52 protein-coding genes and 1 pseudogene (2 of these 53 only partly in view) are annotated in these 56,247 nt (G+C 68.3%); 16 read left to right on the forward strand and 37 right to left on the reverse strand.

Annotated features, from left to right (window positions below):
• The 3 genes in view from WJ12_RS08475 to WJ12_RS08485 are tightly spaced (at most 28 nt apart) and all read right to left on the reverse strand, a layout consistent with a single transcriptional unit that may run on beyond the window.
• Positions 1 to 245 carry the beginning of a shikimate kinase gene (locus WJ12_RS08475; protein ID WP_059557664.1) on the reverse strand. Its footprint begins 319 nt before the window's first position, so the window shows 245 of its 564 coding nt (coding positions 1-245); its start codon is at positions 243 to 245; the stop codon falls past the left edge of the window.
• On the reverse strand, positions 242 to 889 hold the full coding sequence (locus WJ12_RS08480; RefSeq protein WP_069245627.1) for a hypothetical protein: 648 nt from the start codon (positions 887 to 889) through the stop codon (positions 242 to 244). Before WJ12_RS08480 ends, WJ12_RS08475 begins: the two co-directional genes overlap by 4 nt.
• A gap of 28 nt (positions 890 to 917) precedes the next feature.
• Positions 918 to 1,328, reverse strand: coding sequence for an acyl-CoA thioesterase (locus WJ12_RS08485; protein ID WP_034186859.1), 411 nt, complete (start codon positions 1,326 to 1,328; stop codon positions 918 to 920).
• Positions 1,329 to 1,711: 383 nt separating this feature from the next.
• On the opposite strand from WJ12_RS08485, the gene WJ12_RS08490 reads away from it, so the two are divergent.
• On the forward strand, positions 1,712 to 2,824 hold the full coding sequence (locus tag WJ12_RS08490) for a 3-deoxy-7-phosphoheptulonate synthase (protein ID WP_063896725.1): 1,113 nt from the start codon (positions 1,712 to 1,714) through the stop codon (positions 2,822 to 2,824).
• A 19-nt stretch (positions 2,825 to 2,843) separates the two neighbouring features.
• On the opposite strand, the gene WJ12_RS08495 is transcribed toward WJ12_RS08490, so the two are convergent.
• Positions 2,844 to 4,211, reverse strand: a complete 1,368-nt coding sequence (locus WJ12_RS08495; RefSeq protein ID WP_059557851.1) for a glutamate--cysteine ligase — start codon at positions 4,209 to 4,211, stop codon at positions 2,844 to 2,846.
• 120 nt (positions 4,212 to 4,331) lie between these two features.
• Complete coding sequence (locus tag WJ12_RS08500; protein WP_059557657.1) at positions 4,332 to 5,168, reverse strand: AraC family transcriptional regulator; 837 nt, start codon at positions 5,166 to 5,168, stop codon at positions 4,332 to 4,334.
• A 103-nt stretch (positions 5,169 to 5,271) separates the two neighbouring features.
• Between WJ12_RS08500 and WJ12_RS08505 the strand changes: the two genes are divergently transcribed.
• The 5 genes from WJ12_RS08505 to WJ12_RS08525 all read left to right on the forward strand — a co-directional run bounded on the left by WJ12_RS08505 (position 5,272) and on the right by WJ12_RS08525 (position 10,991).
• Positions 5,272 to 6,771: an efflux transporter outer membrane subunit gene (locus WJ12_RS08505; protein WP_059557655.1), complete on the forward strand. Its 1,500-nt coding sequence runs from the start codon at positions 5,272 to 5,274 to the stop codon at positions 6,769 to 6,771.
• A 9-nt stretch (positions 6,772 to 6,780) separates the two neighbouring features.
• Positions 6,781 to 8,145, forward strand: a complete 1,365-nt coding sequence (locus WJ12_RS08510; RefSeq protein WP_034186857.1) for an HlyD/EmrA/EmrK family protein — start codon at positions 6,781 to 6,783, stop codon at positions 8,143 to 8,145.
• Positions 8,142 to 9,680 (forward strand): DHA2 family efflux MFS transporter permease subunit, encoded by a 1,539-nt coding sequence (locus tag WJ12_RS08515; RefSeq protein WP_059557653.1) that lies wholly within the window; start codon positions 8,142 to 8,144, stop codon positions 9,678 to 9,680. The genes WJ12_RS08510 and WJ12_RS08515 overlap by 4 nt, the downstream gene beginning before the upstream one ends.
• Positions 9,681 to 9,739: 59 nt before the next feature.
• Positions 9,740 to 10,171: a hypothetical protein gene (locus WJ12_RS08520; RefSeq protein ID WP_049034540.1), complete on the forward strand. Its 432-nt coding sequence runs from the start codon at positions 9,740 to 9,742 to the stop codon at positions 10,169 to 10,171.
• 85 nt (positions 10,172 to 10,256) lie between these two features.
• Positions 10,257 to 10,991, forward strand: coding sequence for an autoinducer binding domain-containing protein (locus WJ12_RS08525; protein ID WP_059557651.1), 735 nt, complete (start codon positions 10,257 to 10,259; stop codon positions 10,989 to 10,991).
• Here the strand turns inward: WJ12_RS08525 and WJ12_RS08530 are convergent.
• The 6 genes from WJ12_RS08530 to WJ12_RS08555 are packed head-to-tail and all read right to left on the reverse strand — an operon-like array spanning position 10,914 to position 16,341.
• Positions 10,914 to 11,696: a glutamine amidotransferase gene (locus tag WJ12_RS08530; protein WP_063896724.1), complete on the reverse strand. Its 783-nt coding sequence runs from the start codon at positions 11,694 to 11,696 to the stop codon at positions 10,914 to 10,916. The genes WJ12_RS08525 and WJ12_RS08530 overlap by 78 nt on opposite strands.
• A 21-nt stretch (positions 11,697 to 11,717) precedes the next feature.
• Positions 11,718 to 12,362, reverse strand: coding sequence for a glutathione S-transferase family protein (locus WJ12_RS08535; RefSeq protein WP_034187012.1), 645 nt, complete (start codon positions 12,360 to 12,362; stop codon positions 11,718 to 11,720).
• Complete coding sequence (gene metC, locus WJ12_RS08540; RefSeq protein WP_059557648.1) at positions 12,356 to 13,594, reverse strand: cystathionine beta-lyase; 1,239 nt, start codon at positions 13,592 to 13,594, stop codon at positions 12,356 to 12,358. Before metC ends, WJ12_RS08535 begins: the two co-directional genes overlap by 7 nt.
• Positions 13,585 to 14,238 (reverse strand): pyridoxine/pyridoxamine 5'-phosphate oxidase, encoded by a 654-nt coding sequence (locus tag WJ12_RS08545; RefSeq protein ID WP_059557646.1) that lies wholly within the window; start codon positions 14,236 to 14,238, stop codon positions 13,585 to 13,587. The genes metC and WJ12_RS08545 overlap by 10 nt, the downstream gene beginning before the upstream one ends.
• 8 nt (positions 14,239 to 14,246) lie before the next feature.
• Positions 14,247 to 15,149 (reverse strand): HpcH/HpaI aldolase/citrate lyase family protein, encoded by a 903-nt coding sequence (locus WJ12_RS08550; RefSeq protein ID WP_034186854.1) that lies wholly within the window; start codon positions 15,147 to 15,149, stop codon positions 14,247 to 14,249.
• 49 nt (positions 15,150 to 15,198) lie between these two features.
• Entirely contained in the window at positions 15,199 to 16,341 is a 1,143-nt protein-coding gene (locus WJ12_RS08555) for an acyl-CoA dehydrogenase family protein (RefSeq protein ID WP_059557645.1), read from the reverse strand.
• A 311-nt stretch (positions 16,342 to 16,652) separates the two neighbouring features.
• Here WJ12_RS08555 and WJ12_RS08560 point away from each other — a divergent pair, with 311 nt between their 5' ends.
• Entirely contained in the window at positions 16,653 to 17,246 is a 594-nt protein-coding gene (locus WJ12_RS08560) for a GNAT family N-acetyltransferase (RefSeq protein ID WP_059557643.1), read from the forward strand.
• Between the two features lie 45 nt (positions 17,247 to 17,291).
• Here the strand turns inward: WJ12_RS08560 and WJ12_RS08565 are convergent.
• The 14 genes and pseudogenes from WJ12_RS08565 to WJ12_RS08630 all read right to left on the reverse strand — a co-directional run.
• Positions 17,292 to 17,686 (reverse strand): annotated as a pseudogene (locus tag WJ12_RS08565) (LuxR C-terminal-related transcriptional regulator); the annotation flags it as partial.
• Positions 17,687 to 17,936: 250 nt separating this feature from the next.
• Positions 17,937 to 21,110 (reverse strand): multidrug efflux RND transporter permease subunit, encoded by a 3,174-nt coding sequence (locus WJ12_RS08570; protein ID WP_059557849.1) that lies wholly within the window; start codon positions 21,108 to 21,110, stop codon positions 17,937 to 17,939.
• A gap of 76 nt (positions 21,111 to 21,186) precedes the next feature.
• Positions 21,187 to 22,821, reverse strand: coding sequence for an ABC transporter ATP-binding protein (locus tag WJ12_RS08575; protein WP_069245628.1), 1,635 nt, complete (start codon positions 22,819 to 22,821; stop codon positions 21,187 to 21,189).
• Entirely contained in the window at positions 22,821 to 23,924 is a 1,104-nt protein-coding gene (locus WJ12_RS08580; RefSeq protein ID WP_059557640.1) for an ABC transporter permease, read from the reverse strand. The genes WJ12_RS08575 and WJ12_RS08580 overlap by 1 nt, the downstream gene beginning before the upstream one ends.
• The gene (locus tag WJ12_RS08585; RefSeq protein WP_034186847.1) at positions 23,878 to 24,930 is read right to left on the reverse strand and encodes a microcin C ABC transporter permease YejB; all 1,053 of its coding nucleotides are present in this window, start codon (positions 24,928 to 24,930) and stop codon (positions 23,878 to 23,880) included. The genes WJ12_RS08580 and WJ12_RS08585 overlap by 47 nt, the downstream gene beginning before the upstream one ends.
• A 12-nt stretch (positions 24,931 to 24,942) precedes the next feature.
• Positions 24,943 to 26,865, reverse strand: coding sequence for an extracellular solute-binding protein (locus WJ12_RS08590; RefSeq protein ID WP_082744686.1), 1,923 nt, complete (start codon positions 26,863 to 26,865; stop codon positions 24,943 to 24,945).
• A gap of 238 nt (positions 26,866 to 27,103) precedes the next feature.
• On the reverse strand, positions 27,104 to 29,890 hold the full coding sequence (locus WJ12_RS08595; protein ID WP_059557639.1) for a TonB-dependent receptor: 2,787 nt from the start codon (positions 29,888 to 29,890) through the stop codon (positions 27,104 to 27,106).
• Positions 29,891 to 30,205: 315 nt separating this feature from the next.
• Positions 30,206 to 30,781: a helix-turn-helix domain-containing protein gene (locus WJ12_RS08600; RefSeq protein WP_034186844.1), complete on the reverse strand. Its 576-nt coding sequence runs from the start codon at positions 30,779 to 30,781 to the stop codon at positions 30,206 to 30,208.
• A 304-nt stretch (positions 30,782 to 31,085) separates the two neighbouring features.
• The gene (locus tag WJ12_RS08605; RefSeq protein WP_059557638.1) at positions 31,086 to 32,276 is read right to left on the reverse strand and encodes a tetratricopeptide repeat protein; all 1,191 of its coding nucleotides are present in this window, start codon (positions 32,274 to 32,276) and stop codon (positions 31,086 to 31,088) included.
• A gap of 16 nt (positions 32,277 to 32,292) precedes the next feature.
• Positions 32,293 to 32,724 (reverse strand): ExbD/TolR family protein, encoded by a 432-nt coding sequence (locus WJ12_RS08610; protein ID WP_034186842.1) that lies wholly within the window; start codon positions 32,722 to 32,724, stop codon positions 32,293 to 32,295.
• Between the two features lie 29 nt (positions 32,725 to 32,753).
• On the reverse strand, positions 32,754 to 33,176 hold the full coding sequence (locus tag WJ12_RS08615; protein WP_048250972.1) for an ExbD/TolR family protein: 423 nt from the start codon (positions 33,174 to 33,176) through the stop codon (positions 32,754 to 32,756).
• A 20-nt stretch (positions 33,177 to 33,196) separates the two neighbouring features.
• Positions 33,197 to 34,105, reverse strand: coding sequence for a MotA/TolQ/ExbB proton channel family protein (locus tag WJ12_RS08620; protein WP_034186840.1), 909 nt, complete (start codon positions 34,103 to 34,105; stop codon positions 33,197 to 33,199).
• Between the two features lie 86 nt (positions 34,106 to 34,191).
• On the reverse strand, positions 34,192 to 34,890 hold the full coding sequence (locus tag WJ12_RS08625; RefSeq protein ID WP_034187008.1) for an energy transducer TonB: 699 nt from the start codon (positions 34,888 to 34,890) through the stop codon (positions 34,192 to 34,194).
• An 845-nt stretch (positions 34,891 to 35,735) separates the two neighbouring features.
• Positions 35,736 to 36,224, reverse strand: coding sequence for an aminoacyl-tRNA deacylase (locus tag WJ12_RS08630; RefSeq protein WP_034186839.1), 489 nt, complete (start codon positions 36,222 to 36,224; stop codon positions 35,736 to 35,738).
• A 457-nt stretch (positions 36,225 to 36,681) separates the two neighbouring features.
• Here WJ12_RS08630 and WJ12_RS08635 point away from each other — a divergent pair, with 457 nt between their 5' ends.
• On the forward strand, positions 36,682 to 36,975 hold the full coding sequence (locus tag WJ12_RS08635; protein WP_034186838.1) for a YciI-like protein: 294 nt from the start codon (positions 36,682 to 36,684) through the stop codon (positions 36,973 to 36,975).
• 5 nt (positions 36,976 to 36,980) lie between these two features.
• Here WJ12_RS08635 and corA read toward each other — a convergent pair whose 3' ends face one another.
• On the reverse strand, positions 36,981 to 37,958 hold the full coding sequence (gene corA, locus WJ12_RS08640) for a magnesium/cobalt transporter CorA (RefSeq protein ID WP_034187007.1): 978 nt from the start codon (positions 37,956 to 37,958) through the stop codon (positions 36,981 to 36,983).
• A 200-nt stretch (positions 37,959 to 38,158) separates the two neighbouring features.
• Here corA and cydX point away from each other — a divergent pair, with 200 nt between their 5' ends.
• Together cydX and WJ12_RS08650 are read left to right on the forward strand one after the other, a co-directional pair.
• A complete protein-coding gene (gene cydX, locus WJ12_RS08645) occupies positions 38,159 to 38,305 on the forward strand; it encodes a cytochrome bd-I oxidase subunit CydX (RefSeq protein WP_034186837.1) in 147 nt (48 codons plus the stop codon).
• Positions 38,302 to 38,919, forward strand: a complete 618-nt coding sequence (locus WJ12_RS08650) for a P-loop nucleotide/nucleoside kinase family protein (RefSeq protein ID WP_034186836.1) — start codon at positions 38,302 to 38,304, stop codon at positions 38,917 to 38,919. Before cydX ends, WJ12_RS08650 begins: the two co-directional genes overlap by 4 nt.
• Positions 38,920 to 39,022: 103 nt before the next feature.
• Here WJ12_RS08650 and WJ12_RS08655 read toward each other — a convergent pair whose 3' ends face one another.
• Positions 39,023 to 40,123 carry a saccharopine dehydrogenase family protein gene (locus WJ12_RS08655; RefSeq protein WP_034186835.1) on the reverse strand — a complete coding sequence of 367 codons (1,101 nt, stop codon included), beginning with the start codon at positions 40,121 to 40,123 and terminating at the stop codon, positions 39,023 to 39,025.
• 499 nt (positions 40,124 to 40,622) lie between these two features.
• Positions 40,623 to 41,087 (reverse strand): Lrp/AsnC family transcriptional regulator, encoded by a 465-nt coding sequence (locus WJ12_RS08660; protein WP_006481526.1) that lies wholly within the window; start codon positions 41,085 to 41,087, stop codon positions 40,623 to 40,625.
• A 249-nt stretch (positions 41,088 to 41,336) separates the two neighbouring features.
• On the opposite strand from WJ12_RS08660, the gene WJ12_RS08665 reads away from it, so the two are divergent.
• Both WJ12_RS08665 and WJ12_RS08670 read left to right on the forward strand, forming a co-directional pair.
• Positions 41,337 to 41,888 (forward strand): Spy/CpxP family protein refolding chaperone, encoded by a 552-nt coding sequence (locus WJ12_RS08665; RefSeq protein ID WP_034186834.1) that lies wholly within the window; start codon positions 41,337 to 41,339, stop codon positions 41,886 to 41,888.
• 135 nt (positions 41,889 to 42,023) lie between these two features.
• Positions 42,024 to 42,455 carry a PGDYG domain-containing protein gene (locus WJ12_RS08670; protein ID WP_069245629.1) on the forward strand — a complete coding sequence of 144 codons (432 nt, stop codon included), beginning with the start codon at positions 42,024 to 42,026 and terminating at the stop codon, positions 42,453 to 42,455.
• A 33-nt stretch (positions 42,456 to 42,488) separates the two neighbouring features.
• Here the strand turns inward: WJ12_RS08670 and WJ12_RS08675 are convergent, their stop codons facing one another.
• The 8 genes from WJ12_RS08675 to WJ12_RS08710 form a co-directional block, all read right to left on the reverse strand.
• Complete coding sequence (locus WJ12_RS08675) at positions 42,489 to 42,851, reverse strand: DUF3022 domain-containing protein (protein WP_034186832.1); 363 nt, start codon at positions 42,849 to 42,851, stop codon at positions 42,489 to 42,491.
• Positions 42,852 to 42,863: 12 nt separating this feature from the next.
• Positions 42,864 to 43,652, reverse strand: a complete 789-nt coding sequence (locus WJ12_RS08680) for a YhfC family intramembrane metalloprotease (protein ID WP_069245630.1) — start codon at positions 43,650 to 43,652, stop codon at positions 42,864 to 42,866.
• 54 nt (positions 43,653 to 43,706) lie between these two features.
• Positions 43,707 to 44,750: a LacI family DNA-binding transcriptional regulator gene (locus WJ12_RS08685; RefSeq protein ID WP_034186830.1), complete on the reverse strand. Its 1,044-nt coding sequence runs from the start codon at positions 44,748 to 44,750 to the stop codon at positions 43,707 to 43,709.
• Between the two features lie 332 nt (positions 44,751 to 45,082).
• A complete protein-coding gene (locus tag WJ12_RS08690; protein WP_059557636.1) occupies positions 45,083 to 46,048 on the reverse strand; it encodes an NAD(P)-dependent oxidoreductase in 966 nt (321 codons plus the stop codon).
• Positions 46,049 to 46,051: 3 nt separating this feature from the next.
• Positions 46,052 to 47,332, reverse strand: coding sequence for an MFS transporter (locus WJ12_RS08695; RefSeq protein WP_034186828.1), 1,281 nt, complete (start codon positions 47,330 to 47,332; stop codon positions 46,052 to 46,054).
• 115 nt (positions 47,333 to 47,447) lie between these two features.
• A complete protein-coding gene (locus WJ12_RS08700; RefSeq protein WP_034186827.1) occupies positions 47,448 to 48,440 on the reverse strand; it encodes a sugar kinase in 993 nt (330 codons plus the stop codon).
• A gap of 28 nt (positions 48,441 to 48,468) precedes the next feature.
• Positions 48,469 to 49,233 (reverse strand): sugar phosphate isomerase/epimerase family protein, encoded by a 765-nt coding sequence (locus tag WJ12_RS08705; protein ID WP_059557635.1) that lies wholly within the window; start codon positions 49,231 to 49,233, stop codon positions 48,469 to 48,471.
• Positions 49,234 to 49,405: 172 nt separating this feature from the next.
• A complete protein-coding gene (locus WJ12_RS08710; protein WP_049030239.1) occupies positions 49,406 to 50,299 on the reverse strand; it encodes a LysR family transcriptional regulator in 894 nt (297 codons plus the stop codon).
• Positions 50,300 to 50,411: 112 nt separating this feature from the next.
• Between WJ12_RS08710 and WJ12_RS08715 the strand changes: the two genes are divergently transcribed.
• Both WJ12_RS08715 and WJ12_RS08720 read left to right on the forward strand, forming a co-directional pair.
• The gene (locus tag WJ12_RS08715; RefSeq protein ID WP_069245631.1) at positions 50,412 to 51,479 is read left to right on the forward strand and encodes a YeiH family protein; all 1,068 of its coding nucleotides are present in this window, start codon (positions 50,412 to 50,414) and stop codon (positions 51,477 to 51,479) included.
• Positions 51,480 to 51,582: 103 nt separating this feature from the next.
• Positions 51,583 to 53,316: a ClcB-like voltage-gated chloride channel protein gene (locus WJ12_RS08720; protein WP_197423870.1), complete on the forward strand. Its 1,734-nt coding sequence runs from the start codon at positions 51,583 to 51,585 to the stop codon at positions 53,314 to 53,316.
• 27 nt (positions 53,317 to 53,343) lie between these two features.
• On the opposite strand, the gene WJ12_RS08725 is transcribed toward WJ12_RS08720, so the two are convergent.
• Positions 53,344 to 53,964 carry a TetR/AcrR family transcriptional regulator gene (locus WJ12_RS08725; protein WP_034186822.1) on the reverse strand — a complete coding sequence of 207 codons (621 nt, stop codon included), beginning with the start codon at positions 53,962 to 53,964 and terminating at the stop codon, positions 53,344 to 53,346.
• A 177-nt stretch (positions 53,965 to 54,141) separates the two neighbouring features.
• Here WJ12_RS08725 and WJ12_RS08730 point away from each other — a divergent pair, with 177 nt between their 5' ends.
• A complete protein-coding gene (locus tag WJ12_RS08730) occupies positions 54,142 to 55,251 on the forward strand; it encodes an efflux RND transporter periplasmic adaptor subunit (protein WP_034186821.1) in 1,110 nt (369 codons plus the stop codon).
• On the forward strand, positions 55,248 to 56,247 hold the 5' end (the start) of the coding sequence (locus WJ12_RS08735) for an efflux RND transporter permease subunit (protein WP_069245632.1). The gene runs 2,150 nt beyond the window's last position; only the first 1,000 of its 3,150 coding nucleotides appear in the window; it begins with the start codon at positions 55,248 to 55,250; the stop codon falls past the right edge of the window. Before WJ12_RS08730 ends, WJ12_RS08735 begins: the two co-directional genes overlap by 4 nt.

Here is a 56,247-nt window from a genome sequence, read left to right on the forward strand (position 1 = left end):
TGCGTCAGTTCGTCGACGATATGCGTTTCGAGCAGCCGGAAACCGCGTTCGCCGACGCTGTCGAACAGCGCGGCGACCGAGCGGCCCGTGCGCCGCTCGATCTCGTCGTCGCTGTCGGCGAACGCCCAGCCGAGCGATGCCGCCAGTGCACGGCCGAGCGTCGACTTGCCCGCGCCCATCATGCCGACCAGGAACGCGCGCGCGGGCAGCGCACGCGCACCGGCCGTCACGACGACGGCGCTCATAGCCGCCGGGCGAGCGGCCAGCCGGCCCGCGTCGCCAGGCAGATCCGCCGCGTGCGCACCGCGTCCGACAGCGTATCGAGCGCCGCGCCGGTCGACGCGTCGTCGGCGTCCAGCAGCGCGCCGAGCACCTGTTCGCCGGGATTGCCCGCTGCGAGGTGTTCGGCCGCCTCCGCCGCAATGGTCCGCGGCGTGCGGTCCGGCCCCCCGTCGCCCGCCGGCCGCCGCCACCGCCCGTGCCGGTCGCGCCATCGCACGACCAGCCCGTAGAGCAGCGCACCGCCAGGCACGACCGTGTCGTCACGTGCCGCCGCCGGGCCGTCCGGCGTCGTACACCGTGTGACCCAGCTCGCGAACTCGAGCAGCGACGCATCGTGCACGAGCGTCGCCGCGTCGAGCGCGACGGCCACGCCGGCGTCCCGCAACCGGCCGAGCAGCGGCCGCACGCCGTCGTGCGCGCCGCCGCACGGCTGCAGCAGCACCTCCAGCTCGTCCTCGTGGCGGTACGCGAGCACACGGTGCCGCTCGAGCGCAGCTGGCTCGAGCAGCGCCTGCGCCGCCTGACGGACGATCACGATCGCACGATCGTCACGCCGCTCGACGATCGCGCCGATCCGGCGCCGGGCGCGCGCCACCGGGCAGTTCACGTGTCGCTCCCGACCGCGTGAGCGCGGCTCACAGCGAACCCTGGAATTCGAGCACGCGCGTCTTGAATTCGTCGGGCACGGCCAGCGTCGTGTTGTTCGCGTAATCGAACATCACGTGCGTCGACACGCCGCGCGCGACGATGGTCTGGTCGTCGCGCTCCATCAGGTGTTCGAGATCGAAGCTCTTGCTGCCGAAGCGCACGATGCTCGAGCGGATCGTCAGGTTGTCGCCGAATTGCGCCGGTGCGAGGTACTCGCATTGCGTCTTCACCATGATGTGCGGCAGCTTCTCGCTGCGCGGCAGGCCGAGCAGGTCGAACATGTAGCAGAGGTACGAATGCTGCAGATAGTCGTAATAGACGGGACTGCTCACATGCCCCATCGAATCCGTATCGCGATACTTGACGTGAATGGGCGTTTCGTAATGTCGCTTCGCCATGGTGATTCTCCGCAATGACTGGGTTGATTTATATTTTCTTGCCCGAGTAGCCTGTCGGGCATCCGAAAATTAATCGAACGACTATCGGGCCGCCACTATCAGAACGAATAGCAACCCCGCGTGGAACCCCGGAAAATCAAGACTTCCCTTCAACCGGATCGCTCCCCTGATTTCCAAATGAAAATCGAATGACCGACCGCCTTCGCTTCCTGCAACCCGGCACGGCAGATGCCGGAATTATCGAATTCGACGCTTATTTCCCTCATTCATAAGGTTATGAATTAGAAACTGATAAATGTGTTAGTTGCGCACCAAAAGCGCCATTCAATACAGTCGCGCTGTAGTAAAAAGTCCCGTTCATTATCGACAGGAGGGCAGTCCCCATGCATGCAAACGCCTGGACGACAAACCGCGACGCCGTGCTGCGCTTGCCGTCCCCTGCGGATCTGGCCCGCGCGCTGCCGCCGGCCTTGCGCGCGTCGCGCACCGTTCATACGACCCGCCGTGCGATCGTCGACGTGCTCGACGGCACGGACGACCGGCTCGTGGTCATCGCCGGTCCGTGCTCGGTGCACGATCCGGCCGCCGCGCGCGACTACGCGGCACGGCTCGCGCTGCAACGCGCGCGCTTCGCCGACGAGCTGGAAATCGTGATGCGCGTGTACTTCGAGAAGCCGCGCACGACCATCGGCTGGAAAGGGCTGATCAACGATCCGCTGCTGGACGGCAGCGACCGGATCGATGCCGGGCTGCAGGCGGCCCGCGCGCTGCTGTGCGACATCAACGGTGCGGAGATGCCGGCGGCGACCGAGTTTCTCGATCCGCTGTCGCCGCGCTACCTCGCGGATCTGGTTGCGTGGGGCGCGATCGGCGCGCGCACCGTGGAGTCGCAGGTGCATCGCGAGCTGGCGTCGTCGCTGCCGATCCCGATCGGCTTCAAGAACGGCACCGACGGCAACGTCCAGGTGGCCGTCGATGCGATGCGCGCGGCGGCGCATCCGCACCGGTTCCTGTCGATCGATGCGGATGGCCGGTTATGCGCGGCCGCGTCGCCCGGCAATCCGCACACGCACGTCGTGCTGCGCGGCGGGCGCGAGCCGAATTTCGACGCGGCCGCCGTGAATGCGGCATGCGAGCGCATGACGGGCGCGCAGGTCGCGCCGCGCGTGATGATCGACGTCAGTCACGGCAACAGCCGCCGCCAATACCGCAACCAGCTCGGTGTCGGCGCGGAAGTCGCCGCGCAGGTGGCGGCCGGCGATACGCGCATCGTCGGCGTGCTGATCGAGTCGAACCTGATCGAAGGGCGGCAGGACCTCGTGCCCGGCGTGCCGCTGCGCTACGGGCAGAGCATCACCGACGCGTGCCTGTCGTTCGCCGATACCGCGCGGCTCTTCGAGACGCTCGCTCACGCCGTGCGTACGCGGCGACGCGGCCATGCGCTGCCGCCCGGCGTCGAGTTCGCACACGAGCCGCTGCTCGCGTGCTGCGCGTGAGCGGCCCGGCGCGCTGCGCTCAGACGGCGGCTTCGTCATGAATCCGCGTCGCGTCGCCGGCCCATGCGTCGCGATAGCGGGCCAGCCAGTGCTCGGCCTGGGTCGGCGCGCCGGCGACGATCGCGTCGAGCGGGGCGAGATACCTCGATTCGTCGTGGCCGGCCGCGTCCCGGCGCGCCCGCGCACGCAGGCCGCGATGCGCGATCGCAAGCGCGTCGGCCGCCAGCGCGCGCAATGAACGGCCGTCGACGCGCGTGTCGAGCCCGGTACGCGGCACGTCGCGACGCAGCGTGAGCAGCGTGCCGCGGTCGATCCCGGCCGCCAGCGTCTCGGCCTCCGACAGCGCGGCCGGATCGTACAGCAGGCCGGTCCAGAACGCGGACAACGCGACCATCATGTCGGGCGAGCCGGCATCGGCGCCGCGCATCTCGAGATAGCGCTTGAGCCGGACCTCGGTAAACACCGTCGTCAGGTGGTCCGCGAAATCCCCCAGTGTCGGCGTCTCGCCTTCGAGATGCGGAATGCGCCGTCGCATGAAATCGCGGAACGTGTGCCCGGTCGCCTCCGCATAACGATCGCCGCGCCGCACGAAATACATCGGCACGTTGTCGAGCAGCCAGCTCACGTAGCGCTCGAAGCCGAAGCTGCGCGACAGGAACAGGGCCGGCGCGCCGCAACGATCCTCGTCGGTGTCGAGCCACGTGTGCGCACGCGTCGACAGCAGGCCCGACGGGCGGCCGTCGCGAAACGGCGAATTCGCGAACAGCGCGGTCGCGACCGGCTGCAGCGCGAGCGACACGCGCATCTTGCGCGCCATGTCGCTTTCCGACGCGAAATCGAGGTTGACCTGCACGGTGCAGGTGCGCTGCATCATGTCGAGCCCGCGCGTGCCGACGCGCGGCATGTAGCGCCGCATGATCCCGTAGCGCTGCTTCGGCATCCACGGCAGCGCTTCGCGCGACAGGTGAGGGTGAAAACCGAGCGGCACGCAGCGCAGGCCGAGCGGATCGCATGCCGCGCGGGCCGCGGCGAGGTGCGCATGCAGTTCGGCGTGCGTGTCGTGCAGCGTATCGAGCGGCGCGCCCGACAGTTCGAGCTGGCCGGCCGGCTCGAGCGAGATCGCCGCGCCGTCGCGCTGGATCACGCCGACGACCTGGCCGGCATCGACGATCGGCGTTCCGTCGCCGCGCAGCCGCTCGAGCACCGCGGCAATGCCGGACGATCCCTCGTAACGCGCGGCCGCGTGCGTCGCGCGGGCCACGACGAACTTCTCGTGCTCGGTGCCGATCCGGAACCGCGCGGCCGGCTTGCAGCCGGCGGCCAGATGATCGGCGAGCTGCTGCTCGGAGACGATCGGCGTGTTGTCCGATCCGACGGCATTCGACATCGACATCCTCCACAGGTCACATTGAGCGACCGACCGGCCGGTCGCACGGCGACTATAGCGACGTCGCCGCGCGCGCAGTACTGGCAGGGGTGATAGGGCGTCGTGCGATTCCGCGCCGCGTTACGGCTGCTTGCGCTTCGCGAAGTAGTGCGCGGGCGAATCGCCGAACGCGCGGCGGAACATCGCGATGAAATTGCTCGGCGTCGCATAGCCGAGCGCGTCGGCGATGTTGGCAACGCTGTCGCCGTTCGCCAGCCGTTCGAGCGCGTGCGTGAGCCGCGCCTGCTGCCGCCACTGCGCGAAGCTCGTGCCGGTTTCCGCGACGAACAGCCGGCTCAGCGTCCGGGCGGACAACCCGGCCCATTCGGCCCACGCGTCGAGCGTGCGGCTGTCGTGCGGCTGCCCGAGGATCGCGTTCGCGATGCGCAGCAACCGCCGGTCGTGCGGCATCGGCAAGTGCAGCGGTTCGTGCGGCGCGCGCCGCATCTCGTCGAGCAGCACGACGCTGATGCGCGCCTGTTCGATGTCGAGCCGGTCCTGGTCGGCCCACGACACCGCGCGCCGCACGAGCGCGCGCATCAGGTCGGTGATCGCGATCACGCACGGTTGATCCGGCATCCGGCGGCTCGCGGCCGGCGCGATCACGACGCTCCAGCCGCTCAACGCACCGCTGATGCTGACCTTGTGCTGCTCGCCCGGCGGAATCCAGCCCGCGCGATGCGGCGGCAGCAGCCACGAACCGTGCGGCGTGCGCACGTGCGCGAAACCGCTTTCCACGCAGAACACCTGGCCGCGCAGATGGCTGTGCCAGTCGACCTCGCGCGTGCCGAGCTGATACGCGTTGCTGCCGTCGTCCTCGCCCCAGACGGCGATCAGCGACGGGCCGTCCGCGCGTTCGCTCGGATCGGCGTCGGCGCGTGGCATGGCACGGGAGGGAGAAGCTTCTCGGATGGGCATGGCCGGAATTCATTATTTTTTGTCTAAACAACATTATCAGCTTTGCCCGGGAGCGTCCAACAATGCGTGTCGTGTTCAAACCCAATCGAAGCAGAGGAATGCGATGCATGCAGCACTTGCTCCCTCGCCACGCGATGCCGTCGCGCTGCGCGTCCTGTCGCGAACGGCCGTTGCCGTGGCGCTCGCCCTGCTCGGCGCCTGCGCGAGCCGCGACGGGCTCGCGCCCGCCGGCACGCTGCGCGGCGCCGATACGCTCGCCGCGTCGCGCAGCCTCGCGCATGCACCGATCGCCGACTGGCCGGCCGCCGACTGGTGGCTTGCGTTGCGCGATGCGCAGTTGGATGCATTGATCGACGAAGCGCTGGCCGGCAATCCCGATCTCGCGACCGCCGATGCGCGTGCGCGCGAGGCGCAGGCGCTGGTGATCGAAGCGCAGGCCGCGCGACTGCCGCACCTCGTCGGCCGCGCGAGCGCGAAGGGCGAACGCACGTCCGGCACGCAGTTTTCGACGGACCAGGGCGGCGGTGTCTTCAGCCACACACGCGAGATCAATCTCGGCCTGAGCTGGGATCTCGATCTGTGGGGCGGCCGCCGGGCGACTTGGGAAGCCGCGCTCGGCGAAGCGCGCGCGGCGCGGATCGATGCGCAGGCCGCGCGCGTGCTGCTGTCCGTCAACGTCGCGCGCGCCTACGTGAATCTCGCCTATGCGTTCGATCAGCAGGATGTCGCGCAGGCCGAATTCGACCGCGCCGACGAAGCGCTGTCGCTGACGCGCCAGCGCGTCACGAAAGGCATCGACAACGTCGCGCAGCAGCGCCAGGCGGAAAGCGAAGTCGCGGCGGCGACGCGCGAGCAGGCCCGCGCGGCGCAGGCGATCGACAGCGCGCGCATCGCGCTCGCGATCCTGCTCGGCGCCGGCCCTGATCGCGGCCTCGCGCTCGCGCGGCCCGCGCCGCTGCCGACCGCCGCGCTCGCGGTGCCGGCCGACCTGCCGGCCGCGCTGCTCGGCCGGCGCGCCGACCTCGTCGCCGCGCGCTGGCGCGTGGAGGCCGCGAGCCGCAACGTCGCGGCCGCCCGCGCGGATTTCCTGCCCGACGTCAGTCTCACCGCGCTGATCGGGCTCGCGACGCGCGGCGGCGCATCGCTGTTCCAGGCCGCCTCGCGCACCTACAACGTCAACCCGGCCGTGAGCCTGCCGATCTTCGACGGCGGCGAACGGCGCGGTGTGCTGCGCAAGCGCGACGCGCAATACGACCTCGCGGTCGCCGGCTACAACAAAACGCTGATCGGCGCGATCGGCGAGGTGGCGGACGATCTGCACCGGCTGCGTTCACTCGCCCAGCAGGCCGATGCGCAGCAACGTGCGTTCGACTCCGCCGCCGATGCATGGCGGCTCGCGGACGCGCGCTACCGGGCCGGCGTCGGCAGCTATCTCGATGCGCTCGTCGTGCGCCAGCAGCTGCTGATCGCGAGCCGCGAGGTCGCCGCGCTGCGCGCCCAGCGCGCGGACCAGTCGCTGCAGCTCGTCGCGGCGCTCGGCGGCGGCTTTCGCGCCGAGCCGGACGACGTCGCGCTCGCCGCCACTCCTTCCCACCGTCCTTGACATCGAACCATGAGCAGCGACAACACCTTGCAGACTCCCGCGCGACCGGCAGCCGCCGATTCCGCCAGTGCCCGCCAGCAACCCGCGGCCGACCACACCGGTGCGCCGCGCGCGCCGGGCGCACCGGATGCCCGCGCGCAACCGTCGCCGGGCGGCGCCGCACCGGCGACGCCGCCGCCCGCGCGACGCAAGCACCTCGTGCGCGCGCTCGTCGGCGTGTTCGCGTTCGGCATCGTCGGCTGGGGCATCTGGTACGCGCTCGTCGGCCGCTGGTACGAAGCCACCGACAACGCCTACGCGCAAGGCAACGTCGTCGAGCTGACGCCGCAGGTAACGGGCACCGTCGTGTCGATCGACGCGGACGACGGCAACCTCGTGCGTGCCGGCACGCCGCTCGTCCGTCTCGACGCGAGCGACGCGCAGATCGCGCTCGCGGCCGCGCAGGCCGATCTCGCGGCCACGGTCCGCAAGGTGCGCGGCCTGTACAGCAATGAACGCGGGCTCGCGAACAGCATCGACGGCGCACGCGCCGACCTCGACGCGCGACGTACCGCGCTCGACAAGGCGAAGGCCGATTACCGGCGCCGCGAGGACCTCGGCCGCTCCGGCGCGATCTCGCGCGAGGAGCTCGCGCACGCGCTCGACACGCTGACGTCCGCGCAAAGCGCATATGCCGCCGCGCAAAGCGCGCTCGCCACGTTGAGCGAACAGCACCAGACGAGCAAGGCGCTCGTCGACGATACCGCGGTCGCGTCGCATCCCGATGTCCAAGCCGCGGCCTCGCGGCTGCGCGCCGCGTATCTCGCCCGCGCGCGCACCGATATCGTCGCGCCCGTCACCGGCTATGTCGCGAAACGCACGGTACAGGTCGGGCAGCGCGTGTCGCCCGGCGTGCCGTTGCTTGCGGTCGTGCCGCTGCGCGAGCTGTGGGTCGACGCGAACTTCACCGAGAAGCAGCTCGAACACATGCGGATCGGGCAACCGGTCGAGCTGACGGCCGACCTGTACGGCGACGCGGTGCGCTACACGGGCCGCGTGCAGAGCCTCGGCGTCGGCACCGGCAGCGCGTTCTCGCTGCTGCCCGCTCAGAACGCGACCGGCAACTGGATCAAGATCGTCCAGCGGCTGCCGGTGCGCATCGAACTGACGGATCCGGCGCAGCTCGACGCGCATCCGTTGCGCATCGGCCTGTCGATGCACGCGCGCGTCGACCAGCACGACCGCAGCGGCGCGATGCTGTCGCGCCGCGAGCAGCGTTCGCCGGTGTTCCGCACCGACGTGTACCGCGACGAACTCGCGCGCGCCGACAGCCTGATCGCCGACGTCGTGCACGCGAACCTGCCGGCGGCGGTACGCACGGAGCGTGCGCAATGAGCGGCCCGATGCCGGCCGCCGATGCCGGTTTTCGTCCGTCGAGCGTCGCGCTGACGACGTTCGGCCTCGCGCTCGCGGTCTTCATGCAGGTGCTCGACGGCACCGTCGCGAACGTGTCGCTGCCGACCATCGCCGGCAACTTCGGCGTGAGCACGACGCAGAGCGCCTGGGTCGTCACGACGTTCTCGGTCAGCAATGCGATCGCGCTGCCGCTGACCGGGTTTCTCGTCAAGCGCGTCGGCCAGGTGAGGCTGTTCGTATGGGCGACGCTGGCGTTTACGTTCGCGTCGCTCCTGTGCGGCCTCGCGCAGAACCTGCCGCAGCTCGTCGCGTTCCGCGCGCTGCAGGGCCTCGTGGCCGGGCCGATGATTCCGACCACGCAAGCGCTGATGTTGTCGATCTACCCGCCGCAGCGGCGTGGCTTCGCGCTGTCGATGATCGCGATGGTCACCGTCGTCGCGCCGATCGCGGGCCCCGTGTTCGGCGGCTGGGTGACGGAACATTACTCGTGGCGCTGGGCGTTCCTGATCAATCTGCCGATCGGCGTGTTCGCCGCGATGTGCGTGTTCGCGCAGATGCGGGCGCGCGTCGAGACGACGGTCGCCGCGCGCGTCGACTACGTCGGGCTGGCCGCGCTCATCGTCGGCGTCGGCGCGCTGCAGATCGTGCTCGACAAGGGCAACGAGGCCGACTGGTTCAACTCGACATTCATCGTCGTGATGTCGGTGGTCGCCGCGTTCGGGATCGCGCTGTTCCTGATCTGGGAGCTCAACGAACCGAATCCGATCGTGAACCTGCGGCTGTTCGCGCATCGCAACTTCGCGGCCGGCACGCTGACGCTCGTGCTCGCGTACTCGGCTTTCTTCGCGGTCAACGTGATCGTGCCGCAGTGGCTGCAGCGCACGCTCGGCTACACGGCGTTCTGGGCCGGGCTGGCGGTCGCGCCGATGGGCGTGATCCCCGTGCTGATGACGCCGTTCATGGGCAAGTACGCGCCGCGCTTCAACATGCGCGTGCTCGTGTGCTGCGCGTTCGCGATCCTCGGCACGTCGTCGTTCCTGCGCGCGGGCTTCGTACCCGACATCGACTTCACGCACATCGCGCTGATCCAGCTGCTGCAGGGCCTCGGCCTCGCGCTGTTCATCATGCCGATCAACAGCATCCTGCTGTCCGACCTGAAGCCGGACGAAATCGCCGCGGGCTCCGGCCTGTCGACGTTCCTGCGCACGCTCGGCGCGAGCTTCGCGGTGTCGATCACGTCGTTCCTGTGGGACCGGCGCGCCATCCTGCATCACGCGCAGCTCAGCGAACACCTGAGCGGTTTCGATCCGGCCGTGCGTGCCGAGGTCTCACGGCTCGGCGGCGGCGATCCGCAACGCGCGGCGACGCTGCTCGGCAACCTGGTCGATGCGCAGGCGTACCAGATCTCGTTCAACGACGTGTCGTTCGCGCTCGGCTGCGTGTATCTCGCCGTGATCGCGGTGGTGTGGCTCGCCCGCCCGCCGTTCGGCCCCGGCGCGGCCGCGAAACGATGAAGCGGGCGCTGCGCGGCCCGTTCCGACCCATGCTGTTCAATTCGATGGAGATTGACCCGATGCCTACCTCCCACGCTGGAAACACGCCGCCCGAACTGGCGACGCTCGCCGTGTTCGACGTCACGGAATTTCCGCTCGTCGTCGTGCGCAACGACGCGATCGCATCCGGCGGCTACGCGCAGCGCTGGCTCGACGACATGCACGCGCTGATGCGGCACGGCGAGCCGTTTGTCATGATCTTTCCGCCGGCCCGCCCGGACGAGCCGCACGACGACCGCAAGGAACGCGGCATGTGGCTCAAGCAGAACCGTGCCGCGCTTGCCGCGGTCTGCCGCGCGCTCGTGTCGGTCGAACCGGACCCGACCGAGCGCGAAGCGGCCATCGCGAACGCGTCCGGTATCGAAAAGGCGTTCGGGATTCCGTTCGACGTGACGGCTTCGCTCGACGACGCGAAGCACGCGGGTCGGCGACGTCTGACCGAGGCGCTCTAGCGCGGCCCGTTCGCGCGCAACGCCTCGAGCCGGTTGCGCAAGTCCGCCTGACTGCAGATTCCAACTAATAAACGGGGTGGCTTGTATGAAAGGACTGGATTGTCTGAAATGGTTGGTACCCGGCGACACGGACGCGTCATGGCAGCGGATGACCGACGCGGCCGCCGGAATGGGATTCGACAAGGTCGTGCTGATCGTGTTGCCGTTTACCGGCGCGTCGTTCGATCTCGCGCGCAAGTGGAGCAGCGGCGTGCCGGGCTGGACGGCGCTGTACCGGCAGCGCCAGTTCGACCGCGTCGACCCGATGCTGCGGCATTGCTTCCGTTCGGCACTGCCGCTCGTATGGGACGACGCGCTGTTCGCGCAGCCCGGGCAGCGGCCGTGCTACGAAGCGGCGGCCGCGTACGGCATGCGCAGCGGCGTCGTGCTGCCCGTGCGCGGCGCGAAAGGGGAGGTCGGCATGCTGTCGTGCGCGAGCGCGGACGATCTTGCCGCCACGCGCGAGCGCTGCGACCGTCACCTCGCGGCGCTGACGCTGCTGCGCGACGTCGCGTGCGAAGCGATCGCCGGCACGCCGTGCCACGCACCGCCCGACAGCGTGCCGCGGCTGAGCCGGCGGGAAGTCGAGTGCCTGCGCTGGCATGCGGCCGGCAAGACGTCGTGGGAAATCGGCCACATCCTGAACGTGACCGAGTCGTGCATCAATTTCCACTTCATGAACATCCGCCGCAAGTTCAACGTGTCACGTCGGCATGAAGCCGTGCTGCGCGCGGTCGAGTGGGGGCTTATCAGTATCTCCGACGTGACGGTGCCGACCTGATGCCGGCGCATCGTCGAGCCAGCGGTCGAGAAACGCGCTGAGCCACGCAGCCGTCGCGCGGTCGTGCCGCCGGCCTTCGCTCGCCTGCGTCGCGAGATCCTGCGCGCCGGGCGCCGCCAGCTTGTGCGCGGCGGCCGTGCTCCAGCGCCGCATCATCGGAAAGCTGACTTCCGGATGGAACTGGACGCCGTACGCGCGCGGCCCGTAGCGCACGGCCTGGTTCTCGAAGTGCTCGCCGGTCGCGAGGATCTCGAGCCCGGCAACGCGCTCGAAACCCTCGCGATGCCACTGGTACACGTGCGACGGCCATGAACCGAGTCGCCGGCCGGCGTGCGTCGCGGCGATCGGCCAGTAGCCGATTTCCGCGCGCCCGTCGCGGTGCGCCGTCACGCGGCCGCCCAGATGACGGATCATCATCTGCGCGCCGAGGCAAACGCCGAGAAACGGTGCCGACTCGCGCAGCGGCACGCCGATCCAGTCGATCTCGTCGCGGATCCAGCGATCGCCGTCGTTGGCGCTCATCGGGCCGCCGAACACCACGGCGCCCGCATGCCCGGCAAGCGTCGCCGGCAGCGGGTCGCCGAGCGGCGGGCGGCGGATGTCGAGCGGATGGCCGCGCGCGGCCAGCAGCCGCCCGATCCGGCCGGGGTTCGACTGTTCGCGATGCAGTACGATCAGGATCGGACGAAGTGCGGAGTGCGTCATGTCGTGTGGTCGGATAGAAGGTCAGCCCGGCTGGCCGCGCAGCGCGTCGAACGACACCATCACCTGTTCGCGGTAGGCGGGCCGTCGGCACAGGCGGGCGTACCAGGCCTCGACGTGCGGCAACGGCGGCCGCTCGACGTCGAGCGAGAAGTAGCGGAACAGCGTCGCGCCGGCCGGAATGTCGGCCAGGCCCGGCGTCGCACCGCCGAGAAACGGCTGGGTCGACAGCAGCCGGTCGAGCAGCCGGTAATGCGTCGCGCTGCGCGCGGCCTTGTCGAGCACGATCGCGTCGTCGCGCCGCTCCGGCGGCGTTCGCACGAGTGCCCAGAACAGCCCGGTCATCACGTCGGGTTCGAGCGCGGTCTGCGACCAGTCCATCCAGCGCTCCGCGCGCGAACGCGCGTACGTGTCGCGGCACCAGAACGGATTGTTCGGCACGCGCGCGGCGAGATAGCGCAGGATCGTGTGCGACTCCCACACGACGTCGCCGTCCCAGTCGATCACCGGGATCCGGCAGGTCGGATTCAGCGCCGCGAACGCGGGCGTCTGCAGCGTGCCGTGTTCGCCGCCGGCCGCGATATGCCGATACGGCAGGCCCAGCTCGCCGATGAGCCACAGTACCTTCTGCACGTTGAACGACGTGCGGCGCCCCCAGACGGTCAGCATCGCGCGGCATCCTCGCGGGCAGCGGATCGCGCGCATGCCGCATAGCGGTCGAGACCGGCGGCAAGATCTGCGATCAGGTCGTCCGGATCCTCGAGTCCGATGTGCAGGCGCACGCCGCGGCTGCCGAGCGGCCAGCGTTGCGCGAGGCCGTGCGCGTCCAGTTCGAACGGGAGCGCGAGGCTCTCGTAGCCGCCCCACGAATAGCCGAGCCCGAACAGCGCCAGGTGGTCGAGAAACGCGTCGATCGCGTGCGGCGGCGCCGGTTGCAGCACGACCGAGAACAACCCGGACGCGCCACGGAAATCGCGTCGCCACAGTGCGTGCCCGTCGTCGCCGGGCAGCGCCGGATACAGCACGCGCTGCACCTCGGCGCGCGTCGAGAGCCAGGTCGCGACCGCGAGCGCGTTGCGCTGATGCTGCCGCAGCCGCACGCCGAGCGTGCGCAGTCCGCGCAGCGCGAGATACACGTCGTCGGGGCCGGCGCACAGGCCGAGATCGCCATGCAGTTGCTTCAACGCCGGCCATGCGCGTTCGTTGGCCGACACCGTGCCGAGCATGGCGTCCGAGTGCCCGACCAGATATTTGGTGCCCGCCTGGATCGACAGGTCGATACCGAGCGCATGCGGCTGCAAGAAGAGCGGCGTGGCCCAGCTGTTGTCCGCGATGACCCGTGCGCCGTGCGCATGGGCGAGCCGCACGAGTGCGGGGACGTCGTGCATGTCGAACGTGTAGGAGCCGGGCACCTCGACGTACAACGCACGCGTGTTCGACCGGAACGCGGCCGCGACCGGCGTGCTGCCGTCGTACCACGTCGTCTCGACGCCGAGTCGCGCGAGTACGCCTTCGCACGCATGACGCACCGGGCCGTAGACCGATGCGGTCATCAGCAGGTGATCGCCGGGTTTCAGGCACGACAGCAGCGCGAGCGTGCACGCGGACAGGCCCGACGGGCACAGCACCGTACCGGCGCCGCCTTCGAGGCTCGTCACCGCGCGTTCGAGCGCATCCGTCGTCGGCGTGCCGCGGCGGCCGTAGATATACGGCTGCGTGCGGTTCAGCAAATCCGACACCGTCGGGCTGAGCACGGTCGACGCATGGTAGACGGGCGGGTTGACGAAACCGTGCCATGCGGCGCTGTCGCGGCCCGCGTGCGCGAGCCGCGTGTCGTCTTGCAGGCGGTCATGCGGGCCGTCGCGCGGCGGCGACGGCGGTTCGACGGACTTCACGGCCATAGCGCGCACCGCTCCCAATGCTGGCCGGCACGCCGGTAAGCCTGCCGCGCGAAGCGGCGCGCACTGTCGGCCCGCCAGAATTCGGCTTCGTCGGGCGCCAGCGTGTACAGGTGCCAGTCGTCCGACACGAGCGCCGGATCGGCGGCCAGCCGCTCGAGCTGCGCGTCGATCGCGCGCGTCAGGTCGTCCGGATCGTCGAGCCGTTCGCTTTGCCGTCCGGCCAGGATGCTCGCGCGCGATCGTTCGGGGCGGCCCGCGAAATCGGCGCGGCCTTCGGCGGCCGGCAGCCGCTCGACCGGGCCGCTCAGCCGGATCTGGCTCGCGATCGCGGGCCAGTAGAACGTCATCGCCGCGTACGGCCGGTTCGCGAGCTGGCGCCCCTTGGGGCTGCGCGCATTCGCCGCGAAATGCCAGCCGCGCGCGTCGACGTTCAGCAGCACGACGGAGCGTGCATCGGGCCGTCCGTCCGGGTGGACCGTCGACAGCGTCATCACCTGCGGCTCCAGTGCGCCGGCGGCCACGGCTTCGTCGAGCCAGCGTTCGAACTGCGCGTGCGGCGTGTCCGCCCAGTTTTCGGGCGGTACGTGCGGCGCGGCATGCGCGAGGGTTTTCAGCGCCTTCAGGCGCGTTGCGATCGTATCCATGGCGACACTCATGCGATGCCGAATTGCGTCGCGCGGGCGATCAGCCGATGCGCGGCGAGATAGTCGGGGACTTCCGCGAGGAAACCGTCGACGACGGCGGCCGCCACGCGCCGGCCGCCGGACGCGCGCCGCGCGGTGTCGAACGCGTCGATCACGCGGCGGGCGAGGGCGACTTCGTCGGCCGTCGGCGTCAGCACGCGATTGACGACCGGCACGAACTGCGCGTTGACGATCGCTTTCGCCTGGTACCCGAGGCCGCGCGACACGCGCATGTCGAGTTCCGCGCCTTCGTTGTCGGCATAGCTGTACGGACAATCGATCGCGGTGACGCCGACGGCCGCGCATTCGACGCGAAAACGCGAGCGCACGTAGTCGAGCTCGCGGCCCGCACGCGTGCGCTCGGCCCCCATGTCGGCCACCATGTCCTCGGTCGCGACGAGCACCGCCGACACGCGCGGGCTCGACCGTGCGATCGCCATCGTGTTCACGAGGCCGAGCGTCGTCTCGACGTTCGGCACCAGCTCGGTCGAACCGGGTGCGATGTCGTATTCGCGTTCAAAGCGCGTGACGGCGTCGTCGAGCGCGACGACCTGCTCGGGCGTCGCGACGTACGACATCATCACGATGTCCGGACGGCCGCGCATCGCGGCGCGCAGGTCGTCGATGCCGCCCGCATCGAGCGGGTTCACGCGCACGGACGCCAGCGCGCCGGCATCGCGCCAGCCCGCGAGCACGCGCTCGCTCAGTTCGCGCGCGGCCGGGCGCCGGTCGGGCGGCGTAAAGGTTTCGAGTTCCTGGATCAGCACGTCCGCACCGCTCGCGGTGCCGTCAACGAGCGCATCGTGATCGGCGCCGGCGAGAAAGAGCCAGGAGCGGCGCAGGCGGGAAGGGCGTCGGTTCGTCGGTGTCATGCGTGGTTTCCTGTAGGTCGCGTGGTACGCGGGGCGATGGCGCGGGCCGTCAGCCGGCGCGCATCATCTGGTTGAAGATGTTCTTGCGATGCATTTCCTCGGTACCGCCGACGCTCATGAAGCCCAGCGCGTCCGACGCGAACGCGGCCACCGGCCCGGCCTGGTAGCCGAGGCTGCCGTACAGCCGCACGAGGCCGAGCGCGCTGTCGACGAGATCCTGCGCGCCGACCAGCTTCGCGATCGAGCAGGTCATCAGCGCCTGCGGGTGATCCGTCAGCAACTGCGCGAGTGCGCCGCGCGCGAGCCACGTGCCGCGCTCGATGCCGATCTGCAGGTCGACGAGGCGGCGCTGCACGTACTGGTGTGCATCGATCGTGCTGTCGAAGCTGCGTCGTTCGCGGCAGTAGCCGATCGCATCGCGCAGGTACGGCGCCGTCACCTGGGCGGCGACGAGGCCGTAGTAGAGCCGGCCGAGCGAGATGATGTCGATCAGGTTGCCGAGCCCCGCGCCCGGTTCGCCGAGCAGCTGGCCGCGCGTGATCGGGCAATCGTCGAAATGCAGCGCGCCGGTGGGCAGGTCGTCGAGGCCGAGCTTGCGGTCGGGCGCGGCCACCGTCATGCCCGGCTGGTCGCGATCGACGATCGCGAGCGCGGTGTTGCGCCGGCCCGGCGTTTCGATGCGCGTGACGACGAGGATGAAACGCGCGAGCGGCGCGTGCGCGATATTGAATTTGCTGCCGGTCAGGCGGTAGCCGTCGCCGTGCTCGGCGAGCGTCGTCGCGATGCTGCGCACGTCGGTGCCGGTGCCCGGTTCGGCGATCGCGGTCGCACTCAGTTCGCCGCGCAGGATCGCGCCGAAATAGCGGTCCTGCTGCGTCGCCGTGCCGTATCGCTCGAGTGCGCGCACCATGCCGGCCTGCGCGATCACCGACAGCAGCAGCGCCGGGCGGCGGATCGACGATGCAAGCCCTTCGAGCGCCGCGGAAAAATGCCACCAGCCGTGACCGTCGCCGCCGTACGTCTCCGGCACGATCATGTCCCACAGTCCTTCGTGCCCGAGCCGCGCCCAGCCGGCTTCGTCGAATCCCGCGGGCGCGCGGCCGTCGTGCGCCGCGGCCGCGGCGATCTCCGCGCCGATGTCGCGAAAGCGCGCCAGCGTCGCGTGCTGTTCCTGCGTCCAGTCAAATGGCATCTGTCGTGTCTCCGGTCGAAGCGGCGCGGCCTGCGACGGCGCGCCAGCGATGCCGACAAGGTTAAGGGGGCACGGACAGCGGAGGTACTGGCAGTAGTGGTAGTTGCCGCGCCAGTGACGGCGATGACACCCGGCACATGGCGCGCCGGTTTCGCGTTGCCGGCCCATTGTTTCCGCGCGGCCAACTGTGAAGTCTTCCGCCAGGCATCGATCGGGCGGGCGGCCGTTCCGATAATCGATGCACAAGGTCAGGGCAGGGTACGCGGCGATCCGGTCGCGACACGCCCGACCCGCGGGAAAAGGCGGAGGGCATGATGGATACGATGGCGCCCGAACAGGCGGCCTGCGTCAGGGCCGGGCAGGACGCGCCGGCGCTCGGCATTCGGCGCATCTGGGGCGCGAAGGACGGAACGCCGATCCTCCTGCGCGCGATCGAGCCCGGCGATCTCGACATCGAACGCGAGCTGGTCGACCGTCTGTCGAGCCGCAGCCGCTACATGCGGTTGATGTCCGCGCGCAAGCCGACCGAAGACGAGTTGATCCGATGGACCCGCATCGATCGCCGGCGGGAAGGCGCGGTGATTGCGACGATCCGCGCCGGCGGCCGCGAGCGGTTGATCGGCGTTGCGCGTTATGCGACGGACGACGAAGCAACCGAGGTCGTCGAATGCGCGATCGTGATCGACGACGTATGGCAGCGGCAAGGGCTCGGCCGTGTGCTGCTGTCGAGCCTGATCGATCTGGCGCGGCGCTCGGGCATGCGGCAGATGGTCGGCACGATGCTGACCGAGAACAGTGCGATGAAAGGCCTTGCGCGTTCCGTCGGCTTCACGCTGTCACGCCAGCCGGGGCGCGCATTCGTGACGGATCTGCGGCTCGACCTGGATACCCGTTGGGGAGCTTGAAGGAGGGCGCTTGCAGGCTTCCGAGCCGTCACGACACGCGGTGAATCATGCGGATTCACCCGCTCTTGCCGGATCGTCGAACAACGCAAGGAGCGCGGATTGCGACCCGACACCGAGCTTTGCGTAGCGATGCTTTTTATGCGCGCGCACGGTCTCGAACGAGATCGACAATTGCTCGCCGATCGCGCGCGACGAGAACCTGCTCAACGACAACATCGCCACTTCGACTTCGCGCGTCGTCGACGCACCGCGGCCGTTCTTGCCGGTCAGCACGCCGAAGCGCGCGCGGATCGGGGGTCTCGTTTTCCGTTGCACGCGGCGCCTCCTTCACGGCGAACGTCTCGAAGCGCAGGCGCTGCTGCACAAGGCCATCTCGCGGTCGTCGTACTTGCTCGTCTCGCCGAGCAAAAAAACCGCGTGTGATCGCGATCGATCACGAGGCCCGTGTTCTCATAGCCGGGCGACCAGCCGGCGAGTCTGTCGTGTCGTCAATTCCAGCCGTTCCGCCGCACGGCCGGACAGCTTACGCGGCACGAAAGCGGGCATTTCTATGTAGCCAAAAGCGGACATTTCAATCTAGCCACTACAATCCAAACTGTCGATAATTATGATTATGTCAAATGCGATATTTCCGTCTGGATTGGCACCATCCAACCGCTGACCCGACCGAAAACGACCCGCTTCCCATCCTCAATCCACCTCCAGATCCCCGATCGTTTCCGCCCGCCGCGCGTCGCGCGGCGTCCCGACAGCCTGCCGGCCACGCCGGCCGGCGGACACCACCAGACGAAACGCGACCGGCGCAAACACGAGCCCGAACAGCGTCGCCGCCAACACGCCTCCAAACGCGCCCGTACCGATCGACCGCCGGCTTTCGGCGCCCGCGCCCGTCGCCAGCACGAGCGGCACGACGCCGAGCAGGAACGCCATCGACGTCATCACGATCGGCCTGAACCGCGCGGCGGCCGCGTCGATCACCGCCTGCCGCAGCGGCACGCCGCGCGCGGCCAGGTCACGTGCGTACTGCACGATCAGGATCGCGTTCTTCGCCGCCAGCCCAACCACCGTGATCATGCCGACCTTGAAATACACGTCGTTCGGCATGCCGCGCGCGAACGCCGCCGCGATCGCGCCGATCACGCCGAGCGGCACGATCGTCAGCACGGACAGCGGAATCGTCCAGCTTTCGTACAGCGCGGCGAGCGCCATGAAGACCGCGAGCACCGACAGCCCGACGAGCAGCGGCGTCTGCCGCGCGGCAGCCTGTTCCTCGCGCGCCGCATCGACCCAGTCGAAGCCGATTCCGGCCGGCAACGCGCCGGCGAGCCGCTCCATCTCCGCCATCGCCGCGCCCGAACTCGTGCCGGCCGCCGCCCGGCCGCTGATGTCGAGCGACGGATAGCCGTTGTAACGGTTCAGCATCACCGGGCCGATCGTCCAGTGCGGCGCGGCGATCGCCGACAGCGGCACCATGTCGCCGGTGCGGTTCGGCACGGTCAGCGCCATCAGTTGCGTGTCGGTCGCGCGGGCGCCCGGCTCGGCCTCGATGATCACCCGGCGCATCCGGCCCGACGCCGGAAAATCGTTGATGTAGTTCGAGCCGAACGTGCCGCCCAGGAGCCCCGCGATCCGCTCGAACGGTACGCCGAGCGCATACGCCTTCGCGCGATCGACGTCGAGCTCGATGCGCGGCGCGTCCGGCAGGTCTTCGAAATGCACGGCAGCCAGCAGCGGATCGGCCTTCGCGTGTTCGGACAGTTGCTCGCGAGCCGCCTTCAACGCATCGAGCCCGACCCCGCCGCGATCCTCGAGCCGGAACGTGAAGCCGTCGGCATGCCCGATGCCGCGCACCGAAGGCGGCAGCGACGCCTCGACGTCGCCGTCGAGAATCTCGCCGAAACGCCCGTTGAGCCGGTCGCGCAACGTCATCGCGTCGACGTCGCGCCGTGCCCAGTCCTTCAACTCGACGAACGCCATCCCGACGTTCTGCCCGCTGCCCGCGAAACTCCAGCCGACCACGCTCGTCACGTTCGCGATCGCCGGCTCCGCGCGCAAGATCGCCTCGACACGCTCGACGACCCCGAGCGTGCGCGCCTGCGTCGCGCCAGCCGGCAACTGGATCATCACCTGCAGCTGCCCCTGGTCCTCGGTCGGCAGGAAACCGCCCGGCATCATCCAGTACAGCAGCGCGCATGCGATCACGAGCGCCGCGTAGACCGCGACGACGACGCCGGTGCGCCGCACCGCGAGCACGGCGACGCGGCGATACCCGGCCTCGACGCGCGCGAAACCCGCCCCGAACCGGTCGGCCAGCCGTGCGCCGATGCCGCGGCGCCGCGCATCGGCGGCCCTGCCGTCGTGCCGCGCGACCGGCTTCAGCAGGTTCGCGCACAGCGCGGGCGTGAGCGACAGCGCCATGAACGACGACACCAGCATCGACGCGATCATCGCCACCGCGAACTGCCGGTAGATACCGCCGACGGTCCCGGAAAAGAACGCCATCGGCACGAACACGGCGGTCAGCACCGCCGTCACGCCGACGATCGCCCCGCCGATCCGCTTCATGGCGCGCCGCGTGGCATCGCGCGGCGACACGCCCTCCTCCATCACGCGGTGCACGCTCTCGACGACGACGATCGCGTCATCGACGAGGATGCCGATCGCCAGCACGAGACCGAACATCGTGAACACGTTGATCGACAGCCCGAACGCCCACATGGCGACGAACGCGCCCATCAGCGTGACCGGAATCACGACGGTCGGCACCAGCGTGTAGCGCAGGTCGCGCAGGAACAGCCACATCACGCAGAACACCAGCACGACCGCCTCGAGCAGCGTCAGCACGACCTCGCGGATCGCGATCGTCACGAAATGCGCGCCGTCGAACGGGATCTCGATCGCGACGCCCGGCGGCAACGTCCTCGACAGCTCGGCGAGCCGCGCACGAATCGCATTCGACGTTTCGAGCGCGTTGCCGCGCGGGCCGAGCTGGATGCCGACCGTCGCGGCCGGCCGGCCGTTCAGCCGCGAATAGAACGAGTAGTCGTCGCGGCCGATCTCGACGCGCGCGACGTCGGCGACGCGTACCGCCGAACCGTCCGTCTTCGACTTCAGCACGATCCGGCCGAACTCGTCCGGCGACGCGAGCTGCCCCTTGACGACGATCTGCGCGGTGAGCTGCTGGCCGCCCGGAAACGGCGCGTCGCCGATCGCGCCGGCCGTCACCGTCGCGTTCTGCGCGCCGATCGCCGCGATCACGTCGTCGGCGCCAAGGCCGTATTCGCGCAGCTTGTGCGGATCGAGCCAAACCCGCAGCGCCTCGTCGGCGTCCCACAGCTCCGCCGCGCCGACGCCCGGCGCGCGCTTCAGTTCGCGTAGCACGTAGCGGTTCAGGTAATCGCCGAGCTGCGCGGAATCGCGCATGCCGTCGGTCGACGTCAGCGTGACGAGCATCAGGAACGTGTTCGCCGCCTTGAACACGCCGATCCCCTGCTGGACGACCTGCTGCGGCAACCGCGACTCGACCTGCTTCAGCCGGTTGTTCACGTCGACGAGCGCGATGTCGGGATCGGTGCCCGGCGAAAACGTCACGTCGATCTCGAGGTTGCCGTGACCGTCGCTGCTCGTCTCGTAGTACAGGAGCCCGTCGGCGCCGTCGAGGCTTTCCTCGATGATGCTGCCGACGTCGCCGTCGACCGTCTCGGTCGACGCGCCCGGATACGCGGCGGTGATCACGACGCGCGGCGGCGCAAGGCGCGGATATTGCGCGATCGGCAGCTGCGGAATCGCCAGCACGCCCGCGACGACGACCGCGAGCGCGACGATCCACGCAAACACCGGACGATCGATGAAGAACGACGGCATCGACATGCGTCAGCGCACCGCCGACGTTCGGCCGCCCGGCACGCGGGCGGCCTGGGCGCGCTGCGCCCGGTACACGTCAATCATCGGTTCTCTCTCGGGAGCCGCGCACCGGCGCCAGCATCGACGACGCCAGCAGCGCGCGCGTATACGGATGGGACGGCGCCTGCAGCACGTCGAGCGTATCGCCCTCCTCGACCACGCGCCCCGCCTTCATCACGACGACCCGGTGGGCCATCGCACGCATGACCGCGAGATCGTGCGTAATGAACAGGTAGCTCAGTTTGTACTTCTTTTGCAGATTCGTCAGCAGATTCAGCACCTGCTTCTGGATCGACACGTCGAGCGCGCTGGTCGGCTCGTCCAGCACCAGCAGTTCCGGCTCGACCGCCAGTGCGCGCGCGATCGCGATCCGCTGCCGCTGGCCGCCGGAGAATTCGTGCGGATAGCGCAGCATCGACTCGGCCGGCAGGCCGACTTCCTGCAGCAGCGCGGCGATCCGCGCGCGCCGCGCGTCCCCGGCCACCTGCGGCCGGTGCACCGCGAGCCCTTCGCCGACGATCTGCTCGACCGTCATCCGCGGCGACAGCGAGCCGAACGGATCCTGGAACACCACCTGCATCCTGCCGTACAGCGCGCGCCTGCCGCCCCTGGTCCGCAGCGTGTCGAGCGGCAGGCCGTCGATTTCGATCGCGCCGGCCGCCGGCCGCTGCAGACCGAGCACCGTCGCCGCCAGCGTCGATTTCCCCGAGCCGGACTCGCCGACGATCGCGAGCGTTTCGCCGCGCTTCAGCGACAGCGTCACGTCGTGCACCGCGCGGAACGTCGTCTTGCCGAGCGCCCCGCGCCAGCCTTTCGCCGCGATGCGGTAGTCGACCGCGAGATCGCGCACGTCGAGGATCGTCCGCGCCGCGGCCGCGACGGGCTCGACGGCCCGCTGCGGCGCGCTGTCGAGCAACCGGCGCGTATACGCATGCTGCGGCGCGGCGAACAGCGCATCGGTCGTGTTCGTCTCCACCAGCACGCCCTGCTCCATCACGGCCACGCGCTGCGCGAAGCGCCGCACCAGGTTCAGGTCGTGCGTGATCAGCAGCACGGCCATGCCACGCGCGGCGGCTTCCTGCTCCTGCAGTTCGAGCAGCAGATCGACGATCTGCTGGCGCACCGTCACGTCGAGCGCCGTCGTCGGTTCGTCCGCCAGCAGCAGCCGCGGCCGGCAGGCCAGCGCCATCGCGATCATCGCCCGCTGGCGCTGCCCGCCCGACAGCTGATGCGGAAAACTGTCGATGCGCCGCTCCGGCTCCGGAATCCCGGTGCGCCGCAGCAGCGCGATCCCGCGTTCGCGTGCGTCGCCGGGCCGCAGCCCCTCGTGCAGCCGCAGGCTCTCGGCGATCTGCTTGCCGATCGTATACAGCGGATTCAGCGCGGTCATCGGCTCCTGGAACACCATCGCGATGTCGGCGCCGCGAATCCCGCGCATCTGCTGTTCGGTCTTCGCAAGCAGGTCCTCGCCGTCGAACAGGATCCGTCCCGACAGCGCCGCCTGTTGCGCGAGCCGCAGGATCGACAGCGCCGTCACGCTCTTGCCCGACCCCGATTCGCCGACGAGCGCGACACGCTCGCCGCGGCCGATCGACAGGCTCAGTTCCCGCACCGCGGGCTTCGCGCCGAAGCGCGCCGAAAACCCGTCGATCTGCAGCAACGCGTTCGCCATCATCGCCCTCCGCCGAACGCCGAGCCGCGCGCGCGCGTGTCGAGCGCGTTGCGCAACGCGTCGCCCATGAACGTGAGCAGCAGCAGCGTCACCACCAGCGCGGCGAATGCGGAGATCGAGATCCACCACGCATCGAGGTTGTTCTTGCCCTCCTGAAGCAGCTCGCCGAGGCTCGGCGTCGGCGGCTGTACGCCGAGACCGAGGAAGTCGAGGCTCGTCAGCGACAGGATCGCGGCGCTCATCCGGAACGGCAGGAACGTGATCACCGGCGTGAGGCTGTTCGGCAGCACGTGACGCCACATGATCTGCGCGTTCGTCAGCCCCATCGTGCGGGCCGCTTTCACGTAATCGAGCATGCGGTTGCGCAGGAATTCGGCGCGTACGTAGTCGGACAGCACGAGCCAGCCGAACATCGACAGCAGGATGAACAGCAGCCACAGCGACGGCGTGAAGATCGATGCGAAGATGATCAGCAGGTAGAGGTCCGGCAGCGCGCTCCAGATCTCGATCAGGCGCTGGCCGATCAGGTCGGTGCGGCCGCCGTAGAAGCCCTGCAGCGCCCCCGTCAGCACGCCGACCAACACGCCCGACACGGTGAGCGCGAACGCCATCAGCACCGACAGCCGAAAGCCGTACAGGAGCCGCGCGAGCACGTCGCGCCCGAACTGGTCGGTGCCGAGCCAGTTGCTCGCCGATGGCGGCGCCGGATACGGCCGCGACGCGAAGTAGTCGATCGTGTCGTAGCGATAGCGATTCGGCGGATAGATCGCGAAATTGCCGTGCGACTCGAGCTTCGCGCGGATGTACGGATCGAGGTAGTTCGTCTTCGCGGGAAAGTCGCCGCCGAACTCGGTCTCCGGGTAGTCCTTCACGATCGGGAAATAATAGTGCCCGTCGTAGCGCACGAGCAGCGGCCGGTCGTTCGACAGGCCATCGGCACACAGGCTGAGCGCGAACAGCACGACGAAGATCACGAGGCTCGCATGGCCGAGCGGCTGCGCGCGAAAGCGCTGCCAGGTACGCCGCCACGGCGAAGGCGACGGCGCGCACGCGGGATCAGTGGTCCAGGCGGCTGAACTGGATACGGGGGTCGACGAGGACATAGCAGATATCCGCGATAAGCTTGGTCAGCAGACCGATCAGGGTGAACAGGAACAGCGAGCCGAGCACGACCGGATAGTCGCGACGGATCACCGCGTCGTACGACAGCTGCCCCATTCCGTCGAGCGAGAACAACGTCTCGATCAGCAGGTTGCCGTTCAGGAACGCGCCGACGAAGGCCGCGGGCAGCCCGGTGAGCAGCGGGATCGCCGCATTGCGCAGCACGTGCTTCCACAGCACGTCGCGCTCCGGCGCCCCTTTCGCCCGCGCGGTCAGCACGTACTGCCGGCCGATTTCCTCGAGGAACGTGTTCTTCGTCAGGATCGTGACGATCGCGAAATTGCCGATCACGGCCGCCGTGACGGGCATCACGATGTGCCACAGGTAGTCGAGCGTCTTGCCGATCAGCGTCAGGTCGTCGAAGTTGTCCGACGTGAGCCCGCGCATCGGGAACACCTGCCAGAACGTGCCGCCGCCGAACAGCATCAGCAGCAGCACGCCGAGCACGAAACCCGGCACCGCGTAGCCGGTCAGCACCAGCACGCTCGTCACGGTGTCGAACCGCGAGCCGTTGCGCACCGCCTTCGCGATGCCGAGCGGCACCGACACGAGATACGTGAGGATCACCGTCCATAGCCCGAGCGTGATCGAGACCGGCAGCTTCGAGCGGATCACCGCCCACACGCTGCGGTGCGCGAAGTAGGACTGGCCGAGGTCGAACGTCGCATAGCTTTTGAGCATCAGCAGGTAGCGTTCGAGCGGCGGCCTGTCGAAACCGAACTGTTTTCGGATTTGCGCGATCTGCTGCGGGTCGACGCCCTGGCTGCCGTGATAGCCGCCCCCGCCTCCGCCCGCCTCGCCCCCGCGTGCGCTGCCGTGCCGCAACTGCGCGAGCACCTGCTCGACCGGGCCGCCCGGCACGAACTGCGTGACCGCGAACGTGATCGTCACGACGCCGACCAGCGTCGGAATCATCAGCAGCAGCCGCCTGAATATGTATGCCAGCATCGTCGTTCCCCGTCAGGCCGCCGGTGCGGGTTGTGCCGCCGGCTTCTTCACGTACCAGTAGTCGATGATCCAGTCCTCGTACTGATAGGAGTTCGGCACGACCGCCGGATGACCGAGCGTCGCCTTGTACCCGATCCGCGCGTTCGGCAGGTAGTACTGCGGGATCAGCACGTACAGGTTGATCAGCACGCGGTCGAGCGCATGCGTGGCCGTCTCGAGATCGTCGAGCGTGTCGGCCGCGAGCGCCGCGCGGATCAGCGCATCGACGGCCTTCGACTTCACGCCCGGATAGTTCTCGGAGCCCGGCTGCGACGCGGCCGCGCTGCCGAACCGGCGCGTCAGCTCCGCGCCCGGGATCGTCACGGGCAGGTAGATGTACGTCGTCATGTCGTACTCGAAATTGTCGAGCCGCTTCAGGTAGACGGCGCTGTCGATCTCGTGCAGGTACGCGTGGATGCCGAGCGTCGCGAGCGCCTGCGTGTACGGCAGGATCAGGCGGTCCATGCCGGGCTGGTCGTCGATGATCTCGATCGTCATCGGCGTGCCGTTCGCATCCCGCAGCGCGCCGTCCCGGTAGTGCCAGCCGGCCTGCTCGAGCAGGTCGCGCGCCTGCTTCAGGTTCGCGCGCAGCGAGCCGGGCGGCAGCGTCGACGGCTGCGCGATCATCGGGCCGAATACGGCCGGCGGCAACGTCGACCGGTACGGCTCGAGCAGCGCGAGTTCCTTCGCGCTCGGCATGCCGGACGCCGCGAACGGGCTCGCCTCCCAGAAGCTGTTGGTACGGCGGTACTGTCCGTAGAACATCATCCGGCTCATCCAGTCGAAGTCGAACGCCAGCGCGAGCGCATGCCGCACGCGCACGTCCTGGAACATCGGCTTGCGCAGGTTCATCAGGAAGCCCTGCATCTGCGCGGGGCCGTCCGGGAACTCGCCCTTCCTCAGCATCCCGTTACGGAAATTCTTGCCGACGTACTTGCGTGCCCACTGCGTCGAGCTGTACTCCATGCGCGCATCGATGTCGCCGGCCTTGAACGCTTCGAGCGACGTGTACTGGTCCAGGTAAAGCTTGAACGTCACGTGGGCGAAGCGGAACATCCCGCGCCGCGACGGCAGGTTCGCCGCCCAGTAGCGCGGGTTGCGCACGTAGCGGATCTGCTTGTCGTTCCTGCGCTGCTCGATCAGGTACGCGCCGCTTGCGATCGGCGGCACGTTCGCGATCTGGTCGAACGGCGGCCGCGTGCCGTCCGCGCGTTGCCCCCATTTCGGCGAGAACACCGGCAGGTCGCCCGCGATCAGCGCCGCGTCGCGCTCCGCATGCTTGAACTCGAAGCGGATCGTGTGGCCGTCGACCACCACCGCGCGCTTGATGATCGAGAACTGCGCGTTGTAGAGCGGCGACGCCTGCGGGCTCGTCAGCGTGTCGAACGAGTACTTGACGTCGGCCGCGGTGATCGCGTCGCCGTTCGAGAATCGCGCGGCCGGGTTGAGGTGGAACGTCGCCGACAGCCGGTCCGGCGCAACCTCGACGTCGTCGGCGATCAGCGCGTATTCGGACGCGAGTTCGTCCCAGCTGCGCTGCATCAGCGTGTCGAACATCAGGTTCTTGATGTCGGGTGCGGGCGAACCGCGCACGAGGAACGGGTTCAGCGAGTCGTAGCTCTGCGCTTCGTCGTAGTTTTCGAAATCGAGCGTGCCGGTGTCGGGCGCGTTTACATCCGCGTAGTCGAAATGCGTGAAGTCCGGCGGATATTTCGGCTGATCGTATTGCGAGATCGCCGGCACCGCGAGCGCGTCCCGCGGCAGCGCACCGCTCGACACGAGCAGCACCGCGCAGGCGAACAACGCGGCACGCACGCCGCGGCGCATTCGCGCCTGCGCGCGCATCGGACGCGTGCGGTGCGACACGCGTGCCCCTCGCCATTTCAACAGTCTCATGGTCAGTCTGTCCGGAAGCGTGCGGGCGCGAAGCCTTCGCACGGTCGATGCCTGTGCCGGACGCCGCGTGCCGGCCGCGTCCCGCTGGTGGTTCATGGTGCAAGATCGAAACGCCGCGCCGTCGCGTGCCGCGATTGCGGGCCCGCGTGGCGCCAGGCGAAAAAGGGCCGCTCCAAACAAAGGGGAGGTGTGGACGTGGAGCGGCCCGTCCAAGCCTGTCAATCCATCGCCGCCTCCATCAGAACTTGTACGTCGCGCCGACCTGCGCGAACCGGCCGATGTACGAGTACACCGACGTGTCGTACCCGCTCTGGCTCAGCGTGCCGTTCGCGAAGATCGGATCGTACGGCGGCGTGCGGTTGAAGATGTTGTCGATGCCGCCGTAGATCGTCCAGTTCTTGAAGCCCGTGTACGTCAGCATCAGGTTGAACTGGCTGTACGAACCGACTTTCGGCGGCTCCGCCATCAGGTTCTGCGCGTACGGGCCCGTGAACTGCCACGTCAGCGCCGCATCGAACTTGCGATAGTTCCAGTCCAGCGTCGTGTTGCCGCGCCAGCGCGGGAAGCTGCCGCCGAACGGCTGCGTGATCGTGAAGTTGTTGCCCGCGCCGTTCACCGGTGCGCCGCCCGGGAAGCCGATCTTGTAGCTGTTGATGTACGCCCAGTCGCCCGACAGCGTGAGCATGCCCCAGCCCTTGAGCGGCAGCCCCTGGCGGAACGTGCCTTCGAAGCCGTTCGTGTCGAGGTAGCCGAGGTTCTGGTACGGAATGACCTTGTACAGCAGCTGGCCGGTCGTCGGGTCGGTCACGACCTGCGACGGCTTGCCCTGGCCGATCACGTTGTCGATGCGGATCTTGTACCAGTCGAAGCCGATGTCCGTGTAGCGGGCCGGCGAGACCTGGAAGCCGATGTTGAAGTTGCGCGTGCGCTCCGGCGCGAGGTTCGGGTTGCCGACCGTGATCGACGTGTAGTTCTGCCCGGTGGCCGGATCGACCTGGATGCCGAGCGTCTGCGACTTGCTGTCCTCGACGAAGGTCGGCGCACGGAACCCGCGGTTGTACGACGTATACAGCGTCAGCGCCTTGATCGGCTGGTAGCGCAACGCAAAGCGCGGCGAGAAGGCGCCGCCCACGTCCGTGTAGTGGTCGTAGCGGCCCGCCTGGCTGAACGTCAGGTTCTCCAGGATCGGCACGTTGATCTGGTAATAGACGGCCGCGACGTTGCGCGCACCGTTCACCGTCTCCAGGTCCGGCGAGATCACCGCGCCGGACAGGTACTCCGAGCCCGGCGTCAGCGTTTCGCTCTGGTGCGTGAACTGTGCGCCGAAACCGATGCCGACGTCGCCGGTCGGCAGATGGAACAGGTTCGGCGTCGACAGCGTCGCATCGATCGTGTCGAGCTTCGAGATGCCGAGGTTGTTCGCTTCCTGGTACAGCCCGTTGAACGCGTTCGGCGTCGCGGCCGGGTTCGCGAAGTTCAGCGTGCCGTTCTGGTAAATGTTGTTCAGCGCGTTGACGTTCAGCTGGTTCGTGAACACGTTCGACACCGTGCTCTGCGAATGGCTGACCGACGTCGCCCAGTCCCAGTCGCCGTACGGCAGCGTAAAGGAACCCTTGATGCCGGCCGCCGCGCGCCAGTAGTTCGCCCAGGTCTTCTGCGCGACCGTGTTCGGGAACGCGTAGGTCAACGGCGTCGCCGCGCCCGTCGTGTTGTACGGGTTGGTCACCGGCACGACCGTGTTGAACGGCGACAGCAACTGCGTCTGCGGATTCCAGACGAGCGCCGGGTTCTGCGGGTTGCCGATCACGTTGTTCCACAGGCCGTCATTGGTCGTGGTCGTGTTGTAGCTTTCCAGGAAGTCCGCGAACGCCGTCGTCGTGTCGTTGATCTTGAAGTCGCCGTGCAGCTTCGCGTTCAGGCGTTCGGTCATCGGCAGGATCGACGTGCTTTCCGCCGTGTTGAACGCGCAGATCGTGCCCGGCAGGCCGGCCGACAGCGAGTTCGGCGCGGCCGGGCGAACCGCCCCGCCGGACGGGCAGCCGTTCAGCGCCTGCGCACTGCCGTCGGGCATGTTCCAGTAGGACGGCGCGAGCAGCGAAAAACCGCCCGGCTTGCCCGTGAAGTCCTGGTTGCGCGTCGAATCGCGATCGGCCAGCGTGAAGCCGTTCGACTTGTAATAGCTGAGTGCCGCCGTCACGTTGAAGCGGTCGGCGTTCAGGTCGCCGAAGCCGCCGAGCACGCCGAATTTCGTCGTGCCGTCGCCGTTGCCGGCATTGATCGCGCTGCCGATGCTGCCGTCGAGTTGCAGCCCGCGGAAATTGTGCTTCGTGATGATGTTGACGACGCCGCCGATCGCGTCCGACCCGTATTGCGACACCGCGCCCGTCTTCACGATTTCGATGCGCTCGATGTCGTTGAGCGGCAACGTGTTGAGGTCGAAGAACGAATCGACGCTGTTCGAGAAGAACGCATACGGCGCCACGCGCTGGCCGTCGACCAGCACGAGCGTGTATTTCTCCGACAGGCCGCGCAGCGCGATGCCGGCCGCGCCGGCCGCGAAGTTGCCCGATTGCCCTTCGCCCCAGCTGTTCGCCGAGTTGGCCGTCGCATTGCGCAGGAAGTCGGTCACCGTCACCGCGCCGCTGGCCTGGATTTCCTTCGGCGTGATCGTCTGCACCTGCTGGAAGCCCGTCTTGTCGGATTGCCGGATCAGCGAGCCGGTCACCTCGAACCGCTTGATCTGCGCGACCTTGCCCTGCCCGTTCTCGGCGGGTGCCGCAGGCGTTGCCTCGGCTGCCGCACCGGACGCCACATCGGGGGCCGCGGCCCCCGCAGCGGCGGTACCGGCGATGCCGCCCGCCTGCGCGACGGTCACGGGTGCGCCGTTCGCGACCGCATCCGCGATGGCGACGGCGCCCGGCGCCGGCTGGCTCTGGGCGAACGCCGACGGCGCCAGTGCGGCCGTCAACGCGAGTTCCGCCCAGACTATCCTCTTGATGGCCAACGCCAACACTCTCTGCTTCATCTTGTTTCCTCTCGCTCGTAGTAAGACCCCACCTGCCGTGCGCCGGAACCTTGTGAATTCCTTGCGCGTCCTGGGTGCCCGTGTACCGGAACCCGCGATTGCCACTGTTTCGACTGCCATGACTCGAACGGATCGGCCTCGGGGCACCCGCACCATTCAGCACGACCGTTTTTTCTTTTGATTCGCCATACTAATTACCTACATTGAGCGCACCGCCCGCTTCCTCCCGGTTCGACGGATGGCGCATCGTGACGCGCGCCCCTCCTTCGATCGGGTACTTCTCCTTCGTCGCGGCCCGAAGCGTGGCCGGCGCCGCTAGAACAGCCTCGGCGTGCCGACCCAGACGATCACGGCTTCCTCGTCGGCCGTGTTGTGCCACGCATGCGGCATCGTCGACTCGTAATGCGCGGTATCGCCCTCGTTCAGCGTGAACGTGCAGTCCTCGAGGGTCAGCGCGACCTGCCCGCGCATCACATAGACGAACTCCTCGCCCGCATGCGTGGTCATCTCGGACGGCTGCTGCCCCGCCGGCATCCTGACGAGGATCGCGTCGAGCTTGCGGTCGTCGGCCGGATTCGTCAGCCGCGCGAACAGGCTCGCCGAGTTCGCGAACTGGAAATACCGCAGCGCGTTGCCGCGACACACCGAACGCGCTTCCGTCGGCGTGTCGATGAAGTACTGCATCGTCACGCCCAGCGCTTTCGCGATCCGGACCAGCGATGTGATCGACGGCGTGGCCCGCCCGCGCTCGACCTGCGACAGGAACGGCTTCGAGATACCGGCGATGCCGGCCGTTTCGTCGAGCGTGAGTTTCAGGCGCTGGCGCAGCGCCCGGATCTTGTTGCCGAGCGACACGGCGACGAGCACCGACTCATCAGGGGGCACAACCATGGAAGGACGGAGCCTCGCAGTCGAAATCGGTTTGATGTCGGCGATCGTTGACCGAAGCCACGATGCGCACGGCCCGGCGCGATACCGGCCCGTGCACGGCAGCCGCGGGCGGGCCGTGCGCGGCGCGGCGCGGCACAGTCGCGGCCCGCGCGCACGCGTCTCGTTCATTTCATTCGGTTTACTAACTAACAAGGTTGCCCCTTTTCGTCGTTGAACCTGACCGCCATGCATCGGAACGCTCGCGGCGGCACGCCGCTTGCCGACTGACTGCGCCCGCGTCGTGTGCCGGCGCCCTTTCGTTGCGTTACCGGGAAGCCACCGCCGTCCACAGCCTGGCCAGGTCACCGGAACCGTCGGTTCCCTTGACCGTGCGCAGCACCTGCACCGCACGCACCTTCTGGCCGGCCACGTAGTACGCCTCGCCGAGCCGCAGTCGCGCCGCGTCGGGATGCTCGAGGCCGCCCTTGGCGATCGCCTGCTCCATCATCGGCAAACCCTGCTGCGCCCGGCCCGCAAAGACGAGATTCATGCCCGTGTCGAGCGGCGTCACCGGCGTCGCGGCGTCCCCGCCCGGCTGCGCGCGCTTCGCGGCAAGCGCCTGCAGCCGTTTCTCGCGATCCGCCTGCGCGTCCTTGCCGAGTACGCCGGTCGCGAACCCCTGGTCGATCACCTGCTTGCCTTCGGCGGGAGACCCAGCAACCAGCGCGAGTTGGGTCATCTCCATGTACGCGTCGGCCGTCGCAAGCGAGCCCGTCGCACGGCGCAACCGGTAGATGTCGAGGTCGAGCGACGACAGATACCCGGGCGTGCCGCGAATGGCCGCGATCATTTCGTCCCAGTACGCGGGACTCGGATGGTAGGCGACCAGCAGCCCGAGTGCCCCGCGATACGCGTTGCCGTCCTTCACTTTCTGCGCGCACGTCGCGAGCATCTGCAACTGCCCTTCGTCCGGCGCGTGCCCGCCGTTCGCCTGCGTGTCGGTGCTCGCCTTCAACTGGCTCACGACCGGCGCGCAATCGTTCGACAGGTAGTACGACTGCGTGAGCAGCGTGCGCATTTCGGGATCCGTGCCGCCGGCCTTCAGGTAGCGCTGTGCGGTCCGGATCGCCAGCGGGTAGTTCTTTTGCTGGAAGTAGATGCCGGCCAGCGCGGCCGTGGTGCGCTGCTCGTCCTCGCCCGACAGCCGCCCCGAGTTCAGCACCGACTCGTACGCCTGCGCGGCCGTGCCCGTGTCGCCAGCCGCCATCGCCGCCGCGCCGCGCATCTCCTCCACCATGTACGTTTCGTACGGCGTCCGGTTGGGCACGGCCGCCGCCTGGGCGATCTTGCCGAGCGCGTCGCGATACTTGTGCGCGCGGTACAACTCCTGCGCAGCCGCGAGCGGTTTCGCCACGTCCGGCCGCAGCGCGTCCGCCGGCAGCGCCGGCCGGCCGAGCATGCAGGCCGCGCCGAGCGCCGTCACCGCCACCATCCGTTTCCATCGTCGCTGGTTCATCGGCTCGTCCGTTTCGTCATTGCATGAACTGTTCGTTGCCGATCAGGCCGATCTTGGTCGCGCCGACGCGCTGCGCGGACGCCAGCACGGCCGCCACGTCCTTGTACGGCACCAGCTTGTTCGGGCGCAGGTGGATCTCCGCCTGCACGGGTTCCGCCGCGACCTGCGACAGTTTCGCCTCGAGCGCCGAACGGTCCGGCACCGGCGCGCCGTTCCACGTCGTCGTGCCGTCGAAGTCGATATCGATCTGCACGACTTCCGGCGGCGCGGCCGGCGGCGGCGGGTTGCCGACCGGCAGGTCCATCTTCACCGAATGCATCTGGATCGGAATCGTGATGATCAGCATGATCAGCAGCACCAGCATCACGTCGATCAGCGGCGTGGTGTTGATGTCCACCATCACGTCCGGTTCCGCATTGCTCCCGCCCGAAGGCACGTTCATCCCCATCGTCGACTCCTGTGGATCCGCGTTGGCGCCTAACCGCCGCGCGCCGGCGGCTCCGTAATGAATGACAGCTTCGCGATCCCCGCGCGCTCGCACATCGTGACCACTCGCCCGATGAACTCGTAGCGCGTGTTCTGGTCGCCCCGCACGTGGACGCTCGGCTGCGGCTGTTGTTGCGACACGCCCTTGAGCTTCGCGAGCAGCGTCGGCGCGTCCACCAGCTGCTCGCCCCAGAAGAAATCGCCGTCGCGATTCACCGCGATCTCGATGCTTTTCGGCGTCGTCTGCAGCGGCTGCACCGTCTCCTTCGGCAGCTGAAGCTGGATCGTGTGCGTCACGACCGGAATCGTGATCAGGAAGATGATCAACAACACCAGCATCACGTCGACGAGCGGCGTCGTGTTGATGTTGGCGATCACCTCGTCGCTATCGTCCTGCCCGACGTTCATGGCCATCGCGCGCCTCCGTCAGCCGGTCAGTTCGCGAGCGACGCCGCCGGCGCCGCCGCCCGCACCGGGCGCCGGTTGCCGGCCAGCAGCACCGTGTGCAGTTGCGCGCCGAAGTTGCGGACCCGCTCCATCACCGACTTGTTGCGCCGGACCAGGAAGTTGTAGCCGAGCACCGCCGGCACCGCGACGGCGAGGCCGATCGCGGTCATGATGAGCGCCTCGCCCACCGGGCCCGCGACCTTGTCGATCGAGGCCTGGCCCGCGATGCCGATCGCCGTCAGCGCGTGATAGATTCCCCAGACGGTGCCGAACAGCCCGACGAACGGCGCGGTCGACCCCACCGTGGCCAGGAACGCGAGGCCGTCCTGCATCCGGTTCGATACGTTCGTGATCGAGCGCTCGACCGATACGTCGATCCACGTGTTGCGGTCGACCGCTTCGAGCAGCGCGTCTTCGTGATGCTCGCCGGCTTCGATCGCGGTTTCGGCGATGAACCGGAACGGCGACGCCTCGTCGAGCATCCTGGCGCCCTCGGCCAGCGACGGCGCGGTCCAGAGCTGCGCGTCGGCCAGTTTCGCGCGGCGATTCGCGCGCAACTGCTCCAGGAACTTCGTGACCATGATGTACCAGCTTCCCATCGACATGATCACCAGCAGGATCAGCACGAAACGCGCGACGAAATCGCCGTTCTTCCACAGCGCGCCGAGCCCGTACGGATTGTCGACCGCCACCGTCGTGGCCGGCGCGGGCGGCGGAGCCGGCTCGGCGGCGGCCGGGACCGTGGCCGGCGCGGCCGACGGCGCCGCGGCCTGCGCCGATGCATCGGCCGCCCCGCTGGCCTGCGCATGGGCGAGCTGCGGCGCAACGAACCCGTCGACCACGGCGACGGACATCAACATGCTTGCCGCCAGCGCGGCCAGTGAACGCTTCGTCATACCCCACTCCAGTTCTTTCGGTGAACTTATTACATAAGTTCGAGACGGTTTTCCCCGACCCGGCGCGTGCCGGGCCGCCCACTGCATCAATTCAGATTGAACGAGAACGGCACCTGGACCCGCACCGACTGGCCCTGTGCGACGCATTTGAACCGTTTCACGGTGTTGTACGCGGCTCGATCGAGGATCGGATCCGCGGACTGCGCGACGCGCTCGTTCGTGATGTTCCCTTCCGCATCCACGACGAACTCGATCGTCACGTCACCGGTGATGTTGTTTTCCTGCGCTTCCTTCGGATACTGGATCGACGCACGCAGCGCGTCCGAATTCGGGCAGACGACCCCGACGTCATGGCTGACCGGCTTGGCCGGTGCCGGCGGCGCCACCACCGGCGCCTGCACGGCCGGCGCGGACGGCACCGGGGCCGCCTGGTGCGTGATCGTCGCCTGCGGCGGCGCCTGCACCTGGACTTCCGGCGGCGGCACGAACGGCGGCGGCGGCGGTGCGAATTTCGGCGGCGGGAGCTTGACCACCGGCATCGGCGGTGGCGGCGGCGGTTTGACCGGCTCGATGATGCGGGTCTCGATCGGATGCTGGATCACCTGCACGACTTTGGTCGCGAGGCCGTTGAGCAGCGCGTAGATCAGCACTGCATGCAGTACCAGGACGATCCCGATGCCGCCGAACCGGCGCACCGGGTTCTGCTGCTTCTTGCCGAACTCTCTCGGACGCCCCAGCGTGGCCAGCCCGCTGTTCGAAGTAGCCAGATGTTCTTCGACTTTCATGCCCACCATCCATCCCCCAAGCGATTCGCCCAGTTTCGGGTTGCGGCCGGCAGCGCAGCCAGGTCGGCAGCGCCACCGCATCACCCCGAACATTTCATTTCAAATTCAATTAGCAATCCGAATTGAAAGAATCACATTCGAATTCCAATTCATTCTTTTTCACGAAATCGTTGCGCCGATGCGGCCCGGATTTATACCGGAAAAACACCCACCTGCGCGGTCAGGCAATTGTCAGCCGAGCTGGCGCCCCTCGCAATTCGTATGACGATTCGCCGTTCGTTACGCGGTGATGTCAATGGCGCCGTTCACTTGGGTGCAGACGATAGCAAGGAAAAAATTTTGCCGTCAAACTTTATTTGATGCCCAAATACAAAGTTTGGAGGGCTTATTCAAATAATATTCCGGTAAGCACAAATCAAGTCTTTATTATTGAATTGGTAATTGATTTGTATGGATATATTCCAATCCGTATATCGAACCCGTCCGACATGGATTTTCGTGTATTTCCCGTGCGGCACGGGAAATGACCTCCCCCTTGGGGGCAACGAGCCGAACGTACCCGCCACGCGTCAATATGGGAGGCGGTCGACCGGCGCTTCGGGGCGCCCGCATCGAAGCACGCCGGTATCGCATGCCGTGACACGTCGACGGGACGAGTCAACCTTGCTGGAATAAACAGGAATCCGACACAACAAAGGTCGAATTGAATTTAATTCAGACCTCGTGAAATAGATTCGTATGTCGAATTAACTGACTGGAACATCGCAATCAAGCAGGTGCACCCCCTCCCCGCCGGGGCGCACGCCTGCGCACCGGCCCTGCGCATCACCGCATTCGAGGCTCCCTCAGGACAGCATCATCCCTTGCATCTTGTGCGAGAAATGCGCGCGCTCGGCCGTCTCCATCAGCGTCAGGAATTCATCCTGCATCATGTGGATCAGCGCTTCGTGGTCGCCGGCCTCGAAATAGACTTCCGGCTGCTGCGCGAGACGTTCCTCGAGGAACGTCTTCATCCCGTACGCCATGCATACCGGCGGCAGCGCGCCCATGTCGCAGTCCTTGAACAGTTCGCGCAATTCGACCTCCCGGGCAAGCACGAGATGGCGTCCCGTCTTCACCCAGAGATCCGACAGGCGCACCGCGTGCGTGGTCGGCAAGACCGCGGCGACGTAGCCCTCGTCGTCCTCGAGGAGCACGGTTTTCGCGAGGCGGTCGCCGGGGATATGCGCGGCGGCGGCCGTCTCCATGCTCGTATGGCTATAGGGGTGGTACACGACTTCGTACCGCGATGACTTCTGGCGCAGGCAATCCTGCAGGGTGGCTGATACAGGCATGGCTCACCTCGTCTGGGCGAATCGGGCGAACGGAGTTCGCTCCGGATTCGTTCAGCATAGGTCGCATTCCGGCCAATGGAAACGCCCGCGCGCAGCGCCCGCCCGGACGGCCCCGCGCACGGTTCCGATCCCTTTTCGCCGGCCCCGGAAGCCGCCGCCGGCACGTGGAATCCCCGCCCGGCATGGACGTGACCGCCCCTCTTTTCCTGCAGACGATTCCAGGCACCAGTGCTGTGGTGCGAAGGCGCCCGTCACTTTCCGGGCGCTTTGGAAACCAGACCGTTAGTTGCGTTTATTCCGGAATGTCGACGAAACCCGGTCACGCATTTCGATCCGTCCGACGCCCTGACAACCGTGCGCCGCGCCGCGCAAAGCGCACTGCCAAAGGCCGTACGGTGCCCTATACTGAGCCGGCCGGCCCGCGATCCGGCGGCACCCACCGACTCCGGGAGCGATCATGCATTACCAGTTGATCTACGAACTCGTCGACGATTACCTGTCGCGGCGCGAACCCTTCCGCGCGCAGCATCTCGCGCTCGCGCAGGCCGCGACCGAGCGCGGCGAACTGATGCTCGCCGGTGCGCTGGCGGACCCGGCCGATCAGGCCGTGCTCGTGTTCGAAGGCGATTCGCCGGAAGCGGCCGAATCGTTCGCGCGCGCCGATCCGTACGTGCAGAACGGCCTCGTGAAATCGTGGCGCGTGCGGCCGTGGCGCGTCGTGGTCGGCAAGCACGCGCCACGCCAGGCCTGAGCTGGCTACAGCCACCCTGCCCGCTTGAAACGCCACCACAGCGCGAGATCGGCGACGACCATCACCGCGATGCAGCCGTAGAAGCCGTATTTCAGGTGCAACTCGGGCATGTTCGCGAAATTCATCCCGTAGATGCCGGCGATCATCGTCGGTATCGCGAACAGCGCGGCGAACGAGCCGAGCCGCTTCGTCACTTCGTTCTCGGCGAGCGAAATCATCCCGAGGTTGACCTGGATCGCCGTGACGACCATCTCCCGGCGTCCTTCAATCGTCTTCACGATCCGCTGCAGATGGTCGTACACGTCGCGGAAATAAGCGGCCATCCCGCTGCACACCTGCGGCACGCGCCCGCCGGTGAGCTTGGCGAGCGGCTCCATCAGCGGCGCCGTGTGCTGGTACAGCATCACGAGCCGGCGTTTCAGCGAATAGAGATCCTCGATGATCGCGCGCGACGACGCGGGCGTCGCTTTCGCGAAGATGCGGTCCTCCAGTTCCTCGAGCTCCGCACCGAGCGTTTCGAGGATCGGAAAGTAGCGGTCGACCACCTGGTCCATCAACGCGTAGAACACGAACGCCGAGCCCTCCCGCAGCAGATGCGGCTCCCGCTCGCAGCGCTTGCGCACGTCGCGGAAATCATGCTCGGTATGGTTGCGGATCGACAGCACGTAGTTCGGGCCGACGAACACGTTCAGTTCGCCGACCTTGAATTCGTCGTCCTCGTCGAGCTCGACCGTATGCAGCACGGCGAACAGCGAATCGCCGTACTCCTCGATCTTCGGCCGCTGGTGCCCCTTGCGGGCGTCCTCGAGCGCGAGCTCGTGCAGCCCGAACTCCTCGCCCATCAGGTCGATTTCCTCCGGCGTCGGATCCTTCAGCGCGACCCACACGAAGCACTCGGGCTTCGACACGTAGTCGCTGATGGCGTCGATATCGATGTCGGCCAGCTTGCGGCCATCCTGGTATGCAGCGCAGTTGATCAGCATGTCGTCCGTCATGTTGCGGTTTGTGCATCAGTTTACCGGTTTGCTGCGCGGACGGCCCGGCTTGCACGGCACGCCGATATTGGTCATGATCGGGCTGCGTGCGCCGCAGCACGCGCATCGGGGTACTTCGACCGGCCCGCGGCACCTGCGTTGCGCAACGCACAACGCCCGTGCGGCCCAACCGTCAAGGAGGCAGACCTATGTGGTATTTCTCGTGGATACTCGGCATCGGCGTGGCGCTCGGCTTCGGCATCATCAACGCGATGTGGCTGGAAGCGGAAGTCTTCTCGCGCGGCGACAGGCGCAACGACGCGTCGGGCCCGCGGCCGGGGAGCCAGGCTTCGTGACGCACCTGGTGTTCTTCTGCGGTCACGCCGGCACCGGCAAGACCACGCTCGCGAAGCGGCTCATCGGGCCGCTGATGCGCGCCACCGGCGAGGCGTTCTGCCTGCTCGACAAGGACACGCTGTACGGCCGCTACAGCTCGGCCGCGATGGGCGCGCTCACGGAAGATCCGAACGATCGCGACAGCCCGCTCTACCTGAAACACCTGCGCGATCCCGAATATCACGGCCTGCTCGATACGGCCCGCGACAATCTCGCGCTCGGCATCAGCGCGATCGTCGTCGGCCCGCTGTCGCGCGAAGTGCGCGACCGGCGCATCCTCGATCGCGCGTGGCTCGGCATCGCGCCCGACGTCACGCTGACGGTCGTCTGGGTCCACACGTCGGAAGACGTTGCACACGCACGGATCGTCGCACGCGGCAATCCGAACGATGCCTACAAGCTCGCGCACTGGGACGAATACCGGCAGCGCCGCTTCGTGCCGACCGGCCAGGAATGCGACGGCATCGTGATGTTCGACAACACCGCACCGTCCGACGCGGACGTCGACGCGCTGCTGTACCGCATCGTGCCGCCGCCGCAACCTGCGACGATCGTCCCGCCGCTGCCGGCCTGAGCGCACCGCACCGTTCCCGCCTTGCGCGTCACAAACGACAACGCCGGAAGCGCTGCTGCGCTCCCGGCGTCGTACGGCCCTCGTGCCCGAGGCTGGCGGAGGGTCAGGCGAGCGCGTGCACGCGCTCCATCGTGCCGCCGTCGTACAGCTTGCCGAAGCGGTTCGACAGGAACGCCTTCAGCGACACCTTTTCCTGCGGGATGAAACCGCTCTGCGGCAGCTTCTTTTCGCGGAACAGATCCAGCACCGCGCACATCGCGCCGGCCGTCGTGATCTGGATCGCGCTCATGTGCATCCCGCACACGTCCTTCGCGAAGATCTTGCGCGTGAACACGTCCTGCACGAGCTGGCCGTCCTTCACGCCCGTCACCGTGACGAACACGAGCACGACGTCCTGCTTCGTCGACGGCACCGCACGGCGCATGATCGACTTCAGCGTGTCGCGGTCGGTCGACAGGCGCAGGTCTTCCAGCAGGAACTGGACGAGCTCGCGGTGGCCCGGATAGCGCACCGACTTGTAGTCGAGCGTCTCGACCTTGCCCGACAGCGTCTCGCACAGCGTGCCGAGGCCGCCCGACGTGTTGAACGCTTCGTATTCGGTGCCGTCCAGCGAGAAGTGCTCGAGGCCTTCGAGCGGCTGCACCCACTGCTTGCGACCGTCGCGGATCGCTTCGCACGGCTGGCAGTATTCGTTGATCAGGCCGTCGACGCTCCACGTCAGGTTGTACTTCAGCGCGTTGGTCGGATACTCGGGCAGCGCGCCGACGCGCATCTTCACGTCGCGCACTTCGCTGAAGCCGTTCACGAGTTCGTGCGCGGCGATGCCGATGAAGCCCGGCGCGAGGCCGCACTGCGGCATGAACGCACGGTCGGAGCCGTCGGCCAGTTCGCGGATCGCGTGGGTGGCGCGCACGTCTTCGGTCAGGTCGAAGTAATGGACGCCGGCAGCCTTCGCGGCGGCGGCAACGTTCACCGCGAGGTAGTAAGGCAGCGCATTGACGAGCGCATCGAAGCCCTTCACTGCTTCGCGAATCGCATTCGCATCGGCGGAATCGACGCGTTGCGTCGCGATGCCTTCGCGCGACAGCTTCGCGAGCGCATCCGCGTCGCGGTCGAACGCGACGACTTCGTAGTCGCCCGTTTCACGCAGCATGTGAGCGATGGTGTGGCCGATCAGACCTGCGCCGACGATGGCGATTTTCATGCGCTTATCTCCTGATGATGGGTTGGTGTTGTGAACGGCGTCGAGCCATGAACACAGTTTAGGGACGCGCAAAATCAGTTCCAAGACGAAGAATGATGCGAAACGACCGATAATTTCGACGTTATGACGATACATTTCGTCGAAACGTCCGATTCATCTAAAAATCGCGTATAAGCGCGCCTGCAGGCAGGCCGTTGCAGGCTTCACGCGCAAGAACGAAGGACGAAGGCAAAGACGAGGAATGGCATGGCGCCGACGCACGAACCGCCCGCGTCAGGAGCGGCACGCCGGTCGAAGCAGGCGACACGAAGGCGTTCGGAAGGAAGAGACGCGCCGGATGCGCAGGCAGGCGACGGCCGGCACCCTGCCCATCAGGCAATGCGCCGGCGGTCGGGACGAATATGGCCGCGGGCGGGCGGCAAGCGAAACCCCGCGACGCCGCGCAAACCCGCGCAATGCACGCGCTGGCACGGTCGTGCACGGCACCGCGTGCGGCAGGTCAGCCGCCGATCGTCCCGCGATCGATCTTGCGCGACAGGATGATCGACGTCGTCGTGCGCTCGACGCCTTCGAGCGTCCCGATCTGGTCGAGCAGGTCGTTGAGCCGTTCGGGCGAATCGGCGCGCAGCCACGCGACGTAGTCGTACTCGCCGCTCACCGCGCACAGCAGCTGCACTTCGGGCATCCGGTCGAGCTTGCGCAATACGTCCTTGCCGAACTTCGGCGTGAGGATGATGCCGACGTACGCATAAATGCTCGCGTCGAGCACGTCCTGCCCGAGCCGCACGCTGTACCCGGCAATCACGTTGGTGCGTTCGAGCCGCGCGATGCGTGCGACGACCGTCGTGCGCGCGACGTCGAGCTGGCGCGCGAGATCCGCGACGCTGGCGCGCGCATCGGCTTGCAGCAGCGCGACGAGTTGCCGGTCGAGATCGTCGAGTTGGTCGAGGCGGGGTGGACGCATGAGGCTGGGCCGGCACGCAACGCGCCGGCTGAGTAGAAGGTGACGCGATGATAGCGCCGAACGCCCGCGTGCCCAACCGGCATCGCCCGAATCCGGGCCTTTCAATTTCGATTCGTATCGGATGTAAGCAAGTGTCGCATTCACTGCCGCGCCGCACGCAACGTGCTACTAATAACGGCGACGCGAGAAGCGCGCTTGCGGCAGTGACCGCCGCGCCCGCTCGCACGACACCACCCCGGAGAGCCAATCATGAAGAAAATCTCGCTCACCCTCGCTACGCTCGCCGTTGCAGCCAGCGCGTTCGCGCAAACCCCGGCACAGCCGCAAGCGCCCGCGCAGGCCCCGGCCACGACGGCCGCGGCGTCGGCCCCGAGCGCCGAGCAGCGCGCGGCACGCCACGAAGCGCGCATCGAGCAGCGCATCAAGTACCTGCACGACCAGTTGAAGATCACGTCGGCGCAGGAACCGCAGTGGAAGACGTTCGCCGACACGATGCGCGACAACGGCGCAACGATGGGCCGCCTCTACAGCGAACGGATGGCCAAGCACGACGTCTCCGCACTCGACGACATGAAGCAGTATGCGGAACTGTCGCAGGCGAACGCCGACGGTGCGAAGAAGCTCGCCGACGCCTTCGCGCCGCTCTACGAGAGCTTCCCGGCCGAGCAGAAGGCACTGGCCGACACGACGTTCCGCAGCTGGCTGCACCACGGCGGCGAGCATCGCGGCAAGGGCAAGGCGAAGGGCAAGGAAGGCAAGGCGGCAGCCGCGCCGGCCGCCAGCGCACCCGCGCAACCCTGACGCCCACCCCGCCGGCGCCGTGCTGCCCCGCCCGGGCGGACGGCGCCGCGCCTCCGCCGGCGATCGGCGCGCCACACGGCGCGCCGAATTCGGGATAAGCTCCCGGCTTTTCCAGCTTTCCCGTACCTTCCCGCCATGCTCGAACTCAAACACCTCGATCTGCGTACCGATCCGCAGGCCCGTCGCGTCGTCAAGGACGAAACCGTCGCCGTGGCTTTCGCGGATGCCGACGGCGAACTGATGAGCCTCGAAGGTCCGAACCGCTACGTCGCGGGCGACGCGCTGATCACCGGCTCGACCGGCGATCGCTGGGTCGTGTCGCGCGCACGCTTCGACGCCAAATACCTGCCCGCCGATCCGGCACTCGCGCACGGCGCGCCGGGCGCCTACCGGAACCGGCCGGCCGTCGTGCTCGCCCGCCGGATGGACGAGCCGTTCACGATCGCCCGCTCGGAAAACGGCGACACGCTGCGCGGCGTCGCCGGCGACTGGGTCATGCAATACGCGCCCGGCGACTACGGCGTCGTGCAGGCGCAGCGCTTCGCGCAGGTCTACCGCGACGCGTAACCCGCCGCGCCGGAACGATGCCGGCGCACCCGCTCACGCAAAGTCCTCGTCGAGCTCGAGTTCCGCGTTGCGCTCGACGGCCTCGCCGGCCGCATGCCGCTCCTCGAGCGAGCCGAGCATCGCTTCCGTGTACGCATGCAGCACCGCATGGCTGCGCGCACGCTGCATCGGCTTGAGCGCAAGATAGCGCGCGAACGCCGCCGGCACGATGCGGATATCGAGCGTCATCCGCTTCGGCGTCGCGCCGAAACGCATCGCGAGCCAGTGCACGGACAGGAAGCGCCCGCGCGCATCGCTGCTTTCGGCAAAGCGCGTCTGCTCCGGAAAGAGATCGCAGATCACGCGCGCGAGCGCGTCGAATTCCGCGCTCTGGCATTCGATCAGATAGTCATCCATTACGCTCCCCCGTCAGGCACCCGTTCGCGACGGCCGGCACGTCTTCACCAGCACGGCGACCAGGACCGCGCCCAGCACGAAATACGCGGCCTCGACCCACGCGGCCGGCAGCACGCGCACCTGATACAGCAGCGTCGGCACGGCCGCGAGCGCATGCAGCACGATCGCGAGCGGCAACACGCCCGCGCGGCCGGCGCGCACGCCGCGCCAGACCAGCACCGACAGCGCGAGCTGCACCGCGAACGCCGCGCAGCGTTCGAGCAGCAACAACAGGATCGACTGCGCCGACAGCGTCGCGAGCATCATGTGCAGCCGCACCACGGTGTCGACCGGCAGGTCGGACAACTGCGTCTCGAGCTGGCCGCGGCTCGCGAGCCACGCGAGATACGACCACTGGCCCCACACGAGCACGCCGACGAACCATGCTTCGGCGCCGGCATGACCGATCCCGTAGCCGATCCCGCGGCCGTCGCCGGCCGACTCGCCGTAGCGGCGGTTCAGGAAACGCATCCCGAGATAGCGGCCGGCTTCCTCGAATACGGCCGTCGCGAGCGCGCTGTACGCGACGAACGCGAGCGGCTGCGTCAGCCAGCCGTCCTCCGGCGTGCGGCTCAGCACGAGCCCGTGAAACGCGCGCTCGGCGATCATCGCAAACAGCGTGAAGACGGCGACGCCGACGATCGTGTCGCGGCGATTGAGCGCAAGCGGCTTGCGCAGGATGCGGAAGAGGACGAGCGGCAGCAGCGCGATGATCAGCGTGGCGGCGATCAGCAGCGCCAGCGTGACGGGAGCGACAGTCATGTATTTCCTTGTTCGGGGCAGCGCACCTGACGCGCTGCGTGCCCCGCATGATACTCAGCTTGTGGTCGACGCGCGCGCACACAGCTCGCCGGGCAGCATCGCGACGCGTACGTCGCCCGCCGCGCCGTCGATCCGCTCGTGCACGAATTCGACGGCCTTGTAGCCGATTTCGTAGGTCGGCTGACGAATCGTCGTGATGCCGATCAGCTCGGCCCATTCCGGATCGTCGATCGACAGCAGCGCCGCCTTCTGCTGCCACGCGGCGCCGAAACGCGCACGCAGGTGGCGCGCGATCGCGAGCGCGACCGGCGCGTTCGCGGCGAACAGCGCCGCACGCACGCCGCGCCGCGCGGCGGCGTCGATGCGAGTGTCGATGTCGGCCAGCGCCGCGGCGGCCGCGTCGGGCGCGTTCAGGTCGAGCACGACCGTCGGCGGCACCGGCAGCCCGCGCGCATCGAGCGCCGCGCGGAATGCCGCCTCGCGCACGCGCCGCGAGCTGACGCGCTCGAACGGCTGCACGACGAAATGGATCGCGTCGAAGCCGTGTTCGACCAGGTGCGCGAGCGCCATCTCGATCGCGTCGGCGTTGTCGAGGCCGATCAGGTCGGCCTCGAAGCCCTCGACCGTCCGGTCGACGAGCACGGCCGGGATCCCCGCGCCGCGCAACGGGCGCAGCACGTCCTCCTCCGCGCCGAGCGCGTTGACGATCAGCCCTTCGACCCGGTAGGTCGTGAGCAGCTGCAGGAAGCGCCGCTCCATCTCGACCTCGTTCGCCGCGTGACAGATGAGCGGCATGTAGCCGAGCGCATGGCACGCGGCCTCGACGCCCTGCAGCACTTCGACGGTGTAGGGATTGGTCAGGTCGGCCGCGAGCATGCCGAGCAGCCGGTTGCGGCCGCGCTTGAGCCCGCGCGCCATCTGGTTCGGCCGGTAGTTGAGCCGCGCGATCGCCGACTCGATCCGCTGGCGCAGATCGACGGACAGCACGTGGGTTTCGCCGTTCAGGTAGCGCGACACGCTGGTCTTGCCCGTGCCGGCCTCGCGCGCGACGTCGCTGATCGTCGCCGGACGCGTCGTGGAAGGTTGCGAATCGGTCACTGTCGTGCCTCGCGACGTACGATCCGCGCCGCTTCGTGAGCAGACGGACCTTTGTTGTTGGAAACGTAAGCCACCCGGCGGACTCCCCTGTCTGAGCGCTTCTGCGCCTGCGCCGGCCCCGTGTTTCGCGGTCGACCAGCGCCCGCCAGTCGCGTGCATCGGCAATCGGCCGCCCGGACCTGGCGCGGATCCCCGCCGCGCGACGCCACCGGCAGTGTAGCCGGCGCGTCGATGCAACGAGAGCGGGCGATCATAACGCAGCCGGCCCGCCCGCACCAAGACCCTCGACTCTAACCGTGCCCGCGCCGTCCCGGCCGGGTGCCGGCGGCGGCTCAGGCGTGCGCGAGCGCGTCCGGATTGACGAGATTCGTGCGCAGCGTGCCGGCCAGCGCGCCGACCAGGTTTTCCGCGGCGCAGCGCGCCATCGCGTGGCGCGTCTCGTGCGTCGCCGAGCCGATATGCGGCAGCGCGACGACGTTCTTCATCCGCAGCAGCGGCGAATCCGCCGGCAGCGGCTCCTGCTCGAACACGTCGAGCCCCGCCCCGCGGATCGTGCCCGCGCGCAGCGCGTCGATCAGCGCGGCCTCGTCGACGACGGGCCCGCGCGACGCGTTGATCAGGATCGCGCCGCGCTTCATCTTCGCGAATTCGGGTGCGCCGATCAGGTGGCGCGTCTCCGGCGACAGCGGCACCTGCACGCACACGAAATCCGACTGGGCGAGCAACGCGTCGAGCGTCACGCGCCGTGCGCCGTACTGCGTCTCGGCTTCCGCATGCGCGGAGCGGTTCGCGTACAGCACCTGCATCCGGAAGCCGAGCGCCGCGCGGCGCGCGACCGCGCCGCCGATCCGGCCGAGCCCGACGATGCCGAGCGTCTTGCCCTGCACGTCGGTCCCGTACAGGTCGGGGCCGATGCTGCGATGCCAATGCCCGGCCTTGACCCACTCGGCCAGTTCGACCACGCGCCGCGCGGACGCCAGGATCAGCGAGAACACCGTATCGGCGGTCGACTCGGTCAGCACGTCGGGCGTATGCGCGAGCACGATGCCGCGGCGCGTGAGATCGGCGACGTCGAAGTTGTCGTAGCCGACCGAGATCGTCGACCACGCCTTCAGCCGCGGGGCGCGATCGAGCATCTGCGGCGTGACCTTCAGGCTCGCGCCGATCGCGCCGTCCGCGTCGCCGAGTGCGGCGGCAAGCGCATCGGCGCCATCGGCCTGCACGACGTCCGCATGCTCGCGCAGGTACGCGAGGACGTCATCGGGCAGCGGCTTGTACGCGACGATACGGGGCTTCATGTTTCATTTTCCTTGCAGCGGCGCGGCGAGCGGATGCGCATCGCGCGCCTGGGGTTTGACGGACAGCGTGAGGATCACCGCGGCGACGAGCGCGGCGCTCATGAACGCATACGATGCGACGGGCGACCCGGTCGCACCGTTCAGGTAGCCGACGAAGTACGAGCCGACGAACGAGCCGAGCGCGCCCATGCTGTTGATCAGCGCCATCGCGCCGCCGGCGACGTTCTTCGGCAGCAGTTCCGGCACGATCGCGAAGAACGGGCCGTACGGCGCATACATCGCCGCACCCGCGACGACCAGGAGCGCATACGAGATCCAGAAATGCGACGAGCCGAGCGCGTACGACGCGGCGAACGCGGCCGCGCCGATCAGCAGGAACGGCCACACGAAGCCGCGGCGCGAGCCGACCTTGTCGGAGGCCCACGAGGCGGCGAGCATCGCGATCGTCGCCGCCAGATACGGCAGCGCGGACAGCCAGCCGGTCGCGACCATCCCGAGCTCGGAACCGTTCTTGACGATCGACGGCAGCCACAGCACGAAGCCGTACACGCCGATGCTCCAGCAGAAATACTGTGCGCACAGCTTGATCACGGCCGGCGAGCGGAATGCCTCGCCGTAGTTGCGCACGGGCTTGATCGCCGCCTGCTCGGCCGCGAGCGCGGCGTCGAGGTCACGCTTTTCCTGTGCCGAGAGCCACGGCGAATCGGCCGGCTTGTCCTGCACGAGGAACCACCAGCACACGGCCCAGATGACGGCCGGCACGCCTTCGGCGATGAACATGTGGCGCCAGCCGAATTCATGCACGAGATAACCCGACACGATCGACATCCACAGCACCGTGACCGGGTTGCCGAGGATCAGGAACGTGTTCGCGCGCGAGCGCTCGTTCTTCGTGAACCAGTTGCTGATGTAGATCAGCATCGCCGGCATCACGGCCGCTTCGACGACACCGAGCACGAAGCGGATCGCCATCAGCGACGGGATGTTGCTGACCACGCCCGTGAGTGCCGCGCAGGCGCCCCACAGGATCAGGCTGACGAACACGAGCTTCTTCACGCTGCGGCGCTCCGCATAGATCGCGCCGGGGATCTGGAAGAAGAAGTAGCCGAGGAAGAACAGCGCGCCGATCAGCGACGACAGGCCCTTGCTGACCCCGAGGTCCTGGTTGATGCCGGCCGCCGCCGCGAACCCGTAGTTCGCGCGGTCGAGGTAAGCGAGGCTGTACGTGATGAACACGATCGGCATGATCGTCCACCAGCGTCGGGTTGCAAGATTGGCTGCCATGAGCGTGTCTCCGTATGTCGACCGGACTGGGTGCCTGGACACCCGTCGGCCTGGAACAAAACTGCGTGTGCGTCGCACACGAAATGGATCCGCGGATTGTGCCGTGTCCGGCCTCTCATTGCGCGGTGACGGTTTCCTCTAAGCGATCGGTGCGATTGCTGACATTTTCGAGCCGGTCGAGGGCTTCACGCGTCGGCAACCCTTCCGAATCGCCGATCACCTGGATGGCGAGCGCGCCGATCCGGTTGCCGCGCGCGACGGCCTGCTCGACGCTGCGGCCTTCCAGCAACGCGCTGACCACGCCGACCGCGAAACCGTCGCCGGCGCCGACCGTGTCGACCACCCGTTCGACGCGCTCGCCCACGACCGTGCCCTCGCGGCCGTCGGCCGTGCGGAAATACGCGCCTTCGGCGCCGAGCTTGATCACGACGCCGCGCGCACCCTGCGCGAGATAGAAGCCCGCGATGTCGGCCGGCGTGTCGTGCCCGGTGAGCTGCTGCCCTTCGGCGAGGCCCGGCAGCACCCAGTCGGCGAGCGTCGCGAGCGCGTTCAGCGTTTTCGCCATCACGTCGGCGGACGGCCACAGCGTCGGGCGCAGGTTCGGGTCGAACGAGATCGTCTTGCCGGCCGCGCGCATTTCGCGCGCCAGCTGGAACGCCAGCTCGCACGAGGTCGCGGAGATCGCCGGCGCGACGCCCGTCAGGTGCAGGTGGCGCGCGCCGAGCACGTAGTCGGCCACGTAGTCGTCGCACGACAGATGGCTCGCGGCCGAGCCCTTGCGGAAATATTCGACGGTCGGATCGCTGCCGTCGTCGTTGCGCGACTTCAGCTGGAAACCGGTCGGGTAACGCGGATCGACCGTCACGCACGACGCGTCGATGCCTTCGCGCGCCAGCGTGTCGAGCACGTAGCCGCCGAACGAATCGCGGCCCACGCGGCTCATCCAGCCGACCCGGAAACCGAGCCGCGACAGGCCGATCGCGACGTTCAGGTCGGCGCCCGCGATCCGCTTCGTGAATTGCCCCGCCTGCGCGAGATGGCCGGGCTCGGCCGCGACGAACATCGCCATCGCTTCGCCGTAGGTCACGACATCGAGTGCTGCTTTCATGAATGAACTCCTCGGGATGCTGGTGCGGTCACGCGGCCGCGAGCCATGCGACCCGGCGACATGCATCGCCCGCCGGATCGGCCGCGTCGAACGGAAACTCGATGCCGCGCGGCGCGTGCGGCGGCAGCGCCGCGAGCACGCCGGTCACGAGCGCGTCGTCCGGTGCCGGCGCGACCGCGAAACGGCGCGCGCCCTCGCCTTCGACGGCCTTGCAGTGAATGTATTCGACATGCGGTGCGAGCACCTGCGCGCAATCGAGCGGCGCTTCGCCCGGCCACTGCCAGTTGCCGATGTCGAACGTCATCCCGAGCGCATCGCGCACGCCAGCCGCGGCCAGCGCGTCGAACAGCCCGCGGAACTGCATGAGCGCCCCGCCGACCGGAAGCTGGCCGTTCTCGACCACCACACGCGCCTTGGCGCCGCGCGACAGCGCGACGATGTCGGCCGCGTGCGCGTCGCCGGCGAAACCGCCGAGCTGGAATTTCACGAAGCGCGCGCCGAGCGCGTCGGCTTCCGCGAGCGCGTCGTGCAACGCATCGGCGTCGAGCGCACCCGTTTCCGTGTACAGCGTGGCCGGCGTCGAGTACACCGACCACAGCCCGTGGCCGGCGATCTGCGCGCCGAGCGCGGTCAGCGCGCCGGGCGTCGCATCGTCGTCCGACGCGAACAGTTCGCGCCGCACCTCGAAGCCGGTCGCGCCGGATGCCGCGACGGTCGCGATGAATGCACTGTGGCCCTCCTGGCGCACCCGGTCCATCCCGAATGCGCTCGCCACGATCACGATGTCTGCCATTTTGCCCTTTTTTACCGGAATGGAACCGGTTCCATTTGCTTGAGACGGATGGTGCGCCTCGCGCCGGAGCCACGCCATAGAGGAAATCCCTAAGGCCGGACGGGACGCAAACGCCTGCCCGCCGGCGCGCAACGCGTGTTCCCGCGCGGGCCCGGCAAGCGGTTTCGGCGCCTCAGGCGAGGTCCTGCGCGAGGCTCATGTCGAGGAATTGCGCGGCCACGCGCGACGGCGCGCCGCCGTGCGGCACGAGAATGGAGAAATGCCGGGTGAGCGGCGCCGGCGCGAGCGAGCGCAGCACGAGCGCCGCATCCGGGTGACGCAGCGACATCGCGGACACGAAGCCGACGCCCATCCCCGCGCGCACGGCCTCCTTCACGGCCTCGACCCCGGCGATCTCGAACGCGACGCGCATCGGCGCGCCGCCGTGCGCGAACGCGCGCTCGACGAGTTGCCGCACGGCCGACCCTTCCTCGCGCAACACGAGCGGGTGCGCGGCGAGCGCATCGAGCGTCACCCCCGCGTCGTAGCGTGACGCGGCCAGCGGATGGCCGGCCGGCACGATCGCGACGATCTCGTCCTCGTGCCACGCATGGACGGCCGTACCGGGCGGCAGCGCCTCGCCGGGCGGCCCCTCGATCAGCGCGATGTCGAGCGACGGCAGCGCGGCGACGACGTCGGCCGTATTGCCGCTCATCGTCTGGATGGTCACGCGCGGCGCAAGCGGCTGGAACGCCGCGATCAGGTACGGCAGCAGGTAGCTCGCGGGCGTCGTGCTCGCGCCGATGCGCAGCGTGCCGGCCTCGAGCCCGCGCACCGCGTCGCGAAACGCACGCGCCTGCGCGAACGTGTCGCGTTGCGCCTTCGCGTACTGCGCGAGCTGCTCGCCGACCGGCGTAAGGCGAATGCCACGGCCGTCGCGCTGGTACAGCGGCTCGCCGAATTCGTCCTGCAGCAGCCGCAACTGGCCCGACACGGCCGGCTGCGACAGATGCAGCGCCACGGCGGCGCGGCTGATGTTCAGGTGTTCGGCGACGGCGGCGAACGTTATCAGTTGATCCGGGGTCATGGGGACGAATTATCGGCTTTCCGGATAGTTTACGTCACAAATCACAATTTTTCATATCGATATAACAAAATTAGGATTACAGCATCGCCACACGCTCCATCACGGTGCTCTCATGTCCACTGCTCCGACTCCCCCTCTCAGCCATGCCGCGCCGTCGATGCGCGGCCAGTTGAACGGCGTGCTGTTCGTCGCGCTGTTCGCCGCCGCCGTCACAAGCCTGTCCGAGCTTCCCGCGATCGCGGGGCTCGGCCTGTCGCCGCTGATCGTCGGCATCGTCGCCGGCGCGCTGTACGGCAATGCGCTGCGCGACGGCATGCCGGCCAGCTGGGCCGCCGGCGTGAACTTCTCCGCGCGCAAGCTGCTGCGCATCGCGGTCGCGTTCTTCGGGTTGCGCGTGAGCCTGCAGGAAATCGCGCAGGTCGGCCTGCCGGGCCTCGCGGTATCGGTGCTGGTCGTCGTCAGCACGCTCGCGATCGGCACCTGGGCCGGCATGAAGCTGATGAAGCTCGACCGCGACGCCGCGCTGCTGACCGCCGCCGGCAGCGCGATCTGCGGCGCGGCCGCCGTGCTCGCGTTCGAATCGACGCTGCAGTCGAAGCCGCACCAGAGCGCGATGGCCGTGGGCAGCGCCGTGCTGTTCGGCACGCTGTCGATGTTCCTGTACCCGGTCGCGTATCACGCCGGGCTGCTGAACCTCGATCCGGCCGGCCTCGGCCTGTTCTTCGGCGGCACGATCCACGAAGTCGCGCAGGTGGTCGGGGCGGCCAGCGACATCAGCCCGCAGGTCGCGCACGTCGCGACGATCGTGAAGATGACGCGCGTGATGCTGCTGGTCCCCGTGCTGCTGGTGCTCGGCTGGTGGCTCGCCCGCTCGGCGCGGGCAACGGCCGGCGGCGCGCACGGCAAGCGCAAGGTGGCGGTACCCTGGTTCGCGCTCGGCTTCCTGGGCTTCGTGATCGTCAATTCGCTGAACGTACTGCCGACCGACGTCACGCATACGCTGAACGTGCTCGACACCTTCGCGCTGACGATGGCGATGACCGCGCTCGGCATCGAGACCCGCGTCGCGCAGATCCGCGCCGCCGGCCCGCGTGCGCTGATGACCGGCCTGATCCTGTACGTGTGGCTGCTCGTCGGCGGCTACGGGATCACCTGGGCCGTGCAGCACTGGCTTGGCTGAATTGCCCGCCCGTGACACTTCGCGCGCCGCGCCCGACGGGACCGTCCCGCCGGCGCGGCGTGGTGCTATGCTTCGCGTCGTTTTCCATCGCCCTCTTTCAGCCGTGCTCTCGTTCCTGCTGAAGCTGCGTACTCGCGCCCAAAAGCTGTTCCGCCTGTCGGACGCCCACACGATGCTGATCTGGTCGGCCATCGTCGGCGTCGGCGGCGCCTTCGCCACGATGGCGTTCCGCGAAGGCATCGACCTGATGCAGCGCCTGATCTCGGGGCACAGCGGCAGCTTCGTGCTGATGGCCAAGAGCCTGCCGTGGTACGTCCGGTTCTGGATGCCGGCGGCGGGCGGCTTCCTCGCCGGCTGCGTGCTGCTGCTCGCGACGCGCGGCGACAGGCAAGCCGCCAAGACCGACTACATGGAATCCGTCGCGCTCGGCAACGGCGTCGTGCCGGTACGGCAGAGCCTGTGGCGCAGCGTGTCGTCGCTGCTGACGATCGGCACCGGCGGCTCGATCGGCCGCGAGGGCCCGATGGTGCAGCTCGCGGCGCTCGCCGCGTCGCTCGTCGGCCGCTTCGCGCACTTCGACCCGCCGCGCCTGCGCCTGCTGGTCGCCTGCGGGGCCGCCGCCGGCATCACGTCCGCCTACAACGCGCCGATCGCGGGCGCGTTCTTCGTGTCGGAAATCGTGCTCGGCACGATCGCGATGGAGAGCTTCGGGCCGATGGTGGTCGCGTCGGTCGTCGCGAACATCGTGATGCGCGAATTCGCCGGTTACCGGCCGCCGTACGAGATGCCGGTGTTTCCGGCCGTCACGGGCCCCGAGGTCCTGCCGTTCGTCGTGCTCGGCGCGCTGTGCGGCGTGCTCGCGCCGCAGTTCCTGCACCTGCTCGACGCGTCGAAGCACCAGTTCAAGCGGCTGCCCGTGCCGCTGCCCGTGCGGCTCGCGCTCGGCGGCCTCGTCGTCGGCGTGATCTCGGTGTGGATTCCGGACGTCTGGGGCAACGGCTACAGCGTCGTGAACCACATCCTTCATGCGCCGTGGACCTGGCAGGCGCTCGTCGCGGTGCTCGTGTTCAAGGTGATCGCGACGGCCGCGACGGCCGGCTCGGGCGCGATCGGCGGCGTGTTCACGCCGACGCTGTTCGTCGGCGCGGTGTTCGGCTCGCTGTTCGGGCTCGCGATGGACGCGCTGTGGCCCGGCCATACGTCGGCCTATTTCGCGTATGCGATCGTCGGGATGGGGGCGTTCATGGCGGGCGCCACGCAGGCGCCGCTGATGGCGATCCTGATGATCTTCGAGATGACGCTGAGCTACCAGGTCGTGCTGCCGCTGCTGGTGTCGTGCGTGTTCGCGTACTTCGTCGCGCGCGCGACGGGCACGACGTCGATGTACGAGATCACGCAGCACCACTACCAGGATGCACAGGAGCGGCAGCGGCTGCGCACCACGCAGATGCGCGAGCTGATCCAGCCCGCGCAGACGGTCGTCCCGCTCACCGCGAGCGTCGCCGACATGACGCGCGTGTTTCTCGAATACCCGGTGAAGTACCTGTACGTGACCGACGACGCGGGACGCTTTCGCGGCGCGGTCGCGCTGAAGGACATCACGTCGGACCTGCTCGACAAGCGCGACACGGCCGACAAGACGGCCGCGCACTACGCGCACACGCCGTTTCCGCTGCTCACGCCCGACATGCCGCTCGCGACCGCGCTCGAACGCTTCATGGCGTTCCAGGGCGAACGGCTGCCGGTCATCGAAAGCGAAGCCGAACCGACGCTCGCGGGGGTCGTCTACAAGACCTCGCTGCTCGACGCCTACCGCCGGATGACCGGCGAGCGCTGACGCGCGCAGCCGGCCCAACCGCGCCGGTCAGTCCGGCGTGCGCCCCAGCACGACCCGCGCGAAGAACCCCGCCAGCACCGATTCGGCCACGTCGGCCGACACGTGCTGCGGATCGGCCGTGTAGTACGACTGCACGCCGTCGCACAGGCACATCAACCCGAACGCGAGCGTGTCCGCCGGCAGCAGCAGCGGCGTGCCGGACCGTTCGGCGAAGCGCTCGATGAACTCGGCCATCTGCACGCGCTTGCCGTGCAGGAACTGGTTGAAGCGCACGCGGAACTTCGCGTCGCGCGCGGCCTGCAGCTTCGCCTCGCCCCACAGCAGCGAATACTCGTCGTCGCGAAACAGCGTGCGGTAATACGCGAGCGACATCGATTCCATCTGCTCGCGCGATCCGCCGCCTTCGAAAATCGCCTCGAAATCGGCCCGCACCTCCGCGTGGTTGCGCTCCAGCAATTCCAGCAGCAGGTCGGACTTGCTGCGGAAGTTCGAATAGAACGCGCCGCGCGTATAGCCGGCCGCCGCCGCGACGTCCTCGACGCTCGCGGCCACATAACCTTTCTTCAGAAAAATGCGATGCGCGGCTTTCAGCAGACGTTCGCGCGTCTGGTCCCTGCTCTGCTCGCGAGTTAAGCGCTGTGGTTTCATGGCGCGCAGTCTAGCACCATTCCCCTTTCAGATTCATCTTTGCATTCAGATACAGGTGTGTATTAGAATTCGCCACAGTTTTCGAAAGTGCTGTCCGCGCGCCCGTGCCGGCGCCGTTTGGGGCAAGCGCTCGCGCGCTTGCCGGCTTCGTTCCGCTCTACCTCACCTGGGGGTTTCGTGAATCGCTCCGGTTCCCGCGCCACGCTGCTGATCGGCGCCGCGCTTGTCCTTGCCGCCTGTCATCCGAAAGAATCCGCACCGCCGGCCCCGCGCCCCGTCGTCGCGCTGCCCGCGCGGGCCGACACCGCGGCGGCGGCCCGCTCGCTGCCCGGCGACATCCAGCCGCGCTACGCGACCCCGCTGTCGTTCCGCATCGCCGGCAAGATCATCGAGCGCAAGGTGCGCCTCGGCGACACGGTCAAGGTCGGCCAGGTCGTCGCGCTGCTCGATCCGTCCGATGTCGAGAAAAACGCCGCGAGCGCACAGGCGCAACTCGACGCCGCGACGCACAGCCTCGCGTTCGCGAAGCAGCAGCTCGACCGCGATCGCGCGCAGGCGCAGGAACACCTGATCGCGACCGCGCAGCTCGAACAGACCCAGAACAGCTACACGTCGGCGCTCGCGCAGCGCGACCAGGCGCAGCAGCAGCTCGCGCTCGCGAAGAACCAGCTTCGGTATGCGACGCTCGTCGCCGATCATGCGGGCTACATCACCGCCGAACAGGCCGATACCGGCCAGAACGTGTCGGCCGGCCAGCCCGTCTACCAGCTCGCGTGGTCGGGCGACGTCGACGTCGTCAGCGACGTGCCCGAGGCCGCGCTCGCGTCGCTCGCGCCCGGCCATGCGGCGACCGTCACGCTGCCGTCGCTGCCGGGGCGCCAGTTCGCCGCGAAGGTGCGCGAAATCGCGCCGGCCGCCGATCCGCAAAGCCGCACCTATCGCGTAAGGCTCACGCTCGCCGCACCCGACCCGGCGATCCGGCTCGGCATGACCGCGAACGTCGCACTCGACGGCGCGCCGGCCGCCGGCGACGCGCAGCCGGTCACGCTGCCCGCGACCGCGCTGTTCCACGACGGCGCGCAGCCGGCCGTCTGGGTCGTGCGCGCGAAGGACGACACGCTCGAATTGCGCCGCGTCGACGTCGCGCGCTTCAACGAGCGCACGGTGACGGTATCGCACGGGCTGCAGCCGGGCGAGCGCGTCGTGCTGCAGGGCGTGCATACGGTCAGCGCGGGCGAGAAGGTGCGCCCGGTCGCCCCGCTGCATCCGGAGGACTTCGCATCGTGAGCACCCCGCACGAAGAAGGCCGCTTCAACCTGTCGGCGTGGGCATTGCGCCACCAGGCGCTCGTCGTCTACCTGATCGCGCTCGCGACGCTCGCGGGCATCCTCGCCTACACGCGCCTCGCGCAATCCGAAGACCCGCCGTTCACGTTCCGCGTGATGGTGATCCGCACGTTCTGGCCCGGCGCGAGTGCGCGGCAGGTGCAGGAACAGGTGACCGACCGGATCGGCCGCAAGCTGCAGGAGACGCCGGCCATCGACTTCCTGCGCAGCTATTCGCGCCCCGGCGAATCGCTGATCTTCTTCACGATGAAGGATTCGGCGCCCGTGAAGGACGTGCCCGAGACCTGGTACCAGATCCGCAAGAAAGTGGGCGACATCGGCTATACGCTGCCGCCCGGCGTGCAGGGCCCGTTCTTCAACGACGAGTTCGGCGACGTCTACACCAACATCTGGACGCTCGAGGGCGACGGCTTCACGCCCGCGCAACTGCACGACTATGCGGATCAGCTGCGCACCGTGCTGCTGCGCGTGCCGGGCGTCGGCAAGGTCGACTATTTCGGCGATCCCGACCAGCGGATCTTCATCGAGGTGAACAACGCGCAGCTCACGCGCCTCGGCATCTCGCCGCAGCAGCTCGGGCAGGCCATCAACGCGCAGAACGACATCTCGTCGACCGGCGTGCTGACCACCGCCGACGATCGCGTGTTCGTGCGGCCGAGCGGCCAGTTCGACAACGTCGACGCGATCGCCGATACGGTGATCCGCATCAACGGCCGCACGTTCCGGCTCGGCGATCTCGCGACGGTGAAGCGCGGCTACGACGACCCGGCCGTCACGCAGATGCGCGCGAACGGCAAGGCCGTGCTCGGCATCGGCGTGACGATGCAGCCGGACGGCGACGTGATCCGGCTCGGCAAGGCGCTCGACGCGGAATCGAAGGACCTGCAGGCGCAACTGCCGGCCGGCCTGAAGCTGACCGAAGTGTCGAGCATGCCGC

It is taken from the genome of Burkholderia seminalis (assembly GCF_001718535.1).
GTDB classification, from domain to species: domain Bacteria; phylum Pseudomonadota; class Gammaproteobacteria; order Burkholderiales; family Burkholderiaceae; genus Burkholderia; species Burkholderia seminalis.

Excerpts from the sequence above, each read along its gene's own strand:
- WJ12_RS08570 (WP_059557849.1), bottom strand. The coding sequence starts at position 21,110 with ATGCCGTCGTTCTTCATCGATCGTCCGGTGTTTGCGTGGATCGTCGCG.
- WJ12_RS08715 (WP_069245631.1), top strand. The coding sequence starts at position 50,412 with ATGTCCACTGCTCCGACTCCCCCTCTCAGCCATGCCGCGCCGTCGATG.
- WJ12_RS08495 (WP_059557851.1), bottom strand. The coding sequence starts at position 4,211 with ATGTCGAATGCCGTCGGATCGGACAACACGCCGATCGTCTCCGAGCAG.
- WJ12_RS08515 (WP_059557653.1), top strand. The coding sequence starts at position 8,142 with ATGAGCGGCCCGATGCCGGCCGCCGATGCCGGTTTTCGTCCGTCGAGC.
- WJ12_RS08590 (WP_082744686.1), bottom strand. The coding sequence starts at position 26,865 with ATGAGACTGTTGAAATGGCGAGGGGCACGCGTGTCGCACCGCACGCGT.
- WJ12_RS08505 (WP_059557655.1), top strand. The coding sequence starts at position 5,272 with ATGCATGCAGCACTTGCTCCCTCGCCACGCGATGCCGTCGCGCTGCGC.
- WJ12_RS08560 (WP_059557643.1), top strand. The coding sequence starts at position 16,653 with ATGATGGATACGATGGCGCCCGAACAGGCGGCCTGCGTCAGGGCCGGG.
- WJ12_RS08500 (WP_059557657.1), bottom strand. The coding sequence starts at position 5,168 with ATGCCCATCCGAGAAGCTTCTCCCTCCCGTGCCATGCCACGCGCCGAC.
- WJ12_RS08695 (WP_034186828.1), bottom strand. The coding sequence starts at position 47,332 with ATGGCAGCCAATCTTGCAACCCGACGCTGGTGGACGATCATGCCGATC.
- WJ12_RS08555 (WP_059557645.1), bottom strand. The coding sequence starts at position 16,341 with ATGCCATTTGACTGGACGCAGGAACAGCACGCGACGCTGGCGCGCTTT.
- WJ12_RS08710 (WP_049030239.1), bottom strand. The coding sequence starts at position 50,299 with ATGACCCCGGATCAACTGATAACGTTCGCCGCCGTCGCCGAACACCTG.
- WJ12_RS08670 (WP_069245629.1), top strand. The coding sequence starts at position 42,024 with ATGCTCGAACTCAAACACCTCGATCTGCGTACCGATCCGCAGGCCCGT.
- WJ12_RS08550 (WP_034186854.1), bottom strand. The coding sequence starts at position 15,149 with ATGACACCGACGAACCGACGCCCTTCCCGCCTGCGCCGCTCCTGGCTC.
- WJ12_RS08530 (WP_063896724.1), bottom strand. The coding sequence starts at position 11,696 with ATGACGCACTCCGCACTTCGTCCGATCCTGATCGTACTGCATCGCGAA.
- WJ12_RS08595 (WP_059557639.1), bottom strand. The coding sequence starts at position 29,890 with ATGAAGCAGAGAGTGTTGGCGTTGGCCATCAAGAGGATAGTCTGGGCG.
- WJ12_RS08520 (WP_049034540.1), top strand. The coding sequence starts at position 9,740 with ATGCCTACCTCCCACGCTGGAAACACGCCGCCCGAACTGGCGACGCTC.
- WJ12_RS08525 (WP_059557651.1), top strand. The coding sequence starts at position 10,257 with ATGAAAGGACTGGATTGTCTGAAATGGTTGGTACCCGGCGACACGGAC.
- WJ12_RS08655 (WP_034186835.1), bottom strand. The coding sequence starts at position 40,123 with ATGAAAATCGCCATCGTCGGCGCAGGTCTGATCGGCCACACCATCGCT.
- WJ12_RS08705 (WP_059557635.1), bottom strand. The coding sequence starts at position 49,233 with ATGGCAGACATCGTGATCGTGGCGAGCGCATTCGGGATGGACCGGGTG.
- WJ12_RS08680 (WP_069245630.1), bottom strand. The coding sequence starts at position 43,652 with ATGACTGTCGCTCCCGTCACGCTGGCGCTGCTGATCGCCGCCACGCTG.
- WJ12_RS08575 (WP_069245628.1), bottom strand. The coding sequence starts at position 22,821 with ATGGCGAACGCGTTGCTGCAGATCGACGGGTTTTCGGCGCGCTTCGGC.
- WJ12_RS08660 (WP_006481526.1), bottom strand. The coding sequence starts at position 41,087 with ATGCGTCCACCCCGCCTCGACCAACTCGACGATCTCGACCGGCAACTC.
- WJ12_RS08600 (WP_034186844.1), bottom strand. The coding sequence starts at position 30,781 with ATGGTTGTGCCCCCTGATGAGTCGGTGCTCGTCGCCGTGTCGCTCGGC.
- WJ12_RS08545 (WP_059557646.1), bottom strand. The coding sequence starts at position 14,238 with ATGGATACGATCGCAACGCGCCTGAAGGCGCTGAAAACCCTCGCGCAT.
- WJ12_RS08625 (WP_034187008.1), bottom strand. The coding sequence starts at position 34,890 with ATGAAAGTCGAAGAACATCTGGCTACTTCGAACAGCGGGCTGGCCACG.
- WJ12_RS08615 (WP_048250972.1), bottom strand. The coding sequence starts at position 33,176 with ATGGCCATGAACGTCGGGCAGGACGATAGCGACGAGGTGATCGCCAAC.
- WJ12_RS08690 (WP_059557636.1), bottom strand. The coding sequence starts at position 46,048 with ATGAAGCCCCGTATCGTCGCGTACAAGCCGCTGCCCGATGACGTCCTC.
- corA (WP_034187007.1), bottom strand. The coding sequence starts at position 37,958 with ATGCTGATCAACTGCGCTGCATACCAGGATGGCCGCAAGCTGGCCGAC.
- WJ12_RS08675 (WP_034186832.1), bottom strand. The coding sequence starts at position 42,851 with ATGGATGACTATCTGATCGAATGCCAGAGCGCGGAATTCGACGCGCTC.
- WJ12_RS08700 (WP_034186827.1), bottom strand. The coding sequence starts at position 48,440 with ATGAAAGCAGCACTCGATGTCGTGACCTACGGCGAAGCGATGGCGATG.
- WJ12_RS08610 (WP_034186842.1), bottom strand. The coding sequence starts at position 32,724 with ATGGGGATGAACGTGCCTTCGGGCGGGAGCAATGCGGAACCGGACGTG.
- WJ12_RS08605 (WP_059557638.1), bottom strand. The coding sequence starts at position 32,276 with ATGAACCAGCGACGATGGAAACGGATGGTGGCGGTGACGGCGCTCGGC.
- WJ12_RS08535 (WP_034187012.1), bottom strand. The coding sequence starts at position 12,362 with ATGCTGACCGTCTGGGGGCGCCGCACGTCGTTCAACGTGCAGAAGGTA.
- WJ12_RS08620 (WP_034186840.1), bottom strand. The coding sequence starts at position 34,105 with ATGACGAAGCGTTCACTGGCCGCGCTGGCGGCAAGCATGTTGATGTCC.
- WJ12_RS08510 (WP_034186857.1), top strand. The coding sequence starts at position 6,781 with ATGAGCAGCGACAACACCTTGCAGACTCCCGCGCGACCGGCAGCCGCC.
- metC (WP_059557648.1), bottom strand. The coding sequence starts at position 13,594 with ATGGCCGTGAAGTCCGTCGAACCGCCGTCGCCGCCGCGCGACGGCCCG.
- WJ12_RS08665 (WP_034186834.1), top strand. The coding sequence starts at position 41,337 with ATGAAGAAAATCTCGCTCACCCTCGCTACGCTCGCCGTTGCAGCCAGC.
- WJ12_RS08490 (WP_063896725.1), top strand. The coding sequence starts at position 1,712 with ATGCATGCAAACGCCTGGACGACAAACCGCGACGCCGTGCTGCGCTTG.
- WJ12_RS08725 (WP_034186822.1), bottom strand. The coding sequence starts at position 53,964 with ATGAAACCACAGCGCTTAACTCGCGAGCAGAGCAGGGACCAGACGCGC.
- WJ12_RS08635 (WP_034186838.1), top strand. The coding sequence starts at position 36,682 with ATGCATTACCAGTTGATCTACGAACTCGTCGACGATTACCTGTCGCGG.
- WJ12_RS08485 (WP_034186859.1), bottom strand. The coding sequence starts at position 1,328 with ATGGCGAAGCGACATTACGAAACGCCCATTCACGTCAAGTATCGCGAT.
- WJ12_RS08580 (WP_059557640.1), bottom strand. The coding sequence starts at position 23,924 with ATGTCCTCGTCGACCCCCGTATCCAGTTCAGCCGCCTGGACCACTGAT.
- WJ12_RS08630 (WP_034186839.1), bottom strand. The coding sequence starts at position 36,224 with ATGCCTGTATCAGCCACCCTGCAGGATTGCCTGCGCCAGAAGTCATCG.
- cydX (WP_034186837.1), top strand. The coding sequence starts at position 38,159 with ATGTGGTATTTCTCGTGGATACTCGGCATCGGCGTGGCGCTCGGCTTC.
- WJ12_RS08585 (WP_034186847.1), bottom strand. The coding sequence starts at position 24,930 with ATGCTGGCATACATATTCAGGCGGCTGCTGCTGATGATTCCGACGCTG.